Source organism: Desulfovibrio legallii (assembly GCF_004309735.1).
In the GTDB taxonomy this organism is placed as follows: Bacteria; Desulfobacterota; Desulfovibrionia; order Desulfovibrionales; family Desulfovibrionaceae; genus Desulfovibrio; species Desulfovibrio legallii.
On sequence record NZ_SIXC01000004.1, the window covers coordinates 1 to 57,671 of the forward strand.

At 63.1% G+C, this 57,671-nt stretch carries 46 protein-coding genes, 1 tRNA gene and 1 pseudogene (1 of these 48 running past the window's edge); 29 read left to right on the forward strand and 19 right to left on the reverse strand.

Annotated elements, in window-relative coordinates; genetic code table 11:
- From EB812_RS11965 to EB812_RS03690, 4 genes and pseudogenes are all read left to right on the forward strand, one after another.
- Positions 1-146 (forward strand): annotated as a pseudogene (locus EB812_RS11965) (integrase core domain-containing protein); the annotation flags it as partial.
- Positions 147-190: 44 nt separating this feature from the next.
- Positions 191-505, forward strand: coding sequence for a hypothetical protein (locus EB812_RS03680; RefSeq protein WP_130957835.1), 315 nt, complete (start codon positions 191-193; stop codon positions 503-505).
- A 68-nt stretch (positions 506-573) separates the two neighbouring features.
- On the forward strand, positions 574-1,446 hold the full coding sequence (locus EB812_RS03685; protein ID WP_130957836.1) for a PI-PLC domain-containing protein: 873 nt from the start codon (positions 574-576) through the stop codon (positions 1,444-1,446).
- A 52-nt stretch (positions 1,447-1,498) separates the two neighbouring features.
- A complete protein-coding gene (locus EB812_RS03690; RefSeq protein ID WP_118229290.1) occupies positions 1,499-1,999 on the forward strand; it encodes an AbrB family transcriptional regulator in 501 nt (166 codons plus the stop codon).
- A gap of 60 nt (positions 2,000-2,059) precedes the next feature.
- Here EB812_RS03690 and EB812_RS03695 read toward each other — a convergent pair whose 3' ends face one another.
- A complete protein-coding gene (locus tag EB812_RS03695) occupies positions 2,060-2,599 on the reverse strand; it encodes a flavin reductase family protein (protein WP_118229291.1) in 540 nt (179 codons plus the stop codon).
- Between the two features lie 178 nt (positions 2,600-2,777).
- Positions 2,778-2,867 (reverse strand) — tRNA-Ser (locus tag EB812_RS03700).
- Between the two features lie 254 nt (positions 2,868-3,121).
- On the opposite strand from EB812_RS03700, the gene EB812_RS03705 reads away from it, so the two are divergent.
- The 5 genes from EB812_RS03705 (at position 3,122) to EB812_RS03725 (ending at position 13,024) form a co-directional block, all read left to right on the forward strand.
- Positions 3,122-3,859, forward strand: a complete 738-nt coding sequence (locus tag EB812_RS03705; protein WP_118229292.1) for a tetratricopeptide repeat protein — start codon at positions 3,122-3,124, stop codon at positions 3,857-3,859.
- Between the two features lie 32 nt (positions 3,860-3,891).
- Complete coding sequence (locus EB812_RS03710; RefSeq protein WP_118229293.1) at positions 3,892-8,913, forward strand: 7TM-DISM domain-containing protein; 5,022 nt, start codon at positions 3,892-3,894, stop codon at positions 8,911-8,913.
- A 286-nt stretch (positions 8,914-9,199) separates the two neighbouring features.
- Positions 9,200-10,189: an extracellular solute-binding protein gene (locus tag EB812_RS03715; RefSeq protein WP_118229294.1), complete on the forward strand. Its 990-nt coding sequence runs from the start codon at positions 9,200-9,202 to the stop codon at positions 10,187-10,189.
- Positions 10,190-10,301: 112 nt separating this feature from the next.
- Positions 10,302-11,369: an ABC transporter ATP-binding protein gene (locus tag EB812_RS03720; protein WP_165450884.1), complete on the forward strand. Its 1,068-nt coding sequence runs from the start codon at positions 10,302-10,304 to the stop codon at positions 11,367-11,369.
- Complete coding sequence (locus tag EB812_RS03725; protein WP_118229296.1) at positions 11,369-13,024, forward strand: ABC transporter permease; 1,656 nt, start codon at positions 11,369-11,371, stop codon at positions 13,022-13,024. The genes EB812_RS03720 and EB812_RS03725 overlap by 1 nt, the downstream gene beginning before the upstream one ends.
- 12 nt (positions 13,025-13,036) lie before the next feature.
- Here EB812_RS03725 and EB812_RS03730 read toward each other — a convergent pair whose 3' ends face one another.
- The 4 genes from EB812_RS03730 to EB812_RS03745 form a co-directional block, all read right to left on the reverse strand.
- Positions 13,037-14,638, reverse strand: coding sequence for a cobyric acid synthase (locus EB812_RS03730; RefSeq protein ID WP_242621182.1), 1,602 nt, complete (start codon positions 14,636-14,638; stop codon positions 13,037-13,039).
- Between the two features lie 222 nt (positions 14,639-14,860).
- Positions 14,861-15,478, reverse strand: coding sequence for a flagellar export chaperone FliS (fliS, locus tag EB812_RS03735; RefSeq protein WP_118229297.1), 618 nt, complete (start codon positions 15,476-15,478; stop codon positions 14,861-14,863).
- A 41-nt stretch (positions 15,479-15,519) separates the two neighbouring features.
- Entirely contained in the window at positions 15,520-18,567 is a 3,048-nt protein-coding gene (fliD, locus tag EB812_RS03740) for a flagellar filament capping protein FliD (RefSeq protein ID WP_118229298.1), read from the reverse strand.
- A gap of 548 nt (positions 18,568-19,115) precedes the next feature.
- Positions 19,116-20,495 carry an MFS transporter gene (locus EB812_RS03745; RefSeq protein ID WP_118229299.1) on the reverse strand — a complete coding sequence of 460 codons (1,380 nt, stop codon included), beginning with the start codon at positions 20,493-20,495 and terminating at the stop codon, positions 19,116-19,118.
- A 97-nt stretch (positions 20,496-20,592) separates the two neighbouring features.
- Here EB812_RS03745 and EB812_RS03750 point away from each other — a divergent pair, with 97 nt between their 5' ends.
- Positions 20,593-21,312, forward strand: coding sequence for a polyphosphate polymerase domain-containing protein (locus EB812_RS03750; RefSeq protein WP_118229300.1), 720 nt, complete (start codon positions 20,593-20,595; stop codon positions 21,310-21,312).
- On the opposite strand, the gene EB812_RS03755 is transcribed toward EB812_RS03750, so the two are convergent.
- Genes EB812_RS03755 through EB812_RS03765 form a run of 3 tightly spaced genes read right to left on the reverse strand, consistent with a single transcriptional unit; the run spans position 21,309 to position 25,159 of the window.
- Complete coding sequence (locus EB812_RS03755) at positions 21,309-21,968, reverse strand: DUF4956 domain-containing protein (RefSeq protein ID WP_118229301.1); 660 nt, start codon at positions 21,966-21,968, stop codon at positions 21,309-21,311. The two genes, EB812_RS03750 and EB812_RS03755, sit on opposite strands and share 4 nt — an antisense overlap.
- Positions 21,969-22,004: 36 nt before the next feature.
- The gene (locus tag EB812_RS03760; protein ID WP_130957838.1) at positions 22,005-24,266 is read right to left on the reverse strand and encodes a CotH kinase family protein; all 2,262 of its coding nucleotides are present in this window, start codon (positions 24,264-24,266) and stop codon (positions 22,005-22,007) included.
- Positions 24,248-25,159, reverse strand: a complete 912-nt coding sequence (locus EB812_RS03765; protein WP_118229438.1) for a methylenetetrahydrofolate reductase — start codon at positions 25,157-25,159, stop codon at positions 24,248-24,250. Before EB812_RS03765 ends, EB812_RS03760 begins: the two co-directional genes overlap by 19 nt.
- A 613-nt stretch (positions 25,160-25,772) precedes the next feature.
- Between EB812_RS03765 and EB812_RS03770 the strand changes: the two genes are divergently transcribed.
- Complete coding sequence (locus EB812_RS03770; protein ID WP_118229439.1) at positions 25,773-26,552, forward strand: phosphodiester glycosidase family protein; 780 nt, start codon at positions 25,773-25,775, stop codon at positions 26,550-26,552.
- A gap of 357 nt (positions 26,553-26,909) precedes the next feature.
- On the opposite strand, the gene EB812_RS03775 is transcribed toward EB812_RS03770, so the two are convergent.
- The 3 genes from EB812_RS03775 to EB812_RS03785 are packed head-to-tail and all read right to left on the reverse strand — an operon-like array spanning position 26,910 to position 28,818.
- Positions 26,910-27,635 (reverse strand): septal ring lytic transglycosylase RlpA family protein, encoded by a 726-nt coding sequence (locus tag EB812_RS03775; protein ID WP_165450890.1) that lies wholly within the window; start codon positions 27,633-27,635, stop codon positions 26,910-26,912.
- Positions 27,632-28,552, reverse strand: coding sequence for a hypothetical protein (locus EB812_RS03780; protein ID WP_118229303.1), 921 nt, complete (start codon positions 28,550-28,552; stop codon positions 27,632-27,634). Before EB812_RS03780 ends, EB812_RS03775 begins: the two co-directional genes overlap by 4 nt.
- Positions 28,549-28,818, reverse strand: a complete 270-nt coding sequence (locus tag EB812_RS03785) for a hypothetical protein (RefSeq protein WP_118229304.1) — start codon at positions 28,816-28,818, stop codon at positions 28,549-28,551. Before EB812_RS03785 ends, EB812_RS03780 begins: the two co-directional genes overlap by 4 nt.
- Before the next feature lie 617 nt (positions 28,819-29,435).
- On the opposite strand from EB812_RS03785, the gene dsrA reads away from it, so the two are divergent.
- The 13 genes from dsrA (at position 29,436) to hypF (ending at position 43,422) form a co-directional block, all read left to right on the forward strand.
- The gene (gene dsrA / locus EB812_RS03790) at positions 29,436-30,749 is read left to right on the forward strand and encodes a dissimilatory-type sulfite reductase subunit alpha (protein ID WP_118229305.1); all 1,314 of its coding nucleotides are present in this window, start codon (positions 29,436-29,438) and stop codon (positions 30,747-30,749) included.
- Positions 30,750-30,767: 18 nt separating this feature from the next.
- Positions 30,768-31,913 carry a dissimilatory-type sulfite reductase subunit beta gene (gene dsrB, locus EB812_RS03795; protein ID WP_118229306.1) on the forward strand — a complete coding sequence of 382 codons (1,146 nt, stop codon included), beginning with the start codon at positions 30,768-30,770 and terminating at the stop codon, positions 31,911-31,913.
- Positions 31,914-31,968: 55 nt separating this feature from the next.
- Complete coding sequence (locus tag EB812_RS03800; RefSeq protein ID WP_118229307.1) at positions 31,969-32,205, forward strand: dissimilatory sulfite reductase D family protein; 237 nt, start codon at positions 31,969-31,971, stop codon at positions 32,203-32,205.
- Between the two features lie 396 nt (positions 32,206-32,601).
- Entirely contained in the window at positions 32,602-33,186 is a 585-nt protein-coding gene (amrA, locus tag EB812_RS03805; RefSeq protein WP_130957839.1) for an AmmeMemoRadiSam system protein A, read from the forward strand.
- Between the two features lie 295 nt (positions 33,187-33,481).
- Positions 33,482-33,889 carry a thioesterase family protein gene (locus EB812_RS03810; RefSeq protein ID WP_130957840.1) on the forward strand — a complete coding sequence of 136 codons (408 nt, stop codon included), beginning with the start codon at positions 33,482-33,484 and terminating at the stop codon, positions 33,887-33,889.
- A 104-nt stretch (positions 33,890-33,993) separates the two neighbouring features.
- Positions 33,994-34,539, forward strand: coding sequence for an NADPH-dependent FMN reductase (locus EB812_RS03815; protein ID WP_130957841.1), 546 nt, complete (start codon positions 33,994-33,996; stop codon positions 34,537-34,539).
- Between the two features lie 305 nt (positions 34,540-34,844).
- Complete coding sequence (locus tag EB812_RS03820; RefSeq protein WP_118229311.1) at positions 34,845-35,924, forward strand: iron-containing alcohol dehydrogenase family protein; 1,080 nt, start codon at positions 34,845-34,847, stop codon at positions 35,922-35,924.
- A gap of 159 nt (positions 35,925-36,083) precedes the next feature.
- A complete protein-coding gene (locus tag EB812_RS03825) occupies positions 36,084-37,271 on the forward strand; it encodes a DegT/DnrJ/EryC1/StrS family aminotransferase (protein WP_118229312.1) in 1,188 nt (395 codons plus the stop codon).
- Between the two features lie 65 nt (positions 37,272-37,336).
- Positions 37,337-39,013 (forward strand): cytidine 5'-phosphate N-acetylneuraminic acid synthetase, encoded by a 1,677-nt coding sequence (locus tag EB812_RS03830; RefSeq protein ID WP_118229313.1) that lies wholly within the window; start codon positions 37,337-37,339, stop codon positions 39,011-39,013.
- A gap of 9 nt (positions 39,014-39,022) precedes the next feature.
- Positions 39,023-39,727 carry a cytidylyltransferase domain-containing protein gene (locus EB812_RS03835; protein ID WP_118229314.1) on the forward strand — a complete coding sequence of 235 codons (705 nt, stop codon included), beginning with the start codon at positions 39,023-39,025 and terminating at the stop codon, positions 39,725-39,727.
- Positions 39,728-39,824: 97 nt separating this feature from the next.
- Positions 39,825-40,283: a DVU0524 family FlgM-associated protein gene (locus tag EB812_RS03840; RefSeq protein WP_118229315.1), complete on the forward strand. Its 459-nt coding sequence runs from the start codon at positions 39,825-39,827 to the stop codon at positions 40,281-40,283.
- A gap of 196 nt (positions 40,284-40,479) precedes the next feature.
- Positions 40,480-40,791 carry a flagellar biosynthesis anti-sigma factor FlgM gene (flgM, locus tag EB812_RS03845; RefSeq protein WP_118229316.1) on the forward strand — a complete coding sequence of 104 codons (312 nt, stop codon included), beginning with the start codon at positions 40,480-40,482 and terminating at the stop codon, positions 40,789-40,791.
- 177 nt (positions 40,792-40,968) lie between these two features.
- Positions 40,969-43,422: a carbamoyltransferase HypF gene (hypF, locus tag EB812_RS03850; protein WP_118229317.1), complete on the forward strand. Its 2,454-nt coding sequence runs from the start codon at positions 40,969-40,971 to the stop codon at positions 43,420-43,422.
- A gap of 128 nt (positions 43,423-43,550) precedes the next feature.
- Here the strand turns inward: hypF and EB812_RS03855 are convergent, their stop codons facing one another.
- The 7 genes from EB812_RS03855 to EB812_RS03885 form a co-directional block, all read right to left on the reverse strand.
- Complete coding sequence (locus EB812_RS03855; protein WP_118229318.1) at positions 43,551-44,240, reverse strand: RraA family protein; 690 nt, start codon at positions 44,238-44,240, stop codon at positions 43,551-43,553.
- Between the two features lie 31 nt (positions 44,241-44,271).
- A complete protein-coding gene (larAH5, locus tag EB812_RS03860) occupies positions 44,272-45,522 on the reverse strand; it encodes a nickel-dependent malate racemase, LarAH5 family (protein ID WP_130957842.1) in 1,251 nt (416 codons plus the stop codon).
- Positions 45,523-45,572: 50 nt separating this feature from the next.
- Positions 45,573-46,034, reverse strand: a complete 462-nt coding sequence (locus EB812_RS03865; protein WP_118229320.1) for a tripartite tricarboxylate transporter TctB family protein — start codon at positions 46,032-46,034, stop codon at positions 45,573-45,575.
- A complete protein-coding gene (locus EB812_RS03870; RefSeq protein ID WP_118229321.1) occupies positions 46,027-47,583 on the reverse strand; it encodes a tripartite tricarboxylate transporter permease in 1,557 nt (518 codons plus the stop codon). Before EB812_RS03870 ends, EB812_RS03865 begins: the two co-directional genes overlap by 8 nt.
- A 185-nt stretch (positions 47,584-47,768) precedes the next feature.
- On the reverse strand, positions 47,769-48,728 hold the full coding sequence (locus tag EB812_RS03875) for a tripartite tricarboxylate transporter substrate binding protein (protein WP_118229322.1): 960 nt from the start codon (positions 48,726-48,728) through the stop codon (positions 47,769-47,771).
- A gap of 75 nt (positions 48,729-48,803) precedes the next feature.
- On the reverse strand, positions 48,804-49,964 hold the full coding sequence (locus tag EB812_RS03880; RefSeq protein ID WP_118229323.1) for a UxaA family hydrolase: 1,161 nt from the start codon (positions 49,962-49,964) through the stop codon (positions 48,804-48,806).
- A gap of 4 nt (positions 49,965-49,968) precedes the next feature.
- Positions 49,969-50,253, reverse strand: coding sequence for a UxaA family hydrolase (locus EB812_RS03885; protein ID WP_118229324.1), 285 nt, complete (start codon positions 50,251-50,253; stop codon positions 49,969-49,971).
- Between the two features lie 329 nt (positions 50,254-50,582).
- Here EB812_RS03885 and EB812_RS03890 point away from each other — a divergent pair, with 329 nt between their 5' ends.
- From EB812_RS03890 to eno, 5 genes are all read left to right on the forward strand, one after another.
- Entirely contained in the window at positions 50,583-52,223 is a 1,641-nt protein-coding gene (locus tag EB812_RS03890; RefSeq protein ID WP_118229325.1) for a sigma-54-dependent Fis family transcriptional regulator, read from the forward strand.
- Between the two features lie 116 nt (positions 52,224-52,339).
- Positions 52,340-54,262 (forward strand): SurA N-terminal domain-containing protein, encoded by a 1,923-nt coding sequence (locus tag EB812_RS03895; protein WP_118229326.1) that lies wholly within the window; start codon positions 52,340-52,342, stop codon positions 54,260-54,262.
- Positions 54,263-54,381: 119 nt separating this feature from the next.
- Positions 54,382-56,211, forward strand: a complete 1,830-nt coding sequence (glmS, locus tag EB812_RS03900) for a glutamine--fructose-6-phosphate transaminase (isomerizing) (RefSeq protein WP_118229327.1) — start codon at positions 54,382-54,384, stop codon at positions 56,209-56,211.
- Positions 56,212-56,288: 77 nt separating this feature from the next.
- Complete coding sequence (locus EB812_RS03905) at positions 56,289-57,086, forward strand: type III pantothenate kinase (protein WP_118229328.1); 798 nt, start codon at positions 56,289-56,291, stop codon at positions 57,084-57,086.
- Positions 57,087-57,145: 59 nt separating this feature from the next.
- Positions 57,146-57,671 carry the beginning of a phosphopyruvate hydratase gene (gene eno, locus EB812_RS03910; RefSeq protein WP_118229329.1) on the forward strand. 776 nt of this gene lie beyond the right edge of the window, so only the first 526 of its 1,302 coding nucleotides appear in the window; the start codon lies at positions 57,146-57,148; its stop codon lies beyond the right edge, outside the window.

Genomic DNA, 57,671 nt, shown 5'->3' on the forward strand with positions numbered 1-57,671 from the left:
TACACCCACTCATGGAAAAGGGCAGCCAACTTGCCCATATGGACGCATCACTACAATTATTCGCGTCCTCACACGGCTCTTGGCAGGAAACCTCCGGCTTCAAAATTGGAGCGAGGGTGAACAACGTATTGACACTCTACATCTAGGGGCGTTTTCCGAGCAGTTTTTCAAAAACACCAGCGACAATACCGTGTATATTTTGCTCGGAGATCATGCTTTTATGGGCAATCCAGAGTTCTTACCGCCCAATACTCCGCGCACCATATACAACCTCTTTTATGGAGCCATCCCTCCCTTACCGGAAAACAAAAGGCATGAAAAAATTTCCGCGCTGGATATGGCGCCTACCATCCTACAATGCGCAGGCGCAAAATGGAATAATGATCAATTTGGGCTGGGAGTCAGCCTTTTTTCCTCACGGTCGAGCCTGTTGCAACAACTGGGAACTGACAAGCTGAACAGCATCTTAATGGGAAAAAGTGCACTCTATGAAACATTTTATTGATTGCATCAAAAAATACGCCGTTCCCACTAAGACAATTTTTCATATAAAAAACTTACAAATTACACAAAATGAAAAAGATAATAATAATTTTATTACTAATACTAGTTACGACGTATCCAATAAAAAAACTTATATATAAAGTTAAGAACTATTATAGTACAGCAATATTACAAAGAGAAATCGCTTCAATATTAGATAATCGTACCGATTTAAATAAATTTTACGTCAACAATGGCTATACAAACCCAGCCTGTTACATTGCCCATGGGGGAGGAATAGGGGAGTTTACATACACAAATAGCCTTGAAGCCATCTTGAATTCGCTAGAACGAGGATTCCAATTTATAGAAATTGATATGTTAGAAACATCTGATAACCACATCATCGGTGGACATGACTGGAAACATTTTAAAAGTATCACCGACCTGCGCGACACAGCAGACAAACCATTACCACTCAGCACCGCAAAAAATCAAAACATAAAACAAAAATACACTGTTATTTCCGGAGAAGAAATTGCAACCATCATGAAAGAACATCCGGACTTAATTTTAATAACAGATAAAATTAGAAACTATAAACTACTACTACAAGAAATACCATATCAAAACAGGATGATAGTTGAAGTCTTCAGCCCTCAAGACTACCTAAAAGCCCTCAGAGCAGGCATTAAATATCCAGCTTATTGTGTTTGGGGTATTAAACAGCTCGGGATCGCCAAACAGTTTAATTTTCCAATCATAACAATGGATGCAAAAAACTTCTTTGAAAATTCAGATTCCATAAGACTTGCACAAGAGCTGCACAACAAAAATGTGACAATTCTCTTATTTTATACCAGTTTCTCACAACGGGATACAACTGGATTTATAAAAAAACATGCGGGCAGATCTTTCAGCAAAGTATACACAGACACTTGGTCTCCATCCACTCTACCATAAACTTGATGTAAGCGCAGCGGCCGCTGCGCAGGGATAAACCGAGGACACGCCTATGGGAACTATTGTCTTGCTGTTTGTGGTAGGGCTGGTCGGCAGCGCTCTATTTGACCACTTTAACCTGCCCGGCGGCGCCATGACCGGAGCCATGCTGGCTGTCATCCTGTTCAAAAGCATGGGCAGCGTCACCACGCCGCCCACGCCGCACTGGCTCAGGTTTGTGGTCTATGGCTGCGTGGGCGTTCTGGTGGGCAATATGTACAACCCCGGCATGCTGGAGGCGGTACGCGACACCTGGCCGGTGATGTTGCTTTCCACCAGCATGATCATGCTGGCAGGGATTATCTGCACCTGGGTTGTAGCGCGCAGCGGGGCGCTCTCCGTGGGCGGCGCGTATCTGGCCACCAGCCCCGGCGGCTTCAATGCCATGGTGGCTCTTTCGGGCGGCACAGGACAGGAAGCGCCCATAGTCATGGTCTACCACCTGGTGCGCATCTACACCATTGTACTGCTGGCCCCGCTGGTGGGCCGCGTGCTGGGGGTCTTCATCAAATAAAAAGGACGCCTTCAGGAACACGCTGCCCTCAAAGGCGTCCTTCGCCGTTTCGCAAGAAATCTACTTGAGGATGTACGCGCTGACGATTTCGCCGTAATAGGCAATATGTGCGTCCCGGTTGGAACCCACGGCAGAGCCGTCCACATCCTGCGGATAGCAGGCGTCCTTAAACTTTGGAGTCAGGGCGGCCAGATCCTGCTGCTGGCTGTAGACGACCTTGCATTCCAGCGTCAACGGAAACTCCCTGACGGCCGGCACGGACACGACCTCCGGCGCAACCAGCGTGAGCCCGGCCGCCTGAATCTTGTCCATATTCCTGCCGCACTTGCCCCCGCACACGCCGATGATTTTTTTGTCGTACGGACCCACCGGCACGTTGACGGTAAATTCCGGATTCTTGTCCAGCTGCTCCCTGGTAAAGCGGTGTTCGCGCACAAAGGCAATAAAAATGGGGGTCTGCCACTCAAGGCCCAGGGTTCCCCAGCCGATGACCATGCTGTTGACATTGTCGCCGGCCTTGGTGGTGAGCAACACGCCCTTGGGCAGGGCCGCAAAAATGTCTTTGGCGTAGTCAAAAGGGACGATTTTCATTTTTTCCATTGGATGCACCATATTCCTGTTGCAAGAGGGATAATGCTTTGCCCACGGCGTCACTGTACCGCTTTTCCGCAGCGCGGCCAAGGGCGGCGGGGCGGCGTTGGCCGGGACGCAGCAGGGAATAATAAAACAAGCCCCACAAGGCGCGATAGGCCTTGCAGGGCTTTGTGGAGCCATATTCTGGCGGAGGGAGAGGGATTTGAACCCCCGTGGGGCGTAAACCCCAAATGGTTTTCAAGACCACCGCGATCAACCGCTCTGCCATCCCTCCGCAGCTCGCGCCGGGCCGCCGACACAGCCGAACCCGCCCGCAGAGCCCGCACAGCATACCCGGAACAGCCGCAATATTCAAATGAAAAGCGCGCGAACTTCCGCGCGCGCCCAACCCTTTTTATGAAGCCTCAAGGGGGCGGCGCGCCAGCCGTAAGAGCAGCCCCGGCCCCGGCGGACTTGCCACTTTCTGACGCAGGTTGTAGGCTGCCTTGCAGGTAAACCGGCCGCGCGTCGGCTGTCAGGAGGTTTTTCATGGCCAGTGCACAGAGCAACAAGGGCGACGCCCCCACCCCCAAGTCCACCCCGGACGCAAGGCAGGCCCCCGCCGCCGGGCAGGATTCCTCCGCGCCAGGAACGGACGGCACGCCGCACAAGCGCGCCGTCAGCCCCTTGGTCTTCGGCCTGGCCGTAGCTCTGGCCCTGGTGCTGGGCCTCTATGTGGGCTCTCTGGCGCCTGCCCTGTTTGCGCCCGCGTCGGATTCCGGCCCCGGACGACAGGCCGCGCCCGCGGCCCCGCCAGCGCCTTCTGCCGCGCCTTCTGCCGCACAGGAAAACCAACCGCCCATGCCGCCGGAGCTCGCCGCCAAAATCGCGGAGTTGGAAAAAGCCGTGCTCGCCGCCCCGGACAAGGCCGCCCTCTGGACCAGCCTGGGCAACCTCTACTTTGACACAGGGCAGGCCCGCAAGGCCGCATCCGCCTATGAGCGGTCCCTGGCTCTAGCTCCGGACGACCCCGACGTGCTCACCGACCTGGGCATCATGCACCGGGAACTGGGAGAATTTGAAAAGGCCGTGGCCGACTTCCGCCGCGCCTCCACCGTTAATCCGCGTCATGAAAACGCCATGTTCAACGAGGGCGTGGTCCTCTACTACGACCTCAAGCGCAAAAATGAAGCGCTCAAAGCCTGGCAGCGCCTGCTGGCGGTCAACCCCGCGGCGCACGCTCCTGACGGCAAGGCGGTGGCCGATCTCATCCGGCAATTGCAGTAAGCGCCCTTGGCAAAGATACAGGCGGAGCACCCATGACTGCATTTTTTCCCGGCCCGGGCCGTTCTCCCGGGCAGACCCCGTCCCGGCGCGGATCCGGCGTCATCCACACTACCGTCATCCCGTACCCCCGCCCTGCAGCAGCCTCCCCCTGCGCGCCTGCCGCCCTTGACACGGCCCGGAAGACGAAACTCCGGCAGGTCGGCGTTCTGCTGCTTTGCCTGCTCTGCCTCTGCGTCCTGCCCTGCCGCGTGACCGCGGGGCCCATACCGCCCACGCCCGCCGCGCCCCACATGGGCCTGCTGCCCTATCTTGAAGCATTTCTGGACCCCACGGGCAGCATGGACGTAGATGAAGTGGCGGCCCCGGCCAACAACGCCGCCTTCCGGCCCCTGACGCTCCAGGCCCTGCCCCGAACCACGGGCGTGCTCTGGTTACGCTTTACCCTTGCCCCCTTGCCGCAAGGGCTGCGCCCGCCCACCCTGCTGCTGGACCTGGGCCCCGCCGTACCGGCAGACCCCGTGCTCTACGCGCCGTACACCGACCCCCTGACCCAGGCCGCCGCCTGGCGCGAAACCAGGCCCAGCCAGCGCAATGTGCTGCTTTTGCCCGAAGCCGCCGACCAGCCCCGGACCTGCTTCCTGCGCCTGGACGGCCTGCCGGGGCCGTGGTTTGCGCCCACGCTCCGCACCCCGCAGGACGCCGCCAGCAACTGGGACAGCCTGGCGGGCACGGCGGCCGTGCTGGCTCTGGGCGTAGTGCTGCTGCTTTGCCTGCTGCGCGGCCTTTCAGAAAAAGGCCAGTGGCGCGCCTGGACGGCCCTGTATGTGGGCATGGCCCTGCTCCAGGCCGTACTGGGCATGCCCGCCTACGGCGAAGGCCGCATAACCCCGGCTGAGGCAGCCGCCGTACTTTCGCCGGGCCTGGCCCTCATGCTGCTGCCCCATGTGGGACGGCACCTGCTGCGCACCCGCGGCCGCTCCCGCGCCCTGGACGTACAGTTTCTGCTGCTTTCCCTGCCCGGCGCGGCCTTGGCCCTGCTGCCGCTGCTGCCCGGCTACGGCTGGCTGATCCGCTACCTGGCGCTCTGGCCCGCAGGCGCCCTGCTGTTTGTGCCCACGGCCCTGGCCGGGGCGCTTATGGGCCTGGGCGGGGCGCGGCGCTTTCTGCTGGGCTGCCTGGTGCCGCCGCTGTTCGTGGCCGCCAGCATTCTGGGGCTGGACCAAGGCTACGCGGCCGGGCTGCTGGCCGCGGCCCCGCTCTGGGGCACGGCCTTGAGCGCCCTGCTCATCGCGGGCACGGGCCAGCCCAGAGACATGGCCGCCGCGCAGACAAAGGCCGCCGCACCCGCAGCCGACCCCCTGCTGGCTTTGGCGACAGATCCCGTTCAGCCCGGCCAGACGGCATCCGCCGCCTCCGGAAACCCGGATGTCATCACCCTGGACCAGCCCCTGGATGACCCCAATCTGCGTCTGCTCCCCAGCCTGGAGCCCGCGTCTGGCGATGCGCTGTCGGACCTTTCCGGCCTGCCCGACGGCTCGGACTGGTCTCCGTCCGCAGCCCCCATGCCCGCAGCCCCTACGCCCACGCGTTCCGCCGACGTGGCAACGGCGGCGCACAGAGAAGCCCTGCGCCCGCCGCTGGAAAAAATCTTGCGGGAGGGCACGGCCCTGCTGGGCTGCGCACTGCCGCCGGCCGTGCGCCAACACGCAGAGAATCTGCGCAGCGCCGCCGACGAACTGGCGCGCGTCCTGGACAATCCCGGCGCGCTTGCCCAGGCCCCCGCCGGCCCGCCGGCCCGTACAGCCTTCAACCTGCAGCACCTGGTGCGCGAAGCCCACGACGCCGTATCCGTGGCGGCGGAAAACGCGGGCATAGGCCTGGCGTGGTATTTGCCGCCCCTTTTGGGACATATGTATGAAGGACCGGGCCAAGCCCTGCGCCAGGTGCTGGACGGCCTGCTGGAAAGCGCCGTACGCGCCACGGCCCACGGGGCCGTACACCTGACCGTGCGGCGCGTGCCCGAAAGCGCGGACCCCGGCCACCTGCTCTTTACCGTTACAGATACGGGCGCGGGCCTGCCGCCGCGCAGCCGTTCGGGCCAAGCCCTGCTCCGCGCCTGGGAGCTGGCCGGCGTCTGCAACGGTTACCTTACTGTGGACAGCGGGCCGCAGGGCGCGTCCATTGCCTTTACCCTGCGCCTCACGCCCCTGGAAGCGGAGGAAGAAGAGGAGGCCCCTGCGCCCACCCCCACAGTGGCAGTAGTGGGCGCGGACGCCGAAGAGCAGGAATCTCTGACCAGTCTGTGCCGGGAACAGGGCTGCCTTTGCCTGGCGGCCCCGGATCTGGAAGAGGCTTTGCGCCGCAATGCCGCCACCCCCGCCGTACTGCTCACGGCCCTGCGCCCGCAATACGGTCCGGCTCAGGCCGATCTGCTGGGGCGCTTTGAGGCTGAAGCCCGCCGCGCAGGCCTGCCCGTGTTCAAGGCCCTGGCCGTAACGCCCAACCAACGCCACTGGGACGCTTTGGCGGAAACGGGGTACACCCACGCCCTGCTGGCGCCTCTGGACGCCGCCGCCTTTACCGCCACGCTGCGCGAGGTTCTGGACGAAGCCGGCCTGCAGCCAAGGCCCGACGCGCTTCCCCAAGACACGCCGCACCAAGACGCGCCCCGCGAAGACGCCGCCCCTCCCGCCCACGGCACAGCTGCCCCCTTGCCGGACCTTTTCGGCCCACAGCCGGAACCGGAGGTGACGCAGACAGACGCAACGCCCCCCGTCGTCATTCCCACACACAGCGGCTCTGAGGGGCCAGACCCGGTTCTGAACCCGCCGCAACAGGGCGCGGCCTTGACCCCCGCGGCAATCCCGGCCGTACCTGACGCAGAGGCCTCCCCGCGGGCGGAAGCATCCCCCACGCTCGCCCCAGCCAACCCGCAGGCGGCGGAAACAGTGGACGCCGCTCGTGCGGCACGGTACGCAACGGATCCGGAGCACCTCGCGCCGCCAGCCGAAGAAGCGCCTGCGCCGGAAGCAGCCCAGGCGACGGCAGACAGTCCGCTGCCCGATCTGTTCGGGCCAGATCCCTTTGGCGCCGCCCCCAAAGCCGCGCCTGCCGCACTTGTGGCGACAGTCCCTGCTTTGGGGCAGGAACAGGTCGCTGCCCGCACGGCCAGAACATCGCAGGAGAACGCCGCATCCCCGGCGCAGACGACGGACAACGCGGACGACCGCCCGGAAGCCCCCGTACCGCCGGAAGCGGCGGCGTCACCCCTGGAAGCCGCGCCCTTGTCTGCGCCCGCTGTTGTTCTGGCGAACCAGCCGGACATGGACAACATGGCGGCCGCGACGGATGGCCCCGCGCCGGACGCCGCAACGGCGGCCATGACCGACCCTGCGCACAAGCCTGATACGCCGGCGGACGCAGCCGTCATTGCGGAGAGCCCGACCGCAACCGACGCCGCTTCACCGCCAACCTTTGCGCCGGAGGAGGCCGGGCCGGAAGCGCGCTTGCCGGAAGAAGCCGCGCCGCAGGACGAATTTCTGGTTGCCGCCGGGCTGGGCGGCCCCCAGTGGGAGGAACCCACAGTTTCCGCCGCTGCGGCAGGCGCGCTGCTGGCGCAGCGGCCCGGCGAGGCCGTACTCACCCCGGTGGGCACAGCCGATGCCGCGCCGTCCGGGCCAACCCCCGTCCCGGCGTCCACCGACATCCCCGCCGGACAGGCCACGGACGTCGCCCCCCAGACCAAGCCGGCCCCCTCTTTGCCCGCGCAGCCGGAGGAGCCCCTGCCAAAGGCGGCAACGCCCGCGCCTTCTTCTGAGGCCACCGCGCCTTTTAAGGCCGCTGCAGACCCGTCGGATTCCGCCCCGTCCGCACCCCAGGCCGGCTTTGTCCCGCCCAACGCCGCCCAAGCCATGCCTGGCCCGGCAGGCTGGGCAAACTACGACCTGGCCGACGAATGGGTGGGCGAACCCATGCCTGTGGGCACGCCCGTGAACCCGGCCCGCTCTCCGGCTGCCGCGCCCAAGGCTGTGGACGCCCCACCACGCGCGACAGCCGCTGCAAACCCACAGCCCGCGTCGTCCGCACAGGACCACCGGCGCTATGTGAGCCCCAGCATTGCCACCGCCGGCGAATGGGTGGGCGAGCCCATGCCCATGACCTCAAAGCCCGCCGCCTCCGCTGCAGAGGCAGACGCGCGGCCTGCGGCAACGTCCCGGCAGACCGGCACTTCCCCCCAGCCCGCTGCACCGCGGCAGACTGTGCGCGTGACCTCTACCCCGTGGCCCGTCCCCAAATCCACACCCGCCGTGCCGCCAACAGCCGGGCAGCCCACCCCCCTGACCCTCACGGGCCTGCCGGAACAGCCCCCCCAGACCGTGCCGCCGCGAGACATGCCCCGCACCGCCGCAGGCAGGCTCATCCTGAAACTTCTGGGCGGCCTGAGCGACCACGCCGCTCCGCCTGCAGACCCCCTGGCCGTCCCCCCCCCCACGGCGGCTCCGGCTGCAGCGGCGCACTCCACAGCCGCCAACGCCGCCAATGGCCAGCAGACCTCCATCGTCAATTTCATCGCCGGGGCCGCGCCTTCTGCGAAAATGCAGCCTTCTGCAGCCGTGTCAGGGGCTGCGGCGCAGTCCGCCGCGCCTTCTTCCAGGCCAGCCGCTCGCACGCAAGCCCCACCGCAGGCTCCAGAGCGGGACGCGCCGCCTGCGCAGCAATCCCTGGCAACTTCAACGCCCCAAGCAACGCCTTTCTCCGCCCCGCCCAAGGAAGACGCCACGCTGATCCGTCTGGTGGAGCGCCTGGACGCCGCCATGGAAGACGCGCAGGAAGGCTACCGCAACCGGCGCTGCCCCGTGGTGGGCGAAGCCGCCGCCCGCATTGCCGCAGAATCGGACGCCTTCGGCTTCCGCGTATTGGCCCGCATGGCCCGTTGCGTGGAACGCGCCGCCCGCGCCAGCGACATGAACGCGCTCCACGACCTGCTGCCGGAACTGGCCGTGGCCGTGGAGCGCAACCGCATCGCCCTCAATCCCCACGGCCTGGGGGGATAAAACACTTTTACGGCATGGGGGACTTTTGCCTGCAACCGTCCCCCGTGCCGCAAAAATCTCCCGCGCAGAGCTGTGCCGGGCGTCCCCGCATCGTGCGGCAGGCGCGGTCATGGCGGGCGGGCGCACGCTTAAAAACGGACACATGCCGCAAAGCTCAGGCAACAGCACGGCCAGGGAGCTCAGCTATACGCCCCGCAAACCTTGACCTTAAGATTTTTGAAGCGTATTTTGTTATTATTGTCAGATGCCTGTTCCTTTTTTATGACCCATTGCCGGGGGGGATTGCATGAACGCTTGCAGTAAAAAACTTTGTTCCCTGCTTGTTCTGGTGGCCTTGACGCTCTGCCTGGCCACTGCGGCCGTAGCTAGGGAAGTAGTCCTCTACTCCTCCAACCAGCCCGACATGCTGGACGCCATCTCGCTGGATTTTGAAAAGAAAACCGGCATCAAGCTCACCGTGGTGCGCATGGGCACCGGCGAAGCCATGAAGCGTATCGCCGCAGAAAGGGCCAACCCCCTTTGCGATGTGTTCTGGAGCGGCGACGTGGCCGTACTGGATAACGCCAAGGCCGACTTCATGCCTTACGCTTCGCCCGAAGCCGCCGTGCTGCCCCCGGCCTTTGTGGAAAAAGACCACCGCTGGACCGCCGCCAACATGCACCTGATGATCATCATGGCCAACACCCGGCTGGTGCCGACCGCAGACATGCCCAAAACCTGGAAGGATCTGCTGGACCCCAAATGGAAAGACAAGGTGGTCATGGCCAACCCCCTGAAATCCGGCTCGGCCTACGCGCAGGTCTACGGCATATACAAACTCTACGGCTGGGACGGGCTGAAGCAACTGCTCAATAACGTTAAAATTCTGGACAGCTCCAGCCTCGTATACAAGGGCACCGCCGAAGGGGAATTTCCCCTGGCCATAACTATGGAATACGCCGCCCACCGCTATGTGGCCGGCGGCGCGCAGGACGTGCGCGTCATCTACCCCGCCGACGGCGTCATCGCCGCCCCTGAAGGCGCGGCCGTCATTGCCGGCTGCAAACACCCGCAGGAGGCCAAAGCCCTGGTGGACTATCTGCTCTCCCAGCCTGTGGTGGACGGCATCTTCCAGAAATACTTCCGCCGCCCCGCCCGGCCCGACGCCGTTGCCGTGGCGGGCATGCCCACACTGCAAAACATCACGCTGCTGCAGAGCTTTGACCCCGCCGAGGCCAACGCGCTGCAAAAACAGCTCCTGGGCTGGTGGAAAAAACAGGTTCTGCAAAAGCCGTAGGCGTATTTTCCCGGGTGCGGCGCAGGCCGCGCCCGGGATGCGTCTGGAGTACGACCGTTCTGCTGATACCACCTCAGCGCGGCCCTTGAGGACGTTCAAGAAGGATACGCCAGTGCACATTGAGTTAGTGGATGTTGTTAAACAGTTCGGCCAGCTGCGGGTGGTCGACAAGGTAAACCTGAAGATCGGCGACGGCGAATTTTTTACCCTTCTGGGCCCCAGCGGCTGCGGCAAAACCACCCTGCTGCGGATGATAGCCGGCTTTAACGACCCCGACAGCGGCGACATCCGCTTTGACGGCACATCCATCCTGAACGCTCCCGCACACCTGCGCAACACGGGTATGGTCTTTCAGAACTACGCTCTGTTCCCGCACATGACGGTTTTTGACAATGTGGCCTACGGTATGGCGGCGCGCAGGCTTCCCCACACGACCATACGCAGCCGGGTTGAGGAAATTCTGGAGGCCGTGCAGCTTCTCAACCTGCGTGACCGCTACCCCCGCCAGCTCTCAGGCGGGCAGCAGCAGCGCGTGGCCCTGGCCCGCGCCTTGGTCATCCGCCCCGACGTGCTGCTCATGGACGAGCCCCTGTCCAACCTGGACGCCAAACTGCGCGTGACCATGCGCGAAGAAATCCGCCAGATACAGCAGAGCCTCGGCATCACCACCATCTATGTGACCCACGACCAGGAAGAAGCCATGGCCGTGTCCGACAGGATAGCCATTTTTTACAACGGCAAGCTGCAGCAGGTGGACAGCCCGCGGGGCATCTATTTCTCGCCCGTCAACAGGTTTACGGCGGAATTCATGGGCGCCTGCAATATGCTGGAAATGCGCCCTCTGGACTGGGATGCGCCGCGCCGCACGGCCAGAATGCTGTGCGACGAGACGGAGTTTGACGTCGTTATGGACGACCCCGGCCTGAGCGAACCCGTGCACCTGATGCTGCGCCCGGACTGGCTGCGCGAAATCGMCCCCGACGCCGCAGCGCCCAATGCCTTTACCGGGCGGGTGCGCGACGTCATGTTTCTGGGGGCCACCCTGGTCTGCCATGTGGCGGCGCTGGGCACGGTGCTGCGAGTGGACGTGCCCGCCCTGCGCGGCGGTGAAACCAAACAACCAGGCGACAAAATTCGGCTCTGCTTCGCGCCGACCAGCCCGGTCAGGGTGGAAGGCTGATGGCCCTGCGCAAACTTTTTTCCGTCTGGAACCTGATTTTTCTGCTGGCGGCGCTGACGCTTGTACTGCTGGTGGTGTACCCCATGTACGCCATTTTTCAGGCCAGCCTGCTCAGCGCGGAAACCGGGGCCTTTACCTGGGACAACTACCTGAGCGTGTTTACCACGCCCTTTTACCGCCGCTGCCTGTGGAACAGCCTGTTCATGAGCGGCCTGGCCACCTTCTTCAGCGTGCTCATCGGCGTGCCCTTCGCCTTTTTTACCACCCGCTACAAACTGCCCGGCGCTACCGCGCTGCGCACACTGGGCACCCTGCCGCTCATTCTGCCCACCTTTATCGGCGCGGAAGCCTGGCTGCTGCTTCTGGGCCGCAACGGCATCATCACCCGTTTTTTTGCCGATCTGGGGTTGCACATCCCCAGCATCTACGGCTGGCAGGGCGTGGTGCTGGTGTTTACCCTGCAATTTTTCCCCTTTGTCTTTCTCATGGTGGGCGCGGCCATCAATTCCGTGGATCGCTCATTGGAAGAAGCCGCCCGCAACCTGGGCGCTTCGCCCTGGCGGGTTTTCCGCACCGTAACCCTGCCGGTGGTCACGCCGGCCATAGCCTCCGGCGCGCTGATCGTTTTTTGCATGTCCATTGAAAACTTCGGCGTGCCAACCATCATCGGCAACGACTACAAGGTGCTGGCAGAGCAGGCCTACAGCGAGTTTGTCAGCGAAATGGGCGGCAACCCTTCCATGGCGGGCACGCTGAGCACCGTGCTGGTGGTGGTTACCCTGGCCCTCACCGTGCTGCAGAAGCTGTGGGTGGAACGAAAAAATTACGCCATGTCCGCGCTGCGCCCGCCGGAAATCAAAACCCTGCCCCCCCTGGGCAGGGCGCTGGCCTGGGGCTTTTGCGCCCTTGTCGTCTTTATTTCCCTGGCGCCCTTTGTCATGGTCATGGTGGCGGCTGTGACCAAAACCAACGGACCGGTCCTCTACTACGGCCAGTTTACGCTGGACAACCTGCTCATCGCCCTGAAGGTCGCCCCCCGGCCCATCCTCAATTCCTTCTTTTTGTCCACCACAGCCACGGTCATCGGCATGGTTTTCGGCCTGGCCGTCAGCTACCTGGTAGTGCGCAAGGGCGGGGTCATCGGCTATGCTCTGGACCTGGCCATGATGCTGCCCCTGGTCATTGCCGGATCCGTGATGGGCATCGCCCTGGCGGCCACCTACAATACGGGCCCTGTGGTGCTCACCGGCACCTGGATGATCATTGTGCTGGCCTACTTCATCCGCAAAACGCCCTTTTCCGTCAAAACCACTTCCGCCCTGCTGCGACAGATCGAGGTTTCGGTAGAAGAGGCCTCCATCAGCCTGGGCGTGCCCCCTCTGCGGACCTTTCTCAAGGTGGTGGTGCCCGCCATGCTGCCCGGCGTGGCGGCCGGGGCCATCATCATGTGGGTGACAACCCTGGCGGAACTGAGCTCCACCATCGTGCTCTATTACGGACCGTGGAGCACCATGACCGTACAGGTCTTTCAGTATATCGGCAGCGGTGACTTTGGCCCGGCTTCGGCCTACGGGGCCATCCTCATCGTTTCCGTACTGGCGCCCCTGTTTATTCTCAACAAGGCGCTGGGCAAGGATCTGACTACCTCGCTGTAAGGAACAGCCCCTTTACAACCGTAGCTGGGCATACACGGCGGGCAGGTCCAAAGCCGCCTCAAGACAGTCCGCCAGGCGATCCAGCTCCGGCCCCAGGTCGTAGGCGGCCTGAGGGGCCGGAGGCAGGCCGGCCTCTGCCCGCCGGGCAGCCAGAAAGGCGTGCCGAAAAACGTCGGCGTCAAACAGGCCGTGCAGATAGCTGCCCCAGACCCGCGCGCGGCCCGCGGCGTCGCACAGGCCCCAGCCCAGGGCCGCGCCAGCCGCGTCCCGCAACAGCACCGTAGGCTCTCCCGCTGCGGGCAGACGCGCCACCCTGGTCACAACTTCTGTGCTGCCGTGGTGGATCTCGTAACCGGTCACGGCCGCGTCCGCCTCGCCGTCCGTCAACGCCGCCAGGGCCGTGCCCGTGGTCCGGCGCAGTTGCTTGGCCGCCTGCAGCGTGGTGCGCAGGGGCAGCAGATTGAGCCCTGCCTCCCGCCCGCCTTCTTCCAGGGCCAGCGGATCCAGAATTTCCGCCCCCAGCAGTTGCAGGCCACCGCACACGCCCACCAGGGCCCCGCGCCCGGTGCGCAGGCAGCGGGCCGCAAAAGCCACAACAGACGCAGCCAGACCGCCGGCGCGCAAAAAACGGGCGTCCGCCGCCGTATTCCGGCTGCCGGGCAAGAGCACGACTTCAGGCGCACCCCAGTCCTCGGCCCGTCGGGCTACCCGCAAGCGCACGCCCGGCTCGTTGCGCAGGGCGTCCAGGTCGGTGGCGTTGCTGATGTGCGGCAGGTCCACGACCAGCACGTCCAGCAGCCCCCCGGCCGCCTCCCCGCCCGCGCCCGCGTGCAGTCCGGGCGTAAGCCCGGCCTTGAAACTTACGGAATCTTCCTCCGGCAGGCGCAGGTCCTCCAGCATGGGCACAACGCCCCAAAAGGGCTTGCCCGTGCGGCGGCTGATGGCCGTGAGGGCCGGGGTGAGCAGGCTGGCGTCTCCCCGGAATTTATTGAGAATAAGCCCGGCCACGCGCGCCCTGTCCGCGCGGGTGAGCAGAGCCAGGGTACCCGCCAGAGCCGCAAAAGCTCCACCCCGGTCTATATCCGCCACCAGGGCCACACGCGCCCCGGCATAGCGGGCCATACGCATATTGACGATATCGTGGGCGCGCAAATTGATTTCCGCCGGGCTGCCCGCGCCTTCCAGCACCAGCACGTCCCGGTCTGCCGCCAGCTCGCGGTAGGCGCGACACACAGCCCGCCAGGCCCTGGGCTTGTACTCCAGATACTGGGCCACGCGCATCTGCCCCACGGGCCGCCCCAGCACCAGCACCTGTGAGCCGATCTGCGAGGTAGGCTTAAGCAGGACGGGATTCATGCGCACGTCGGGCGCGAGGCCGCAGGCCAGGGCCTGCAGCACCTGGGCCCGGCCCATTTCGCCCCCTTCCGCCGTCACAAAAGAATTGAGGGACATGTTCTGGGCCTTGAAGGGGGCTACCCGCAAGCCCTGCCGGGCCAGCAGACGGCACAGGCCCGCTGTGAGCAGGCTTTTGCCCGCATTGGAACAGGTGCCCTGAAACATCAGGGCAGGGGGCAGACCGGCCCGCCCCGGCGAGAAAAAACGGCGCTGCGGCATGGAGATTCCTGCCTTATCAAAGGCTTTTGCCGCAGTGTAGCGTTTGCGGCGCAGGGCCACAAGCCGCGCAAAGGCGCTGACGCAGCCTGGCCCGTCACCGGCGGGCCAACACAGAACGCCGGTGGCGGGGCCAAGGCGGCAGTGCTGTTCATTGCACTGCCAAGCGCCAAAATGGGCGCCGTTACCCGTTTAAGAAGGTACGCAAAACCAAACGGCTTCGGCTCAGCGCTCGCCTTGCAGTTTGCCGTAGGCTCCGGGCAGGCGGCCCGGCCGCTCGGGGGCAGGGGTAAAGGCCTGGACGCGGGCCTGCGGCGGTTCTTCCCCGGCCGCGGCGGCCGTGCGGCCATAGACGGCGCGGGCCTGGGCACTGGGCACGCCTATGGACCGGGGCGGCAGGATGGGCTGGGCCGTGCGCAGGGTCGCGCCCTGGGGCTGCAGGCGGCTGGCGATGTCTGAGGCGGCCCGTCTGGCCTCGGGGGTTTCAATGATCTGGGCGTAGGCGTCGCGCAGGCCGGAAAGGATATGCTCCACGCTGTCCAGGGATTCCAGATCCATTTTGAGGTTGGCGCGCAGCAGGCGGGCCGTACAGAGCAGATAGAGGTTATTGAGGTTCACGGCAAGACTGCCGCCCTTGTCCATATTCAGGGAGGCGGCCAGCTCGTTGACGATGTCAATGACGCGAGAGATGAGCATGCCCTTGGCGGCAAAATCGTTGGCCAGCATTTTGTCACGGGCCTGATGCAAGTATTTGAGAGCGCCGTCGTAGAGCATGAGCAGAAGCTGCCCTTGGTCGGTGGTGGCCACATTGGTTTGAAAATAGGCTTGCGCCGCTTTGTTCATAGTCTCATCCTCAAGCCCCTGGGGGCGACGGTTGGTGGCTGCTAATCACTGCTGCTGGAGAGTTGCTTGAGCTGGGTTTCCAGCTGATCTTGCATGGTGCTGTATTGCTTGAGCAGGGTTTCAAGATTGGCAAAATAGGTTTTTTGCCGAGACTCCCAAAGTTCAAGCCTGTCCTGCTCTTTTGAAATTTTGTCTTCAATATTTTCCATGATGGTTTTGTAGTTTACCTGCAAAACCATCAGCGCGCCGTTTTGTGATTTGAGATATATCGCGTCGGCGATCTGATCATCCGTGGCATTGGCGCTGACATTGACGTCGTTGTAGGTCAGTTCGCTTTTCAGAAAACTGTTGACAGTGGGGATCAGGCCTTCCTTGATGCGGATCTGCCCTGAGTGGGCGCCTTCGCTGAGGTCATCGATGCTCAACGAAAGACCGCGCGCGTCACCGCTGGCCACACTGTAGTAATAGCCGGGCTGGCTGGTATCGCGGGTGGCCTCCACCCCGCCCACATAGACGTGCTCTATATTGCCGTCCGCATCCACGGAATAGCTGACGTCATACGTGCCGCCCTTGGTGATGCCGGCCACATGGCTGTTGTAACGAAAGTCTGCGGACGAGCTGGCCCCGGTGCCGCTGGAGCAGAAAAAATCCACCACGGCTTCCAGGTTGTTGTTGATCATGTCCTCATAGTTTTCCTGGTCCAGCTGCTGCAGGGCAGCGAGGCTGGATTCGGGCGCTATGACCAGCAGGCCGTAAGTATCGCTGTTTTCGTCGGTGTCGGTCTTGATGCCCATGTTGGCCAGGTTGGCCAGCACGTCGCCCGAAAGCAGGTCTGTGGCGCTGGTGCGGCTTTGGAAACCTGGCGGAGAGCTGCCCAGAAGGCCGGAAAAGCGCGAGGCGAAAAGCTGCACGCCGTAGTTGCCCTGCAGCAAACCGCCTTTTTCGGAAGTAAGCTGTGAAGCGCTGTAGTTGTCGTTGCCTATATCGTCGGGATCACTGGAGGTGGTTTCCTTGGTTTCATCGTACTTCGTATAATCCTGGATGGTCAGCAAAACGGAGTTTACCGCGTCCAGAAAAGTCTGGATGGATTCCTCCACCGAGGCAATGTCCGTGCTCACGCTGATGCGGGCCGTACCCGTATCCTGAATGCTGAAAACCACGCCCTCAATGACGTCGCTCACGCTGTTGCTGGCGGACTCCATCTCCATGGGCCAGTTGTCCACGGTATAGCGGGCGTTGGCGGCGCGCTGGATGTTCCAGACCGAAGAGGAAGCCACCTGACCGCTGATGCCGGGGCCGCTGACGCTTTGGACATTGCCGACCTGGAGGTAGTAGGAACCGGTGGCGTCCGTGCCGTCCCAGGCATTACCCTCAGCGTCCACCAGGGTGGCCGTGGCGCCGGTGCCGTCCAGCGCTGCGGCAATTTTTTCGTAAATGTCTTTGATGCTGGATCCGCTGGCGATGCCGTCCACGGTCACGGTTTCGCCACCGTTAAGGGTAATGGAATAGCTCAGCTCCGGCTGCGTGGCGTCTATGGTGGCGCTGCCGTCCATGCCGGTCAGCCGCGTTGTGGCCTGGACGCTGACGGCAAGGCCGTCCAGGCCCCCGCCCAATCCGCTGCTGAGATAAAAATTCTCCGTGTCGTCCAGGGTGACAACGGTGTTGCCGTCACTGTCGGTGGACGTTGTGCCGCCCAGTTGCGTCAGCAGATCGTCGTATGTTGCCGTGTTGGCTATGGTAACCTTTTGCGTAGTGCCGTCGGTTTTGATAATGGTATATTCGTAGTCGCTGCCGTCGGCGCTGTCGCCGCCCAGCTTCTGGCTCAGCATGTCCTTGTCGAAGGTCAGCTTGACGCTGGCCGAGAGTTCACTGGCGTCGTCCTGCCGCGTCCCAAGGTTGGCGGTCGTTTCACTGTGGGTAATGCCCACATCGGCGCTGAAAGTAAGGTCGCTGACGTTGGCGATCTTCATCTCCCAGCCGCCGGCGCTGTTGAGGGTCATCTCAGCGCTGCTGCTGCCCGCAGCCTGGGCAATCTGCAGCAGGGCTTCCTTCATGGTAGCGCCGGCCTTGAGTTCCAACGTGTGGGTGCTGCTCACCGCGCCGTCGTTGACCGTGAAGCTGACCGTAGTATCCGCGCTCAGCGTGGCTTTGAGGTTGGAACCGATGCCCAGGGTGGTGCTGCCGGAGGTGCGGCTTGCCTGCGCTTCAGTATCGCGCCGGTATACGGCCTTGACATCCTGAAACTGCAGGTTGCCGTCCTGGTCCAGACTGGCTACGCTGCGGCCGGTCTGGGCGTTGATCTGATTGACCAGATCTTCATTGGTTTTGTCGCCGGTGATGCTGACCGTAAACCAGTTGCCGTCCTCCGTAAGCAGATCATAGGCATACTGGTTGGGGTCGGTAATGGTTTTGTTCAGGGCCAGCAGTCCGTTGGTCTGCCAGGAGGAGGTCGCGCCGGCAGAGGTCATGCCCACCAGGTCGGCGTCGTTGATGACCAGGTCGTTGGCTTCGCCCGTGCTCGTGCCGGCCATCTGAAACACATAGCCGGAACCGGTCTGCACCAGGCTGACCTTGACGCCGGGGTTGTCGACATCGCCGTTAATGAGGCTGGCGAAAGATTCCAGGGTGGTTTTGGGGGCTATTTCCAGGGTGTGTGTGGTCCCCGCATAAGTGTAGGAAAACGTCTGGGTTTCCCCGGAAGTATTGATGATTTCCGTTTTGGAATCGTAGATGTGCATATTGGCCCAGACGGCGTTGCTGGCCATCTGGTTTACCGTGATGTTGTGCTGCACGTCCTGCGCCGAGGCGCTGGCCACGGCGGTGACGACATTTTCATCACTGCTGGTAACGTTTTTGCTGACGAAATTATTTTTATTGGCCAGATTGGAGAGCACATTCTGAGCGGTCTGCACCTGCCCGATGATTTCGCCAAAGGCCTCGTAGCGCAGGTTCCAGTCGTCCTTCCAGGCCTCCAGACGGTTGAGCTGGGTGGATTCCACCTCTTTCAGTTTGGCGAGAACCTCGTCAAAATCAGTATCCATGCCGCTCAGGCCGGAAATGGCGTTGGAACCGGAAATGCTGATGGCCATAGGCGCCTCCCCGCACGATGTGCCGCGCATGCCGTCGGCACGGCGCGGTTTGCCAAAAACAATGCAAAAAGCGTGCACGCGCGCCAGGGGAAGATTTTTCCGCCGTAAACGCGTTTGCCTCTGCCCGTATCTTCGGCGGCGTATCGTCCAAGTTTAGGGCCTGAGGCCATTGCTTTCAGGTTTACTTGGAATTATTATTAATAATAACCGATTGTATCGTTACGGTGGACGCCTGTCCGTGCAGTTGCCGGAGCGAGTGCAAAACAAAAAAAGCTCCAGGGAGGATATATGGCGGATTTGCTGGTGTTGCTGCTGGTTTTCGGCGGTGTTGCGGCTTTGTATATTCTGGCCTTGCGGAAAGGCTGGCTGCAGGTAGACCGCATGAGCTGCGGCTGAGTGCCTTTTGACAAGCAGCGTGCTCTGCTTGAAGAAAAAGAACGCCGCAAGCGGCGGCACAAAGAAAAAGCCTGAGGAATTTTCCTGGCGCGGGGCTGCGGCAGCCTCGCGTGGAACGCGCCCTGAGGCAACACACGTAAAGGAAATATGCGCTAACTGCGGTTGCGGGCCAGAACGCAGCCCACGGCCAGAAGGTTAAGCAGACCGAAGATGGTCAGGTCCAGCCGCATGGCGGCCATGAAGGCGTCAATATTTTCAGGACCGGCGGGCTGGTCGCCCAGAAAAAAGCCCAACGTCAGGGTGATGCAGGCCATGTTGATGAGCTGCCCGCCCGTGCGCACCGCGCCGGTGAGGCCTGAGGCCTGCCCCACATGGTCCCGGCCTGCGCTTTCCAGAATGATGGTGGTATTGGGCAGGGCAAAAAGGCTGATGCCCGAACCCAGCAGGCCCATAGCCGCAAACAGCAGCCAGTAGGGCGAATCCAGCCGCAGGAAGCCGCAGACCAGCAGGCCCAGACCGCAGAGGGCCACGCCCACAGCGCTGACCCGGCCCGGAGGAAAGGCGGCGCAGAGCCGGGCGGCCAAGGGGGTGGTCAGGGCCTGGATAAGGGACTGCGCGGCCAAAAAAAGCCCGGCTTGCTCTACACTGCAGCCCCGGCCCAGCTGCAGATAGAGGCTGAAAAAAAACATGACCCCGAAAAACGAGCTGTAGTTGATGAAGGCCGCCAGGGAGGAAAGGGCAAAGACCCTGTTGCGGGCCAAAAGACGCAGGTCCAACAGGGGATGGGGACTGTGGAGCTCCATACGGCAGAACAGGGCCAGCAAAAGGACGAAGCCCGCCAGCAGGCCCCCGGCCAGGGCCGGGGCGTCGGCCAGCTCGGAAGAGCCGAAGGTCAGGGCGGTCATGGCCGCGGCATAGACGCTGCAGCCTTTCCAATCAAAGGACTTGTCTTTGGCGGGGCTCCAGTCCAGGCGCACGGCGCAGCGCATAAGCAGGAACACGCCCACACAGGCCAGGGCATTGCCCCAGAACAGCCAGCGCCAGCTCAGATTGCCGGCCACAAGTCCGGCCAGGGGCGGGCCGCAGGCAATGCCGGCGTAAACGGCCGAACCGCTGTAGCCCAGGTAGGAGGCGCGTTTGCCTTCGGGCGCGGCCGAGGCCAACAGGGCCAGGCCGCAGGCGTTGAACATGGCCCCGCCCACGCCCTGCACAAAACGCAGGGCCAGGAAAGCGGGCACAGAGTTCACAAAGCCGAGCAAAGCGCCGGTGGCGGCAAAAATGCCCACGCCCCAGAGGAAAACGCGGCGGTAGCCCCAGATATCGCCCAGGCTGCCGCCCGCCAGCTGAAATACGGCAAGCCCCATGGCGTAAAAGGCCCCCATGAGGCCCAGTTCGCGCGCGCTGGCGTGCAGACTGAGGCCCAGAGGCGGCAGTACGGCGTTAACCCCTGCCATCATAAAGGGCATACAAAAAAGGGAAGCGCATACGGCCAGGAGCAGACTGCCATGGCCTTTCTGAATGGCACTGGACATGGCGCAACCTACCCTGTGTGACAGCGGGCGGTCAATATGGCTTGTGGTCAGGTGCGGCGCGCTTTACTCGCTTGACATCAAAATGTAACATAAAAAAATGTCCTTCCCGTCGCCCCTGCCCCGGCACGCGCCCGCCGCGCAGCTTGGCTTTCGCCAAGAGCGCAAATACTACCTTACTCCGTCCGACGCGGCCGTGCTGCGGCAAAGGGTGGCCTGGCTGCTGCGTCCGGACGCGTATTCGCAGGACGGCCCCTACCACATCAGCAGCCTGTATTTTGACGATATCTACGACACGGCCCTGCGGCAGAAGCAGTGCGGGGCGCTGGTGCGGGACAAATGGCGGGTACGCTGGTACAACGGCGCCACGGCGCAGGCGCGGCTGGAGCGCAAGCACAAGTGCGGCGATCTTTCCCGCAAGGAGCAGACCTGGCTCAATGCGGCGCAGTTTGAACGGCTGAATCGGGGAGATTGCGCCTGTGCTGCCGGGGAGGATGCGCCGGTGTGGCGGGCGCTGTACGCCGCCTGGCTGCGGTCCTGGCTGCGGCCGGTGGTGCGGGTGGACTACGACCGCGAGGCTTTCAGCTATACGCCGGGCAATGTGCGTGTGACGTTTGACAGCAACCTGCGGGCCGCCCGGCCCGGCGCTGCGTTTTCTTTGCCCGTGCAGACGGACGGGCTGGTCATTCTGGAACTGAAGTGCGACGGTTTTCTGCCCAGCGTGGTGGCCGGTTTGTTCGCGGGCATGGAGTTCAACCAGTTGGCCATCTCCAAATACGTCATGGCCCGATTCTGCCTCATGGAGCACGGCTGCAGTTAAACGTAATCGCCGTTGTACTCCACCAATGTGGCGGTTTCCACGCCAGGGGCGGCGGCCAGGGTTTCCAGAAAGACGGTCCGGCTGTTTTTGAGCCGGACTTCCAGGGTCAGTTCCGTCAGCCCGTTGCGGCAGCTTTTGTTTTTCAGCTTGCCCTTGAGGGGCGTGAGCAGGGCGGCGACAGCCGCATCGACCTCGGTGGCGTAGCGCAGGATGAGCAGGAAAACGCGCTTTTCCTTGCGCGCGTAATTCATGAGGATGTAGACCAGCCCCAGCACTGCCGTGCCGAAGATGGCCACCGTGTACAGCCGCGCCCCGGCGGTGAGCCCGGCGGCGATGCTCCAATACAGAAAGCCCACATCCAGGGGATCCTTGACCGGCGCGCGGAAGCGGACAATGGAGAGCGCGCCCACCATGCCCAGCGAAAGCACAAAGTTGGTGCCGATAGTAATAATAATAAAGGCCGTGACGCCGCTGACCAGCAAAAGCAGGACGCCGAAATTTTCGCTGTAGACCACGCCGCGGTAAAAGTATTTGTAGAGCAGATAGATGGCCAGACCGCAGCCCAGGGCTACGGCCAGGGTGGTGGCCAGGGAAACAAGGCCGAGGCTCTCCTGTTGTGACAGCAGAAGCAGGATCTGGCGGATTTCTTCGGTCATGGGGCACCAGGGCGGGCCCGGAGCGGAGTGGGCGCGTTACCGCACGCGAACGGAGGAAAGGATGTTTCCGGATCCGTCGCGCAGATAGACGGTTTCACCCCGCCTGGGGTTGAAGTTGACGTTGCGCTGCAGCAGCGCTTTGGCATGGTGATGTTTTTTGCCCACAAATCGGACGCGCTCGCCGGGCTGCAGCACCAGATCCTTCACAGAAAATTTACGCGGCCTGTCCAGCCTGTCGCTCAGGTAGAGGCCGTCCGCGCGCTGCGGCGCCGCACTGATGTTATGCAGAACAAAACCGCACAGGACATCCTGGTCGTAGGCGTCTTCCAGCACAAAGGGCACAGGGGCCGGCCGGCTCACCAGCCTGACCTGCACGCGGCCGTCCACGGCGTCTTTGGCGGAAACCGTCAGGGTTGCCCCTCGGCGCACAAGGCCATTGACCTCCCAATGGTCCAGGGCAGTGCCAGGCAACAGCAAAGGTTCTATGATAACGGAGTTTTCTACAAAATACCAGCCCGCGGGGTTTTCTCCCCCCACAGTGTTGCAGCGGGCCCGACCCTGAACCCTCACCGCATAGAGATCGGTATAGCCGAAGGCGGCGCGCAGCTCGCGCAGCACAGCTTCTGGACGTTTTTCAAAGAAATGCAGGATGTTTTGTCGACCTGTGGTGATGGTTTGCCACAGGCCAGGCGGGCTGTATGCGCCGTATTGGGCCGCGTAACGGACTTCTTTTTGGCTGCGGGCCTCCAGAGCCGTCATACCCTTGCGGACCTTGTCGGGAGTAAAGTGGGCAAAAGCCATGTCACACATATTGTTGGCAAACTGTGCCGCCAACTGGGGCTGCTTAAGCAAGGCGGCAAAAATCGGACTTTTTTCCATGACCCGCGCAAGGCTGGGGTTGTCGGGCTTTTTCATGCCATGCCAGGGGCTCATGGTGGTGGCGTCCAGGTCGTAGAGCACATAGCGCCAGCGGCCGTCCAGTTCCGGCAGAGGCTGGGGCGCGTCGCCGCTGTAGCGCCAGACTTTGGTGTTGTTCTGGTCGTCGGGCCAGTCCCGGTTGTCCAGATAGATTTCTATGGCGTAGTAGAAAAGCAGATTGTCCACATCTATTTGCCGGGCAACAGCCGCCGGCAGCGTGACGTCCGCAGGACGGTTTGCACAGTCCAGGGCAAGTTCGCGAAACGTTTTTATCTCATAAAGATGCAGCAAACGCGGATACTTATGAGATGCACGCAGCTCCCGCACGCCGCCGCCCAGTACAGTGATGTCCTTTCTGGGCACATCCAGAAGATCGGCCAGAAAGCTGTCGTCCACCCTCGTGGTCAGGAAGGCGTGCCCATAGTAGACGCCGTTGAGGAAGACGGCGGCGGAATCAACCRGGGCCACCCAGGGGTAACCGGCCTCGGCCGCCAGGCGGGAAAGCAGGGGCGTGCGCAGCTGAGCGTCTTCCAGGTCCTGGCCGCCGTTGCTGAGCACCAGCCCGTCAAAGGAAAGAACGGGGCGCGGGGCGGCCGGGTCAGCCAGCTCCGGGAAAAAAGGATAGGAAAACTTGCCACGTCCCCCGGCATAGCTTTTGCGAGCCACAAGCCGCAAGGACTTTTGCGCTGCCGCGCGTGAAACGCCGCCAAAAACCCGCAGCCCGGCCTGCTGCTCCAGAAGACGTGTGCCCTCCGGGCTGAAGACTTCCACATGGACGGGGCGCTCCCATGCGCGCCCACGGCCCTTGTAGTTGGCGTCATGGGCTTCGGGCGGGCGTTCCGGGTATTGCGCCTCGGAGAGCGCGCGCCGTTTGCCCGGCACCAGGATGCCGCGGTCATCGTCGTAGAGATTGGCCGGGTTTGTGGAAAGGGAAACGACGTAGGACGAAAACCGCTCGGCAATGTGGGAATCAAAAAAATAACTGTGCGTGCTGACGGCGCTGGTCCGGCCTTGGGCCACGGCCATGGCCCTGATCGCCACGCAGGTGGTGTTCTGTTGCGGCGTCAGGACAAGAGGCGCGGCGTACACAGGGCTTTGCGGCGTAGGCTCGGAACCGTCAAGGGTGTAGTGAATACGGGTCTGGGCCTGCGGCGTGGACAGGGTTACGGTGACGGGCTCCGCAAAAAAATGCTCTGCGGGATGGAACTGCGGCGCCAGCAGGCTCTGGGCGGCCTGGGTGACCTGGGTGCAAACGCTTTCCCTCTGGGTGGGTTCTGCGCTGGCAGGCGAGCTCTGGCGGGCCGCTTCCGGCGTCAGCGAGGCAACACCCACGCAGGCCAGCAGGGCAACGACAAACAGCGTCAGGAGCGCGTTGCGCATGGCTGTCCGCAGGCCAACCCAGCCTCCTGCGCCAGGCGCAGGCAGAGCTCGGCCTTGTTGAGGGTGTACAAATGGATGCCGGGTGCGCCGCTGTCCAGCAGACGGCGGATCTGTCGCACGGCAAAGTCCAAACCCACGTCACGCACGGCCTGCGCGCCGCCCCTGGCATCGGCGGCTTCCAGGTCCAGATAAAGTTTGCCGGGGATGTTGGCGCCGCACAGGGAAAGCACCCGGCGTAAGGAGTCAAAGCTCTGGATGGGCAGAATGCCCGGCACAATGGGGATGGCAATGCCCTGGGCGCGCAAATGGGCCACCAGATCTTCATACTCGCGGGCGTCAAAAAAAAGCTGGCTCAAAGCAAAGTCCGCGCCGGCCCGGAGCTTTTCCGCCGTGCGGCGACGGTCTTCGGCAAAGGAGGGGGATTCGGGATGCGGCGCGGGGTAGGCTGCTACCCCTATGCCCATACCCGGTTCGCGCTCGCGCACAAAGGCCACCAGGTCCGCCGCGTGACGAAAGCGCGCCCGGCTCCAGTCCCAGGGCTGGTCGCCGGCCTGGCGGGCGGGCGGATCGCCGCGCAGGGCCAGTACATTATCCACCCCGGCGGCGCGCAGGGCAGCTACAAAGGCCGCGATGGACGCCGCCTCCGCCCCCACGCAGGTGAGGTGGGCCATGGCCGTGAGACCGCGCCGGGCCAGTTCCGTGGTGACGGTGAGGGTGTTCTGCTGCCGTGCGCCGCCCGCGCCGTAGGTTACCGAAACAAACAGCGGGGCCAGGCCGCGCAGACGCTCCACCGTGGCGTAAAATTCCGGCAGCTGGGCCGCATCCGCGGGCGGAAAAAATTCCAGGGAACAAAAAGGCGCGCCGGCGGCGCGGATTTTTCGGCCAATGTTCATACTGCCGTCCTTCTCAAAGATACGATACACCAAGATGGCGTTAGCGGGATACTTAATAACTGTATCAAGATAAGCTGATATGTCAAGGCTGCCGCCATGGTAGAATACGGGCTGAACAAAAACAGGCCGGACCCGGCTTGCCAAAAATGACGTCTGGTCGTAATTCTGAGGCAGCAGGGGCAGTATGGCAGCAAAAGATGCGCACGCAGCAAACCCGGCTTCGGCCGGCAGACCGACCCGCCCCCACAGGCGGAAGCGGCGGGCATTCTGGTTCGCGGCGGGTTTGTGCAGCATAGCGCTGCTCTGGTTTGCCGCGGCCCATGGACCCACGCGGCCTGGCGCGGACGCGCCGACGGCGGCCATTTCTGCCTCGCAAACGCCGCCCGCGCAAGGGCCTGCGGCCCTGCAGCCTTCACCGGTTCCACCCGCGCCGTCCGCAGCGGCCGTGCCGTCCTCTGCAAGGCTTGCGCCGCCGGCCGAAAACCTCGCCCCGCCCGCGGTACCGCAGCCCCAAGCGGCCACAGGGCCCGCACACTCTGAGGAAGGGGCGGTTGCGCTGCCCGCAGACGCCGCGTTGCCAGCGCCGGAATCTCCGCCGCAGGCCGAAGCGGCCATGCCGCCCGCCGCGCCGCCCCAGGGCGGGGTGGACAGCGCCGGCCGCGCCGCCTGGCGGGAGCTGGAGCCGGGGCTGCTCTTCGGTGAATTTCAGCTCCATGAGAGCGAAGCCCAGCTGACGGCCCTGCGCATTGACCCGCAACGCTTCGACTTTGTACTCTGCGCCCGCTCCCTGGACGGCGGCCCGCCCCGGACATTGAGCCAGTGGGGCGAACAGTACGGCCTTGCCGCCGCCATCAACGCCAGCATGTATCTGCCCGACGGCCTGACCAGCACGGGCTATATGCGGGAGGACGCGCACGTCAACAACGGCCGCCTGGTGCGGCGTTTCGGAGCCTTTTTTGTGGCCGGCCCCCATGCGGCGGATCTGCCGCGCGCCACCATTCTGGACAAGGACGCCCCCGGCTGGGAGGAGCAGCTCAAGCGCTACCGCCTGGTGGTGCAGAACTACCGCATGATCAGCGCGGACCGCCGCATTCTCTGGTCGCCGGGGGGGCCGCTCTATTCCATTTCAGCCGTGGCTGTGGACGGAGAAGGGCAGATTCTTTTTCTGCACTGTCGCCAGCCCGTGGAGGCCTACGCCTTTGCCCAGCAACTGCTGCACCTGCCGCTCAACGTGCGCACGGTCATGTATGTGGAAGGCGGCGGCCAGGCCGGGCTGCTGGTGCGCTCTCCGGCGCTCACGCGGGAGCTGGTGGGCCAAAGCGCCGCCGGACTGCTGGTGACCGGCGACCTGCGCGCCCTGCTGCCCAATGTGCTGGGCGCGCGCCGCCGCTGAGGCGGGGCCCCTCCTTTTAGCGCATTTAACACTTGAAATGCTCGCTTACGGCAGGCAAAAGCCTGCCTTCTCGCATTTTGTGGCAAGGATTTTCAAGAAAATTCTTGCAGAGCAGTTAGCTCATTTCATTCGCTAACTGCTCTAGCGCAGATTAGCTTTAAGAATAGGCAGTTGCAAAAGTTACGGCACGCTCGTTCCGGCGCTCAAGCGCGCAACTGCATAGCGCTGCTGTCTTTGCCCGTACCTTCCTTCGCCGTAACGGGCTAAAACCCTGCATCGCAACGGCTGCAGCTGCGCTTGTGCCTCCACGGCGGGCCTGCTTATGCAGCCGCCAGGGCAGTGCAACCTTGCAATGTCTTAATCTCCCACCACAAAGGCGCTGGGATACAGCGCGCGGAAGGCCGCGAGCTTCTGCTGGGCGATAAAGGTGTCCGGCCAGGGGCCCACCTGAACGTTCCAGAGGCTGTTGCTGCCATAGACCAGGCGGCCGCGGTGCCCGGCACGGCTCAGAATGCTGATCAGCGCGTCGGCATTGGCGCGTTGGGCAAAGGCCCCCACCTGGACATAAAAATCCCCGGCCAGATCGCCGTCGTCGCGCATGCGGTCCACGCCGCCCAGGCTCTGCACGCGCACGCGGCCGGTGCCTGGGCCGAGGATCTGCAGGCGGCTGGCCGCCGCGCGGGAAAGATCAATAACTCTGTCGCCCACAAAAGGGCCGCGGTCATTGATGCGCACGATAACGCTGCGTCCGTTGCCCAGGTGGGTAACGCGCACCTGCGTGCCCAGGGGCAGCAGCTTGTGGGCCGCAGTCATGGCATACTGGTTGTAGCGCTCGCCGTTGGCGGTGGTGCGTCCGTGAAAGCCGGGGCCGTACCAGGAGGCCACGCCTTCTTCCACAAAACCGTGGGCGGATTTGAGGGGATAATAGGTTTTGCCGCGCACGGTATAGGGCTTGGTGCCCCGCACGCCGCCCTTGCGCCAGGAGGAGCGGCCCCCGCAGCCGGCCAGCAGGGCGCAGCAGAGCAACGCCGTCAGGGCGCACAAGGCCCAAAGGCGGACGGCCGATGAAGGTTTCTTTTTCAGGAGCACGCGGGCCCCTCCAGGCCGCAGAGGCAAGGCAAAGGGCTGTTACGGCCACATTCGGCGCACACGCCGGGATTGTTTTTCTCTTCCGTCTGACTGAGGCTTGCCAGCAGCTTGTGCCCCTCCATGCCTAGGTGACCGGCGGCGCGGGCGCGGAGGAGCAGGCCCAGAGCCGGAGCGCGGCGGCCCGCTTCCAGAAAGTCGCGGGCGGCCAGAAGATAGAGGCGTTCGCGGTCGCTGTCGTAAAGGGCGTCCAAAAGCAGGTCATAACTGGGGCCGAAGGCTTTGGCGGCCAAGGCTTCTTCACTGGCCAGCCAGCGGGCCAGACGGGTGTTTTGCCGCTCTGCCGCCAGATAGCGGGCCAGCAGGCGCAGGCCGTGCCCCAGCACGTGCATGATGCGGGCCAGCTCGCGGGTGGAGCTTTCGGCAGTCTGCCCGCCCAGGCCCCGCAGGGGATTGTAGGCCTCGACGCTGACGGTCATGCTGCGGGCTATCTGCACCAGACGGTTGGCGTAGTGCTGGCCCTGAAAGGCGTCTTCCTTGAGCTTGGCGCATTCGTGAAAAGCATAGCCCACGCACCAATCTATAAGGGCCTCCAGGGCGCGGGGGTCGTCCGTACCGTCGGGAAGCGTCCGTGGAGCGGGGTCGCCGTCCGGGGGGGGCGGCGCGTCGGCTTCGGTGAGATCCACGGCATGGGGCGTGTTGCGAAAAAGATGGTGGGCCGTGTCCTTGAGCCGCCAGAACACGCCCTTGCGCATGGATTCGCCCAGCAGGTCGCGCAAAGCGCTGTACGAAACGGCCCCGTCCGCTTCAAAGCGGCGGCGCTGATCAGCCAGCAGGCTGTAGACAGTACAGTAGTCGCGCACCAGGTCGCGCACCAGAAAATCCCGGTTGGCCACCAGCCAGCCTCCGTTCACGCTTCGGCCTCCTTGAGCAGGGCGCGGGCCACGGCCAGGTCGTAAAGGCGCAGGGGGTCGGCCTCGCCGTTGCGCTCCTGCTGGTAGAGCTGGGCAGCCTGCCGCACCACGGCCAGGCTGAGCCAGGGATGACGTTCCCACACTTCGGGATGGTCGGCCCGCCAGAGGCGAAATTCCACCTCGCCGTCAGGGCCGCGTCGCACATAGACGCGCGACTGCGTGTCGCCCGCCTGGGGATGGTAATACAAACCGAGCTGGTCTCTCATGCGCGCCTCGTCGCAGGCTGGTGCATTGTGCGTTTGTCGCAAAAAAGGCCGCGGGACAATGCGTCCGCGCGGCTGCGGACTGAAGCAGTATAAACGCACCGAAGCGCTTTGCCAAGGGTTGCGCCCCACTATATTGTGAAAGATTGCACAATAACGCAAAAATTCATTGCCATTTTTGCAAAAAAAGGGGAAAGCAAAAGGTGTCGCCGTTGGGCAACACCGCGCCCCGTGGAATGTTACAGGCTTTCCGGCAGCGCAAAAGCCGCATTTCACGGGCTTGCAGCGGGGCTTTGCGCCCGACGGGGCACCCCGGTTGTCATCAGGGCAGAAATGACGTATACAGGACTTTGACCGCGTTGCGGCCCGATGGGGGCCGATGCCCGGATCGCTCTTGGCTCGCGCCCCGCGCGCGCCCGTTTTTTAAGGGCGGATTATTCCGGCGGCAGTCCGGGGATGGCTTGAAGGTTGTGACGGCCTTTCTGCCCGGCACACCCCGGCCGCCCGCCATGCGGCTCGCTGCGCCGGTTTGCTGCGCCGGACCGCTGCGCCGGATCCCTGTAGTTGACCGGCACGTCACGCTGCAGCGTGATACAAACAAACCATGTGGAGGTATGGCAATGGCGAAACATGCAACCCCCCTGTTGGACCAGCTGGAAAGCGGCCCCTGGCCGAGCTTTGTGTCCGACATCAAACAGGAAGCGGCCTATCGGGCCAAGAATCCCAAGGGACTGGACTACCAGATCCCCGCGGACTGCCCCGAAGACCTGCTGGGTGTGCTTGAGCTTTCCTACAACGAAAAGGAAACCCACTGGAAGCACGGCGGCATTGTGGGCGTGTTCGGTTACGGCGGCGGCGTTATCGGCCGGTACTGCGACCAGCCCCAGATGTTCCCCGGCGTGGCCCACTTCCACACCATGCGCGTGGCACAGCCTTCGGGCAAATACTACCACAGCAAGTTCCTGCGCGACCTGTGCGATATCTGGGATCTGCGCGGTTCCGGTCTGACCAACATGCACGGCTCCACCGGCGACATCGTGCTGCTGGGCACCCAGACCCCCCAGCTTGAGGAAGTGTTCCACGAGCTGACCCACAAAATGCACGTGGACCTCGGCGGCTCCGGCTCCAACCTGCGTACGCCCGAAGCCTGCCTTGGCATGTCCCGCTGCGAATACGCCTGTTACAACACGCAGGACATGTGCTACCAGCTCACCATTGATTATCAGGATGAGCTGCACCGTCCCGCCTTCCCCTACAAGTTCAAGTTCAAGTTCGACGGTTGCCCCAACGGCTGCGTGTGCGCCATGGCGCGTTCCGACTTCGCCGTGGTGGGCACCTGGAAGGACGACATCAAAATCGACCAGGAAGCCGTCAAGGCTTATGTGGCCGGCGAGTTCTCTCCCAATGCCGGCGCCCACGCCGGACGCGACTGGGGCAAGTTCGACATCCAGAAGGAAGTGGTCGACCTCTGCCCGAGCAAGTGCATGAAGTGGGACGGCTCCAAGCTCAGCATCAAGACCGCCGACTGCGTGCGCTGCATGCACTGCATCAACACCATGCCCCGCGCCCTGCACATCGGCGACGAACGCGGCGCCAGCATCCTGGTGGGCGCCAAGGCCCCGGTGGTGGACGGCGCGCAGATGGGTTCGCTGCTGGTGCCCTTCATCTCCTGTGAAGCCCCTTACGATGACGTCAAAGAAGTCATCGAAAAGATTTGGGACTGGTGGATGGAAGAAGGCAAAAACCGCGAACGCGTGGGCGAAACCATGAAGCGTCTCTCCTTCCAGAAGCTGCTGGAAGTGACCGACACCCCGGCCGCCGCCTACCATGTGAAAGAACCGCGCTCCAACCCGTATATCTTCTTCAAAGAAGAAGAAGTGCCCGGCGGCTGGAAACGCGACCTCGCCGCTTACCGCAAACGCCATCAACGCTAGTCAAAGGGGGAGAAGAACATGGCTTTTATTTCTTCCGGGTACAATCCCGAAAAACCGATGGAAGGCCGCATTACCGACATCGGCCCCCACAAGTACGACGACTATTTTCCGCCGGTCATCAAAAACAACTTCGGCAAGTGGCTCTATCATGAAATTCTTGAGCCCGGCGTGCTGCTGCACGTAGCCGAAGGCGGCGCCAAGTGCTACACCGTCCGCGTGGGCGGCACCCGCACCATGTCCATCACCCACATCCGTGAGCTGTGCGACATCGCCGACAAGTACTGTGGCGGCTACCTGCGCTGGACCACCCGTAACAACATCGAATTCATGGTGGAAGACGAAGCCGCCATGAAGGCCCTGCGCGACGACCTGAACAGCCGCAAGTTTGACGGCGGCTCCTTCAAGTTCCCCGTGGGCGGCACCGGCGCCGGCATCAGCAACATGGTCCACACCCAGGGCTGGGTGCACTGCCATACCCCGGCCACCGACGCCTCCGGCCCGGTCAAGGCCGTCATGGACACCGTGTTTGAAGACTTCAAGAGCATGCGCCTGCCCGCCCCTGTGCGCATCGCCCTGGCCTGCTGCATCAACATGTGCGGCGCGGTGCACTGCTCCGACATCGGCCTGGTGGGCATCCACCGCAAGCCCCCCATGGTGGACCATGAGTGGGCCGACCAGCTCTGCGAAATTCCGCTGGCCGTGGCCGCCTGCCCCACCGCCGCCGTGCGCCCCACCAAGGTGGAACACGACGGCAAGAAAGTGAACTCCATCGCCATCAAGGAAGACCGCTGCATGTACTGCGGCAACTGCTACACCATGTGCCCTGCCCTGCCCATTTCTGACGGCGAGGGCGACGGCATTGCCATCATGGTGGGCGGCAAGGTTTCCAACCGCATCACCATGCCCAAGTTCTCCAAGGTGGTCGTGGGCTACATCCCCAACGAACCGCCCCGCTGGCCTACCCTGACCAAGACCGTGAAGCACATTGTCGAGGTCTATGCGGCCAACGCCAATAAGTACGAACGCCTGGGCTCCTGGGCGGAACGCATCGGCTGGGAAACCTTCTTCAAGCTCACCGGCCTGGAGTTCACCCACCACCTCATTGACGACTTCCGTGACCCTGCCTACTACACCTGGCGGCAGAGCACGCAGTTCAAGTTCTAGGCTTTATCCCTCTAACCCCGGCGGCGCACCAGCGCCGCCGGGACAGGAGAACATCATGGCTGACGACAAAGACGTTGTTATCGACTTTCTGAAAAGCAAATCCGCAGCCAAGTCCAAGTTCTATTTCAAGGACTTTCTGGAGCTCTTTCCGGACAAAGGCCCCCGCGACGTCAAAAAGGTGCTCACCAAGCTGGTGAACGAAGAGGTGCTGGAATTCTGGTCCTCCGGCTCCACCACCATGTACGGCCTCAAGGGCGCGGGCAAGCAGAGCCACGCTGAAGGCGAAGACTAGCGAGCCCTGGGGACGCTCCAGGAAATCCGGCCGCCAGGCACGCCCGGACGTAACCGCAGCACAAGCGATTGTTGGCGGAATACCCCGGCGTTGCGCGGGGCGTCCGGCCTACACAGGTGCAGCGCAGGCCGGACCGGCCTGGCGGTCTTGCACCTGTTGACGAGCCCTTTACAAGTGATGCCGCAACCCTGTTGTGGCATTTCTTGCTTGCAGCGCAGCGGGCCTGCGCTGCCCCGCCACTCGCGGCGCTCCGTCCATCCGTCCGCCGCAGGTCGGGCGTGTCGCGCGGGCGCAATGTTCGCTCAGAGAAACCTTGCAACGGCGTTTGCCCCACCCTTGACGCAGATTCGGCAAACCCGCCCGAGCTTCCCCCGGCGCCCGCGGCAAGGAGGTCACATGCCCCTCTCCTTCAGCCTTACCCCTGCGGACAAAACATTTCTGGGCCGCCAGGCCCGCACCGCCATTGAGGCCGGGCTGGCAGGCGTTTATTCCTCCACGCCGCCCGCGCCGCCGCAAGGCCTGCCCGACGACGTTCTGGCCCGCAGCCTGGGGGCTTTTGTCACCCTCACCATCAACCACGGCTTGCGCGGCTGCATCGGCAATATCATCGGGCACGAAGCCCTCTACGCCACTGTCTGGCACATGGCCGCCGCAGCGGCGTTTCAGGATCCGCGCTTTCCGCCCCTCACCGCCCCGGAATGGCCCCAAACCCACCTGGAAATCTCTGTTCTGGATGAACCAACCCTCTGCCCCGACCCGCAGGCCGTGCAGGTAGGCCGCCACGGCCTCGTGCTCCAGTACAACGGTCACAGTGGCGTGTTCCTGCCGCAAGTGCCCGTGGAACAAGGCTGGGATCGCGCCGCCTATCTGGAAAATCTCTGCCGCAAGGCTGGCCTGCCCCCGGACTCCTGGCGCAAACCCGGCGCGCGCCTTTTCTGGTATGAAGCCCTGGTCTTTCCCGTGCCGGACGCGGCAGCGTGACAAAATCAGAATAGTTGTGGGGGAGGGCCCCCCCCACGCCCCATGCTGTAAAAAAACGTTTCTCCCCCCGCAACCGCGCAGGGCGCTTTGCCCGAAAGACAGGGATATTGTCTCCAGAGAGCCGGATATAAACCGCAGCGCTGCCGTCTTTGGGCGGAGTATCCCCCCCCCGATTGTGGGCTGGGGCATGGGGCGCCCCCCCTTGTGGCGCGGGCCGGGCCTGGGCTACAACAGCAATGAGCTTGGAACGCCAGGCGGGGGTAGTCCCGCCGTTTTCAGCCAGAGAGAGTGACGCATGAGCAAGTTGGTCCCCGGCCTGCACGGCCGCAAAGAACTGGTGGTGACCCCGGCCATGCTGGCCAGCAGTGTGGGCAGTGGTTTGGTGGACGTTTTTTCCACGGCCATGATGGTGGCCTGGATGGAGGCCACGGCCGTAGAAGTGGTGCAGGGCCTGTTGGAAGACGGCCAGACTACCGTGGGCACGGGCATCCAGGTTGCACATCTGGCAGCCACGCCCTGCGGCATGGCAGTGCGCTTTGAGGCCGAGCTCACGGACGTTTCGCCCAACGGCAAAGGCCTGAGCTTCAAGGTGGCCGCCTACGACGCCGCCGGACTCATCGGCGAGGGCACGCATCAGCGCGTGGTGGTGGTGCGCGAAAAGTTTGAGGCGCGGGCTCAGGCCAAAGGCCAGGCCTCGGCGTAGAGCATTGCAACCCTGCAATGCCCGGCGGTTGCGTCAGCAGACGCCCGCCGTGCAGGCGGAGGCGGACATTCCCGCGCCGCCGTATATATAGATAAGGAGTTATTATGGCTGATCTGACCTTTGTGGGCATTTCCGGCAGCTTGCGGCAGGCCTCGCGCAATACGGGGCTGCTGCGCTGCTGCGCGGCCCATCTGCCGGCGGGCGTACGTATGGAAATTGCCGACATCAGCGCCTTGCCGTTCTATAATGCCGACCTGGAAAAGCCCAAGGCCGCGCAATCCCTGATTGAACAGGTCAGCAGGGCGGACGCCCTGGTGCTGGCCTGCCCGGAATACAACTATTCCCTGGCCCCGGCCCTGAAAAATGCCCTGGACTGGCTCTCGCGCGAACCCAATTTGGCCCCGCTCAACGGCAAGGCCGCCTGCCTGCTGGGCGCGGGCGGGGGCATGGGCAGCAGCCGCAGCCAATACCACCTGCGGCAGGTCTGCGTATACCTGAACCTGTGCCTGCTGAACAAACCGGAGGTCTTCTCCAACGCCTTTGGTCCGGCCTTTGCGGATAACGGCGACGTGCAGGAACCGGGCCTGACCAAACAGGTGGCTGACCTCATGCAGGCCCTGGCGGACCGGACCCGGCAACTGCGCGCCTAAAGCAGATCGGCCTTGAGAATAGCTATTCTCAATGTTGCAATGCCTTAAAGCCGCCTGAAATAGCCATTAACATGCTGAAAAAGCAGCATAACATCGCATGCTTGCCAGTACAGCGCGGATGGCGTATGCCCGGAAAACTCCGCGCCGCAGGCGCGGGAGCCCTTCCTGACTTTTGGTTCAGGGCACGCCTGTGGCGCCCCTGAACGGAAAAGTTTTTGCCGGGTGGGGAGGTGGGGGAAGAGAACTTTTGTGCATAACAGTTCTCTTCCCCCCACAAAAACAAACTCTTCGGAGGACACACGGCCATGTATCGCAATGCGAAAAATGTGGGTTATTATATGATCGGCAAAGGATCCCTGTCGCAGCTGGGGGATCTGCTGGCCGTGCGGCGCAAGGCGCAGGCCGGGCCGGCGGTGTTTTTTCTGGACCATTATTTTGAAGGCAAAGACCTGGCCTCGCGCCTGCCGATGGAAAGCAGAGACATGCTCGTCTATGTGGACAGCAGTGAGGAACCCACCACCGAGGGCGTGGACGCCTACACCGCACAGGTCAAGACTTTTTTGCAGGGGGCCACGCCCTGCGCCATGCTGGCTTTTGGCGGCGGCTGCACCATGGACACCTGCAAGTGTGTGGGCAACCTTCTGACCAATCCCGGCAAGGCCGAGGACTACCAGGGCTGGGAACTGGTCAAAAATCCCGCCCCGTACAAAATAGCCGTGCCCACGCTTTCGGGCACAGGTTCCGAAACCTCGCGCACGGGCATTGTCTGCAACGAGGTCAGGAACATCAAGCTGGGCATGAACAGCGACTTCACCATGTTTGACCAGGTTCTGCTGGACCCGGACCTCACGGCCAGCGTGCCCCGCAACCAGTTTTTTTACACAGGCATTGATACGTATATGCACTGCTTTGAGAGCATCACGGGCTCCTACCGCAACGTGGTGGTGGACTCTTTGGCCGAAAAGGCCATTGACCTCTGCAAGCAGGTTTTTCTTTCGGCAGACATGATGAGCGACGAAAACCGTGAAAAGCTCATGATCGCCTCATTTCTGGGCGGCATGGCCGCCGGATTCGTGGGTGTGGTGCATCCCCTTTCCGCCGGGCTCAGCATGGTGCTGCACATGCACCACGGCGTGGCCAACTGCCATGCCCTGAGCGTGCTGGAAGACATTTATCCGCAGGAATACAAAGATTTCATGACCATGATGGAGCGCCAGGGCATTGATTTGCCCAAGGGCATCTGCCGCGGGCTTACTGACGCCCAGTTCGACGCCCTGTACGCGGCCAGCATTGTGCACGAAAAACCCCTGACCAACCGTCTGGGGCCGGACTTCAAAAAAATCCTCACCAAAGAAAACGTCACGGCCCGCTTCAAGCGCATGTGACGCGGCGTCCAGGCTGTCGCCCTGCGGGGCCGCTGCCGCCTTTGGCGGGGCGGTCCGGGGGCGGCGGCGCGTCCGACCCGCCCCAAGGCGGCAGGCCTACAATCCCGGCCCAAAGCCTCCGGCCGATAATCCGGCCCGATAATCCGGCAAGGAGCAACCATGGATCTCAAAATCAATTTCAGCGGCCGCGCCATCCGTTACACGGAAGAGGAAATCGCCGTGGTGGTGGAGGCCATGCGCCATGCCGACCCCCTGACCCAGGGGGAATACATGCGCGCCTTTGAAAGCAAATTTGCCGCATACCAGGGCGTGGCCCAAGGCAGTTGCTTCACCACCATGAACGGCTGCGCCGCGCTGGAAATGTCGGCCCAGCTCTGCTGCTTTACCCCCGGCGACGAAGTGGTCATGCCTTCGCACACCTTCACGGCCTCGGCCTATCCGTATGTCAAAAAAGGCGCGCGGCTGGTCTGGGCGGACGTGGACCTGCACACCCGCGTGGTCACGGTCGCCGACATTGAAAAAGCCCTCACGCCGCGCACAAAGGCCGTGGTGGTGGTGCACCTCTACGGCTACGTGGCGGATATGCCCGAAATCGCCGCCCTGTGCCGGGAACGTGGCCTCATCCTCATCGAGGACGCGGCCCAGGCCATCGGCACGGAAGTAGGCGGCAAAAAGGCCGGCAGTTTTGGCGACATGGCTGTGTTTTCCTTCCATTCACACAAAAACCTCACCACCCTGGGCGAAGGCGGCATGCTCTATGTTCGCGACCCCAAGCTGGCGGCCCTGGTGCCGGCCCTGCGCCACAACGGCCACTGCGCCTACGACTTTGCGCGCCCAGACTACTGGAAGCCGGCCATGGGCAATGTGGACATGCCCCTGCTGGACGGCCGCATGCTCCAGCCCAACAACTACTGCCTGGGCGAAGTGGAATGCGCCCTGGGGGCCAAACTGCTGGAACGCATCGACCAGATCAACGACGAAAAGCGCGCCAGGGCCCTGCGCTTTATCGACGGCCTGGCGGACTTTCCTGAGCTGGAATTCCACCGCGTGGACACCCGGCGGCACAACTACCACCTGCTGGCCGCCCGCATGACCACGGGGCCGGAAGCGCGCGACCGCTTCATCCGCGCCATGCACGACGACAAGGGCGTCAAATGCGTGGTGCAGTACATTCCCCTGGACCGCTATGACTACTACCGGCGTCAGGGCCTGGGCACGGCCCATTGTCCCAATGCCGACGCCTTTTTTGACAGCATGATTTCCTTCCCCTTCCAGCACTGGATGCCGGAGGAGGACTTCAACTACATGCTCGCCGCCAGCCGCGAGGTTCTCGCCGCGCTGCGCTGAAAAAGGTCTGCAGGGGCGGCGCGAGGCTTCCGCCCCTGCCCGCCCGTCAGACCCACAGGTTCCCCGTGAAAGAACGCTGCATCATCATTCCGGCCATCAAAAAGAACGCCGTCATCCCCGATCAGCTGGTCAAGCGACTGGCGGGCGTCACCCTGGTGGAGCGGGCCATCAACACGGCCCGCAGCGTGCTGCCCGGCACGGACATCGTGGTCCTTACCGACAGCCAGGAGATTGCACTCATCTGCGAACGCGCGGGCGTGGGCTTTCGCTGGAACCGCGACCTGCACTTCACCAGCCTGGACATTGTGGCCGAAATGCGCGGCCTGCTGGCAGAACTGGCCGCCGCCTACGAGCACGCCGTTATTTTGCGGGCCTCCTGCCCCCTGCTCACCTGGGTGGACGTGGAAGACGCCTGGAAAAAATACTGCCGCAGCGGCGCGGACAGCCTGGTCACGGTCAAGGAGATGCGCCAGCGCCTCTGGAACGTGCGCGGCGAAGGGCTGGAAAGCCTGCTCAGCCAGGATGCGGACCATCAGGGCGAACAGACGCTGGTGGTGGAAAGCCGCGCCCTGATCATCCTGCGCCTGGCCCTCCTGCGCGACAGCGCGGGCAGCGCCCCCCTGCGCTACGCGCGGGGCAGAATCGTGCCCTACTTCCTCAACGACCGGGGCATTGAAATCCAGGGCTATCAGGACTGGTGGATCTGCGAGCACCTGCTCCAGCGTCGGCACGTGGTCTTTGTGGTGGCGGGCTGGCCTGCCATCGGCATGGGGCACGTCTTTCGCGCCCTGATGCTGGCGCACGAGATCACCAACCACAAAATCACCTTTGTCTGCACCCGCGAAAGCGAACTGGCTGTGGAAAATATCGCCCGCCGCGACTACAAAATCGTCCGCCAGGGGCCTGAAGACCTGGCCGCAACCGTGCTGCGTCTGCGGCCGGACCTGGTGGTCAACGATATCCTCAACACCACCACGGCCTATATGGCCCGGCTCACGGCCGCCGGCGCGCGCTGCGTCAATTTTGAGGACGAGGGCCCCGGCGCGGACTGGGCCCGCCTGATTGTCAACGCCCTCTATGAAGACCGCCGCTCTACCGACCGCCTGCGCTGCGGGCCCGCCTATTTCTGTCTGCGGGACGAATTTCTGGCCGCCGCGCGCAATTCCTTTCGGCCACAGGTCAAAACCGTGCTCATTACCTTTGGCGGTACGGACCAGAACAACTGCTCCCGCCGGGTGCTGGACGTCATTGAGCCCATCTGCCGGGCTTACGGCATCACCATCCGCCTGGTGGCCGGACCAGGTTACGCCCACAAGCAAGGCATGGAGGCCCACTTGGCCGCCCTCAGAAATCCCCTGGTGGAGTTCACCTGGGCCACCAACGTCATGAGCCGCATGATGGAAGGCGCGGACCTGGCCATCTGTTCCGCGGGGCGCACGGTCTACGAGCTGGCCCACATGCGCGTGCCCGGCATGGTCCTGGCCCATCACGAACGCGAGGCCCGCCACACCTTTGCCCGTCCGCGCAACGGCTTCGCCTTCCTGGGCCTTATGGACCGGGTCAGCGACGCCAAAATCCGCAACGTCTTCCTGGCCATGCTCAAAACGCCCCGGCGCCAACGCTTCTGGAGCCGTCAAGACGCCCTGGATTTTACCGGCAACAAGGCCCGTGTAGTACGCCTTATGCTCGACCTGCTGGCCGAAGCCCCCGCCGCCGCGCCCACCCCCGCACCACAACCCTGAGGTCAGGCCATGTCCGCTCCCCACCCCCACGACAAGGTCGTCGCCATTGTTCAGGCCCGGCTGGGCTCCAGCCGTTTGCCCCTAAAGTCCCTGCTCTGCCTGCGTGACGTGCCCCTTATCGATTGGGTCGTCCGTCGTCTCAAAACCGCCGCCCGCCTGGATGGACTGGTGGTGGCCGTACCGGATACCCCCCTGGACCGCGTCCTGCTGGAGCACCTTCAGCGGCGCGGCGTGCCCTGCCTGGCCGGGCCGGAACAGGATGTGCTGGCCCGCTTCTGCCTGGCCGCCCGTCAGGCGGACGCCGGGCTGGTGGTGCGCGTCTGTGCGGATAACCCCCTTATCTGGGGCGAAGCCGTGGACCGCCTGGTGGACTTTTACCGCGCAGGCCGGTGGGACTACGCCTATAACCACATCCCCCGCAACAACCTCTGGCCCGACGGCCTCGGCGCGGAAATCCTCTCCCGCGAACTCCTGGACGCCCTGGACGCCCAGGCTCGCCAAACAGCCCAGCGCGAACACTGCCTCAACTACCTCTGGGACAATGCCGCCCGCTTCCGCCTGGGCACCTTCAACCCCACAGAACCGTGGCTGCAGCGCCCGGACCTCAAACTGGACGTGGACCAGCCCCAGGACTTTCAGCGCCTGGCACTGCTGCCCCTGCACCCCGATATGGACGCCCGCGCCATTGTGGACGCCTGTGACGGAGAACGTTAAGGAGCCCCTGCGGCAGTCCGCCGTTTACGGCGGGTCGTAACAGACTCTAAAGTTTTTTTGCAATTTGCCGACATAGCATGTGAGGACGGTACATGCCATGCCCGACACCACCACCGCACGTCTGCGCATTATGCTGCAAGGCTACGAACAGCAGCTTCTGGCAGCCCGCAGGCTGGCGCGGTTTCGGGTCCGACGGCGGCTGGCCGCGGGCGAGGATCCACGCGAACCCGATCCCCTGCCCAAACGGCACGCCACGGTGGAGCAAGTGGCCAGAGAACTGTACGATATGCTGCTTTACACGGGCAGCGACAACCCGGTGGTGGAAGACATCCGCCAGGAGTTGAGTCAGGAATTGGGCCGCGAAGTCCACTTCACCTACCCTCCGGACGGCAGTCTGTGCATTCTGGGCCAGGGGCCCGACGGCACAGGCGCCCTGACTCCAGAACAGCAGCGTGCCGCACGCCACGCCCTGTGGCGCATTACCCGCCGCCGTGTGGACAAGGGCGTGCTGCGCCCCGCCCCCGGCTTTTGTCCAGGGCATTCTGGAGCAGAGTAACGTTGAGAATATGTATTCTCAACGGTTACGGCACGCTCGTTCCGGCGCTTAACTGCGCAAATAAATTGCGCCTGCGCCTCCACGGCGGGCGTCTGCTTACGCAACCGCCAGGGCATTTCAACGTTGAAATACCCTAAAACCAACGACTGAATTTCCCGTGCGGCCTGTTTTCGACCGTGCCCGAGGGAGATACTTCATGAAAATAGACGCAAAAACATATACCCTTTTTGATCCCTATGCCGCCGGCAGCCTGGATAAAACCACCCAGGCCCGCACCGATGCCGCGGCCGCCGCTCCCCAGACCGAAGGCGGCGGCGATACGGTGAGCGTATCACAGGACGCCCTGCTCCTGACCGAAGCCCGCCGCACGGCCCAAAGCACACCCGACGTGCGCGCCGACAAGGTGGAAAGCCTGCGTCAGCAGGTGGCTGCAGGCACGTATGTTGTTGACAGTCGCCGCATTGCCGAAAGTCTGGTCCGCGAAGAACCAGGCCTGTTCCAACTGTAGCCAAACCTTGGGCCAGGTTCTGAAGCGCCTTGCGACGGAGGCCCCGTTTTTGCTTCGGCGCGGGGGCACAGACATCCCGGCCATGGCTCCAGCATAGCGGCCGTTTCTGTCAGCAGGCGCACAAAGCCCGCGCTGCCGCCGCATGACAGGGCGCTCACCTTGCGTTATGCTGCCCCTATGAGCGAACAGACCTTGGAACGGCGGGCCTTTGTAGCCTGCGGGCAGGTGCAGGGCGTGGGTTTTCGCCCCTTTGTCTATCGTCTGGCCCACGAAGAGGGACTCACGGGCAGCGTGGGCAATACCTCCGACGGCGTGCGCATGGAAGTGCAGGGCCCGGCCCAGGCCGTGGCCGCCTTTGGCCGCCGTCTGCACGACGAGCTCCCCCCCCTGGCCCGCCTCACCAACCTGCGCCAGGAAGCACTGCCCTTGCTGACAGGCGAAACCGCCTTCCGCATTGTGCCCAGCCAGGGGCACAGCGGCCACAGCGTGCTGGTCAGTCCGGATATGGGCCTCTGCGACCAATGCCTGGCCGATATGCGCGACCCCGCCAATCCGCGCTATGCCTACCCCTTCACCAACTGCACCAACTGCGGCCCGCGCTACACCATCACCCGCGCCATCCCCTATGACCGGGCCGTGACCAGCATGGCCTGCTTCCCGCTCTGCCCGCGTTGCGCCGCCGAATACGCCGACCCCCTGGACCGGCGCTTCCACGCCCAGCCCATAGCCTGCCCGGACTGCGGCCCCCGGCTCTGGTTTGTGACCCGGCCGGACAGGGAGGCCGGGCGCACGGCCCCGCCCCTGCTTGCCGGCCGGACCGCTGCGGCAGCCGCCCAGGCGGCCATCTGCGCCGCCGCGGATCTGCTCCAGGCCGGCGGGCTGCTGGCCCTCAAGGGCCTGGGCGGCTTTCAGTTGGCCTGCGACGCGCGTCAGGCGGAAGCGGTGCGCCGCTTGCGGCAACACAAACAACGCCCGCACAAGCCCCTGGCTCTCATGGTGGACAGCCTGGAAGCGGCCCGCAGCCTGTGCGCGCTGACGCCGGAACACGAAGCCCTGCTGCAAAGTCCGGAAAAGCCCATAGTGCTCTGCCCCCGCCGCGCCAACGCGGCCCTGCCGCCGGAAATAGCGCCGGACACCACGCAGGTGGGAATCATGCTGCCCTATACCCCTCTGCACGCCGTGCTTTTTGATCTGCTCACAGCCCGCACGGCCCAGCCGCCCGTTCTGGTCATGACCTCGGCCAACGCCAGCGGCGAACCCATCTGCCTGGGCAACCGCGAGGCCCTGGCCCGTTTGCCCCATCTGGCCGATGCCTGGCTGCTGCACGACAGGGATATTCTGGTGCGCGTGGACGACAGCGTGGTCACCCTGCAGCCGCAGGAGGAGGCCCCCCACGCCGCCCAACCGCTTTTTTACCGGCGGGCGCGGGGCTATGTGCCGCGTCCGGTCTTTCTGCCGCCCACGGAGGCGCCCGCCCCCTGTGTGCTGGGCGCGGGCGCGGAGCTCAAGGCCACGCTCTGCCTCACACGCGGACGGGAGGCCTTTGTGGGCCAGCACATCGGCGACCTGGAAAACCCCGCCACGCTGCATTTTTATGAAGAGGTGGCCGCCCATCTGGAGGCCCTGCTGGAGGTGCGCCCGGCGGCCCTGGTCTGCGACCTGCACCCCGATTTTCTCTCCACCCGCTACGCGCAGGAGCGCGCCGCGCGGGAAGGGCTGCCCCTCTGGCAACTGCAGCACCACGCAGCCCACGCCGCCGCCGTCCTGGCGGAAAACGGCCGCTGCGAACCGGCCCTGGCGCTCTGCCTGGACGGCACGGGCCTGGGAACGGACGGCACGGTCTGGGGCGGCGAACTGCTGCTTGTAGATTTGGGTGCGCCGCGCTGGCAGCGCCTGGGTCGCCTGGCCCCTTTTGCCTTGCCCGGCGGGGACGCCGCCGTGCGCGAGCCCTGGCGCATTGCCCTGGCCCTGGCCCGGCAAGCGGGCCTGACCGGGGCTGCCGCCCCCTGGGCAACGGAAGCGGGCGACGCCGCCCGCGCAGCGGTGCAGGAAATGCTGCGCCGCAAGGTCAACTGCCCGCTGACCTCCAGCTGTGGACGACTGTTCGACGCCGTAGCCGCAACACTGGGCCTGTGCGCGCGCACCACCTATGAGGGGCAGGCGGCCATTCGCCTGGAGGACGCCGCCCGCAGGGCCACCGACGTGGAAGCGCCCACAGCCGCAGCCCTGCGGGGGAAAGACGCCCAGCGCACGTCCTGCTGGCCCTGGGAGCCTGTGCGACGCGGCGAACTGTGGGAGCTGGACAGCGCGGCCCTGTTCGCCCAAACGGTCACGGCCCAGCAACGCGGCCTGCCTACGGGAGAAATCGCCGCCCGCTTTCACCTCAGCCTGGCCCACGGTCTGGCGGATCTAGCGGCCCAGGCCGCGCGGGAGCACGGCGTGAACCTGGTGGGCCTTTCCGGCGGGGTCATGCAGAACGCCCTGCTGGCCCGGCTGCTGCCGCTGACCTTGCGGGCGCGCGGCCTGACGCCCCTCACCCACCGCGAGCTGCCCCCCGGCGACGGCGGCCTTTCTTTGGGGCAGGCGGTGTGGGGCCGCCGCCTACTGGCGACGGAGGGCGGCGCAGGATAATGTTTGTTTATGGGGGGAAGGGAACTTTTGTGAACAAAAGTTCCCTTCCCCCCATACCCCCCATCCTTCAAAAAACTTTTTTTCTTACAGGACCCGACGGCCCAGGTCTAAAAAGCCTCTGTTCCAAATCACTCCGTGCCGCAAGCGCTGTCGCGCACAACGCAACCGCCGCTCTCCAGCTTTTTGTACAGCCAAGCGTAGTCCAGTCTGCCCTCACGCGCGATCTGCGCCAGTTTTCCTTGTCCGTCTTCGGCCAGACGCCGCGCCTTTTCCGCTGCTTCCTGCGCCTCCTGCGGGCGCACGGCCACCAGACCGTCGGCGTCACCCACGATGATGTCGCCGGGGCTGACCACCACATTGCCCAGGGCCACGGGCACGTTGACCGCGCCGCAGGCACTCTTGTACGGCCCGTTGGGCGAAACCGCGCGGGCGTAGACGGGAAAATCCAGCTGCCGCAATGCCGCGGCATCGCGCACGGCCCCATCAACGACAAAACCCGCCAACCCCCGACGCAGGGCCACGTTAGCCATGATCTCGCCCGTGACGGCGCGCTCCGTATACCCGGCGCAGGAAACCACCAGCACGTCGCCCGGCTGGGCGTTGTCCACAGCATAGTACAGCAACAGGTTTTCGCTGGCGGGCAGATTGACGGTATAGGCCGTGCCCAGCAGACGGGCGCGGCCAAGGGGCTTGAGGGCCGAAGGCAACGCGGCGTTGCGGCCCAGTACATCGCAGATGTCGGCCACGGCCAGATCGGTAAACAGGGACAACAATTCGGAAGCGGGACGCACAAATTCACGGGTAATGCTGTAGCGCATGGAATATCCTTTCTGAACGCGCCGCGCGCCGTTATAAGCTGTAAAAAAATGTGGAATTGGCGTGGGTGAGTATGCCCACCCTGGCGGCGGGCTTTGCGGCAAGCCAGGCGTTGAGCGTTGCTTGCGCATCGCCTTTGCGCAGCAGGCAACGGGCCACATCGGCTTCCGCAAGGTCCGTGTGCAGTACCAGCTCATGGGCAGAAGCTACGCGACCAAACAAAAAGGCTTTGTGCGCCCCCATCTGAAACTCATGTTGCGCAAAGTCCCGCATCAAATCCTGCTGACTGTGAAACCGGCACACATACTCTTCGTAACGTTCGTCGCCAATGCCTTGGGCGCACTGGGCCACCAGCAGAATTTTGCCGTCGGGGGCGGCGCAGTGGCGGGCTGCATCCAAAGCCTTCTGGGCCTGATACAGACAAATATCCTTGGGCGCGCCGCCACAGGAGGCCACCACGATGTCAAACCGCTGCTTCAGCTCATGACCATAAAGACGGCTGGTTTCCTTGGCGGCATGGCGCAGCACGGTGGACGGATCGCCCACAAACAGCGCCGCCGGCTCCTTGGCGGACGTAAGCGCCACGTTGACAGCCAGACGGACGCCCGCCAGTACGCCGGCCTCATTGAGATCCTCCCGCACCGGATTGCCTTCGATGTTGCCGGCGAAGGCCCCGTCACGGCACAGCATACTGTGGTTGCGGGCAATCATGGCGGCCGAAGCGCAGCCCACCACCACCCCTTTGGCCCCACCCGTGAATCCAGCAAACTGATGAGCGTCCACCATGCCCATGACAATCTTCAGGTCCGCATCGGCATAAGCAGCATTAATTTCCACCGGCGTGCCCCGACTCGTCACGCCCATTTGCCGCAGAGGCGAATGCTGGGCGTCATGGGCCACCACCGTGYAACCATCCAGATTTTCAGGCAGAATGCGCGCCAGCTGGGCCGCGCCCGGAGGTTCGTGCAGACCGCCGCCTACCACAATGCGCACATGCTCGTGCGGCAACTGGGGAAAAGCCCGAAAAATCCTCTCCAGCAGCGGGGGCAGCAAAAGTTTTATGGGGAAAGGCCGCGTTTCGTCCGGCACCGCAATGGCGACAGTGGCCGGCACGGCCATTTCCTCAAGGCGCGGGCAGCCCATCGGCGCGTCCAGGGCCGCGGCAAATGCGGCAACAGGATCACGCAGAGGAGGTACGTGCCGCGGCGTGACAACAGTGACCGATTGGGTGTCGGGCAGGTCGACACAAAGGCTGCCCGCGCCATATTTAATTGGATACTGCATACCTGCACCTCAGTATGGAGCGCGGAGCCAGGCGCACCGCGCTCCGAAGATTAAAAGAACAGGCCCGCAGGAGTGGGGACATTGAGCAATTTGACGAAACACACCCAAAGCAGCGTGCAGAACACCACACCGTAGAGCACGCTGAACTTGAGCAGATGCCCCAGGCCGCGCGATTTATCACCCAAAATGAGCGCCGCAACGACAAGAAAAGCCAAGGTGCTGCAAAAAAAGCCAAGAATGCTGATCAACGCCGCATATACCAGACTGAGCGCCGCGATGAGCCCCACCTTGGGCCAGGCCACAGGTTCACACTCCTCCCCCTGGGCGGATTCCCGGCGGCGTTGCCAAAACCCTTTCCCCACAAACCAGAACCCGCCCAAAGCGATAACAACCAGCAAGGCCTGGGGAAAAACGCGACTGACGCCTTCCAGTTCCGCCAACTGCACCCAAAAACCCGCGCCGATGACCAAAAAGCTCAGGCCGCAAAAAATATCAGTGCTGCTTTTACGCATGGCGGTCCTCCTCGGGGCGTTCTTCATTGCAGTGGCACTGAGCCTCACGCTCCTGTTCGCGCAGTTTCTTCAAATGCAGCAGGTAGGGCGTCGCCAACGAAAGGGCCAGGGCCACAATCAACACTTTGTTGATGGTCCCCTCAAACATGATAGCCGGCAAGCCGCCTTCCACCGAATGCGCCAGATCCAGACATTTGCCGAGGTTTTCTTCAATCATGGGACCGAGAATAACCCCCAGAGCCATGGCCCCGGTGTCCATGCCCAGCTTGCCGCCAAAAAAGCCCACAAAACCAAAGGCCAACACCACCCAGATATCCACCAGGCTGTTGGCGATGGCATATGCGCCAATATAGGACAGAACCACAATGCTGATGGCCACAAACGTCAGACGGATGGTCAGCAGCTTGGCCATACAGCGACAGAGCACAAAGCCCACGGGCACCATAAGCAGGTTGACGGCGAACTGTGAGAAAATAAAAGTGTAGGCCAGCTCGCCGGTGGCGGTAAAAATCTTGAAGCCCGGCTGGATGCCGTGGGCCATGAGCGCGCCCAGAATAACGGCAGCCACGGCGCTGCCGGGAATGCCCAGGGTCAGCATGGGAATCAGTGAACCGCCGATAACGGCATTGTTGGCGCTTTCGGACGAGGCCACGCCTTCAAGGCACCCCGCGCCGTATTTGGAAGGGTCCTTGGACCAGCGCTTACTTTCGTTATAGGCAATAATAGAAGCTATTTCACCGCCCGCACCGGGCAACATGCCCACCCAGGTGCCGATAAGCGAAGAACGCAACAGCACCTTTTTACAGCGTCCGGCCAGATAATTGAACGTACGGCGGAACGTGCCCTTGCGCGGATTGTATTCTGCCACAAAGGTTTTATCCGTGCCGATGAGATACAGCACCTGGGAAAAAGAAAACAGACCAATCATGCAAGGGATAACCGAAACGCCCTGCATGAGGGAATAGCTGCCGAAGGTAAAACGTGGCACGCCAGTATTGGGGTCAAGCCCAATGGTGGAAACCAGCAGGCCGATAGCGCCGGAAACAATGCCTTTGCCCATGTTGCCAGGGCTCATGACGGCAATGGTGCTTAAGCCAAACAAACAGAGCCAAAAATTTTCCGGCCCGCCGAAGCGTAAGGCAAAGCGGGCCAAGGCCCCGGCCAGAAAAAGGAGGAAAAAAACCCCTACAATGCCGCCGAAAGCCGAAGACAACAAAGAGGTGTACAGGGCGGCGTCGGCTTCGCCGCGTTTGGTCAACGGCCAGCCGTCAAAAGTGGTGGCCACGGACGAAGGCGTGCCCGGCGTACAGATGAGGATAGCCGAGTTGGCGCCGCCATAGATGGCCCCCACGTAAATGGCCCCCAGCATCACCAGCCCAGAAGTGGGAGACATGGCAAAGGTGGCCGGCACCATGAGAGCCACCCCCATGGTGGCGGAAAGCCCCGGCAGCGCCCCGATAATAATGCCGCCCGCCAGCCCCAGTAACATAAGGATGATATTAAAGGGGTCCAGCAAGTTAAGTAAAGAAGGAACAATAAATTCTGTCATTGGGGGTTCCTTGAATCAGGGGCAGCGGGCAAGGCCGCCCCGACTGCGGTTTGGACAGGTCTCGCTGCGGAGCCGGCGCGAAAAGAAAGCCTGGGGCCTGCGCCGGCGGGCGTGGAACGGTTCGCCGTCATGCTGTACTGACAGCGAACCGCCCCACCCGCATAAAGTGCAAGGAATCTGCAGAATTATTTAAGCAGCCCGGCTTCCTGCAGCAGTTTTTTATCGGCTTCTTGCACCGAACGGATATAGGCGGCGGTGGCGGCGCCGTCCATATATTCCGCGGGCTGACCGGCTTTTTTCATATCAGACAAGTAGTCAGGGTCGTTGCAAATCTTTTTGAAAGTTTTCCGCAAAAAAGCAAGCGCCTCGGGCGAAGTGCCTTTGGGCGCGGCAAAAATACGGCGGATATCCGAAACAAGATTGATGTTCTGCTCTTTCAACGTTGGCACGTCGGGCAGGAAACTGTTGCGCTTTTCCGCCGCTACGTTCAACACATTGAACTCTTCAATGGAGCGCATCACATCGTTTATATTGCCAAAAATCAAGTCCACTTCGCCGCCCAGCAAAGCGGCGTTCTGGTCTGCAGCACCTTTATAGAAAACACGGCTCAGCTTAGCATCTGGGAACAGCTTGCAAAACTCCAGAAACATCAGGTGATGCCCACTAAGTGGGCCCACCAAACCTACTTTAAGTTTGTTGGGATTTTTTCTGGCGTATTCGAGAATTTCAGAAAACGACTTAAATTTACTGCCTTTCAGCACAACAACACACTGGGGGTCATTGACCACCTGCGCGATGTAGTCAAAACTTTCCGCATCAAATGCGGCGCGCTGCGCCAGAGATTGCAACACCAGATGGGGCACGTTGAGACCGCCGATGGCATAACCATCAGGAGCGGCCTTGGCTATTTCTGTAAAGCCGATAATGCCACCCGCCCCGGGCTTGTACACAAAAACCCAAGGCTCTTTCACGTATTTGTCCCAGTATTTTTGCATGATACGGGCCTGTACGTCACTGGAACCGCCAGCCGTAAAAGCAATAATCATGCTGACGGGTTTTTCCGGGTAGGCCGCAGCGGCCGGCATGGCGGCCAGCAGCAGCGTCAGGGCGAGAGCAAGGCTGGGGAATAAGGTGGTAGGTTTCATCCGTGCCTCCTAGGGGTGAGGGGGAAACGATTTCGGTCAGAGGCACGGGCCCCTGACCGAAATCGTCATCACATATTACGCGCTTTCGTACAGGCGGGTCATGATGAACTCACGATGGCCCAAAGCCTCTGCAGAAGTGTTGCGGCCATTGCAGGTGTGGAAGAGCATGTCCAGCAGCATGTCGCCGGCCTGGTCCATGTTGATTTCCCGACGTAGGATGCCGGAAACGTCCACATCAATGTGCTCGTTCATGGTGCGCACAGTGCGCGGGTTGGCGGAGAGCTTGATCACCGGCAGGATGGGGTTGCCGATGATGTTGCCCTGCCCCGTGGGGAAGAAGTGGGCCACAAAGCCGGAGGCGGCGCAAAGGGTCACCATCTCGGCAGCGGCAGAAGAAGAATCCATGAACCACAGACCGGGGCCGGTGGGGCTTTCAGCCTTGTCCAGGCAGCCAATGACCGGAGCCTTGCGGCCGATCTTCTGGATATTGCCCAGGGCCTTTTCCTCAATGGTGGTCAGGCCGCCTTCAATGTTGCCCTTGGTGGGCTGGGAATCGCACAGGTCGTTGGTCTTGTGGTCGTCCACCACCTTGGCGTAACGATCGAAGAAAAACTTGAACTTGGCGCGCACTTCGTCGTTGGCACAGCGGGCCATGACCAGATGTTCGCCGCCGGTGATTTCCGTGGTTTCGCCGAAGAGGGTAGTGGCCCCGGCTTCCCACAGCTTGTCAAAAGCGTTGCCCACCGTGGGGTTGGCGGCAATGCCCGACGTGGTGTCGGATTCGCCGCACTTGGTGGAAACCCACAGCTCGTCCACGCGGCACTCGGTGCGCTGCAGCTCGGTGGCGTAGTGCACAAATTCCTTGGCCTTGAGCGAAGCGGCGCGGATGGTCTCCAGGTCGCCGTGCTGCTCAATGCCGAAGCCGGCCACAGGCTTGCCGGTTTTGGCAATGCCGTCCACCACGCGCTGGGTCCACTGGGGTTCGATGCCGATAACCACCACAGCGGCCACGTTGGGGTTGCAGCCCACGCCGATCAGCGTACGGAAATGCAGGTCCAGGTCTTCGCCGAACTGCAGGCGGCCGTAGGCGTGGGGCAGGGCCAGGGTGCCCTTGATGTTGTTGGCCACGGCCTCGCAGGAGGCGTTGGAAAGGTCGTCCAGGGGCAGGATGAGCACATGATTACGGATGCCTACCCGGCCATTGTCGCGGCGATAGCCCATAAAAGTCTTTTGCATCGGATTACCACCTCTTGGTTTTGACATTGTGAACGTGCAGGTGCTCGCCACGCTTGATGGGCTTGACCACCTTGCCGATGTCCGTACCGTACTTGATGACTGTATCGCCCTCGGCCAGGTCCTTAAGGGCAATCTTGTGCCCGATGGGAATGTCGTCAAGGGTGGCCATTTCCACACTGGAATCGCCGTCCATGATCCAGCCGTTGAGCTTATCGCCCTTTTTCACCCCTTCGACCACGACAACGCCGACGCTGTCGCCGGGCTCGTGCACTACAAAATGGGTTACCATGCCATTCTCCTTCATAGTACTGTTAGTAATACGCTTTTTTTAAATCAAAGCGGGCCTTAATGTTATCCTTCCACAATGCATAAAATAATATCAGAATACTACATACAATTTGTTTCATAAAAACCACTTCATAAATTATTATTTATCCAAAAACATCATTCTGGCCTTATACTAGCAAGCAGCATGCCAACACCATCCAACACCGGAAACTGGCGTTGCCTCTATATTTTTTTCACATTCATGTTTGTTTAACCAATCAACATGTTGACTTTTAAGCAGTGATGTCCATATACAGGCAGCAAAAAGCCCATATATAAACAGGAGCCCCCATGCCCTATCAGATCAGCCCCAACGGCCTCAGCAATCCTTCCCTTACGGTGGGGCAGGTACTGCACCATCTTGCGCGCCTGGTAACGGAAAAGATGGACCGCAACGCCTTTTTCCAGATCCTGGCCAAGCAGCTTCGTGTTTTATTTCACTACGACCGTTTCTGCATCAATCTCTATGACGCCGAGCGGGAATTTCTGAACCTCTTCACCGCCGCCGACGGCACCGTGGTGGAATCCCTCTCCAACACCCGTATTGCCCAGAACACGGTAGCCGGCCTGGCCATAACCTCCCGCAAGCCCGTGGTCATCAACGATCTGGCCTCACAGGGTTTCGGCATGGCGCCCCTTTCTCTGGCCACAGTGGGCCTCAACGCCACCATTGCCCTGCCCCTGATCATCAACCGCGAGGTCATCGGCACGCTACACGTTTCCTTTGTCCGCCAGCCGGAAAACGTGGTGGAGATTCTCAACTTTCTGCTGGAGCTGAGCCCGGTGCTGACCACCTTTCTTTTTGCCGTGCTGGCCGAAGAGCGCGCGGCCAACGCCCGCGCCGCCCAGCCCCCCGACCCCGAAGCGGGCGAAAATGCCGCCGGCAAGGCCCGCCTGGAAAGCCGCCTGCTGGAAACCCCGGACATGGCCCGCATCACGGGCACGGCGCGCAAGGTGGCCAAGCTGCACATTCCTGTGCTCATCACCGGCGAAACGGGTACGGGCAAGAGCATGCTGGCCCGCTGGCTGCACCGTCACAGTCCCCGTCGCGGGCACAACTTCGTCAAGGTCAACTGCCCTTCCTTGGCCCCCACCCTGTTTGAAAGCGAAATGTTCGGCTATGCCAAAGGAGCCTTTACCGGGGCCACGGCCAAGCGCACGGGCCGCATCGAGATAGCCCAGCACGGCACGCTCTTTCTGGACGAAATCGGCGACCTGGCTCCGGAAATGCAAAGTAAACTCCTGCAGGTGCTGGAAGAAAACTCCTTTGAGCGCGTGGGCGAGGCCACGCCCATCGGCGTGGACATCCGCGTGCTTTCGGCCACCAATGTGGATCTGGCCGAAGCCATGGCCGAGGGCAGGCTACGCCGCGACCTCTACTACCGCCTGGGCTCCGTGGTGCTGCACATGCCCGCTCTGCGGGAGCGCAAGGCCGACATCCCCTTATTTGTGGACTACTTCATCAAGCAGTTCGCTGCGGAATACGAGCTGCGCCCGCCCCGGCTGCCGCACAGCGTGGTCCAGACCCTTTACGAACACGCCTGGCCCGGCAATATCCGTGAGCTGCGCAACGTGGTCAGCCGCATTTTGCTCCACTCGCTGGACGCGGCCGTGACCGACGCCTTTGTGCGCGAGGCCCTGCACCTCTGGGCTGCCCCCCAGGAGGACGACCAGCCGCAACCCGCCGCCACTCGCGGAAATTGCACTGCCACACCGCAGGCCGCAGCGCCCGCAACGCCGTCCCATCCCGCCCCGGCCACGCTGCCCACGCTGCCCACGCTGGAGGAAAACGAACGCGCCCACATCCGCCGCGCCCTGGCCGCCACGGGCGGCAAAATCGCCGGTCCGCACGGGGCCGCCGCCCTTTTGGGCGTGCCGCGCAGCACCCTGCAACACCGCATGCGCAAACTGGGCCTGGCTGCAACCTCCTAAAACCGCCTTTTTCCCGTTCCCGCAGCGGGCCGGTCGCGCCCCCGGCTTGAATTTCGCGGGCAGTGGGCATATCATGTCCCCTTGCGTAACAGAAATCAGCGCTTTTCGGAGTCCGCATGCTCGAGTATATCCGTTCCAATGCCCAATCCTTCGGCGTCAAACTGGTCTTCGGCGTCATCATTCTCGTCTTCGTCTTCTGGGGCGTGGGCAGCTTCAGCGACAAAGGCGGCCGCAACTTGGCGGCCACAGTCAACGGCGAGCCCATTACGGCGCGGGATTTTGAAATGGCCTACCGCAATGCGGAAGAATCCCTGCTGCGCAACAACCCCGGCCTCACCCGCGAACAACTCAAGGCCCAGCAGCTGGGGCGGCAGGTACTGCGCGACCTGGTGACGCAAAGCCTGCTCAGGCAGGAGGCCGCCCGCATGGGCATCAGCGTGAGCCCCCTGGAGTTGCGCCTGGCCGTGGGCCAGATCAAGGCCTTCCAGAATGACAAGGGCGACTTCGACCCGGCGGCCTACAAGCGTGTGCTGCAGGCCCAGCGCCTCAGTCCTGCGGATTTTGAACAAGAGACCAGCGCGGACCTGCTGCGCCGGAAGCTCTTTGCCCTGGTGACGGCCGGGGCCTGGACAGACCCCGCCGAAGCCCGGCAGCGCTATAACTTCCTGCGTCAGAAACGCACGGTAGACTATATCTTTTTGCCCGCGTCCAACTTTATGGACAAGGTCAAACCCACCGATGCCCAGGCTCAGGCCTATTATGAGGCCCACAAAGCCGCCTTTGCCGTGCCCGCCAAGGTCAAGGCGGCCTATATCCGCGTGCGGCCCCAGGATCTGGTCAATCCTGAAAACATTGACGCGGCCGCCGCCCGCCGGTGGTACGACGCCAATAGCGCCCGCTTTACCCAGGAGGAGCAGGTCAAGGCCGCCCACATCCTGGTGCCCCTGGCCGAAGACGCCCCCCAGGCCGAGGTGCGCAAGGCGCAGGAAACCGCGGCTTCCATAGAGAAGGAGCTGGCCGCCGGTAAGAGCTTTGCCGCCGTGGCCGACGCCCACAACGGCCCCAATGCCGCCGGTCCCGGCGGAGAACTGGGCTGGCTCAAGCGCGGCGCCACGGTCAAGCCCTTCGAGGATGCGGCCTTTGCCCTGGCCCCCGGCCAGGTCTCTGCCCCTGTACGCAGTCCCTTCGGCCTGCACATCATCAAGGTGGAAGAAAAAAAGTCCGGCGGCGTCACCCCCTTTGAAAAAGCCCTGCCCGATGTGCGCCGGTTCATGGCTGCCGAAGAGGGCGCGGACAAACTCCACGACGTGCTGGACAGCCTCATTGAGGACAACATCCTGGGCAAACCCCTTGCGGCCAGCGCCCGGCGCTTTGGCCTCACCGCCGAAGAAACGGACCTCGCCGCCGCGACGGAGCTGGAAAAGACCCTGGGCGTCAAGCCCGATGCGGCCCAGACCCTGGTCAACATGCCGGCTGGCGCGCCCCTGGATACGGCGCTGGAAGCGGGCGACGCCTATGTGGTGGCCCGAGTGCTGGCGGCCGAACCGGCCGCCACGGAATCCTTCGACAAAGTTAAGGACAAAATTTTTGCCGCGCTGACGGAAGAGCAGGCCCTGGCCACCGCCCTCCAGGCTGCGGCAGAACGCCGCAAAGAGCTGCGGGACGGCCCCCTCAACCCCACCTTTAAACAGGGTCTGGGGGCGCGCACCCCCGCTCCGCTGGAACGCGGCGGCGCGCTGGAGGGCTTTGCTCCAGAGCCGGCTCTGGCCGAGGCCGTCTTCAGCGCCCCTGTGGACGCCTGGCTGCCCACGGCCTATGCCGTGCAGAACCTCAAAGAAGGCAAGGGCGCGCTGCTGGCCCATGTGGCCGCTGTACTGCCGCCCGACGTCAAGGAATGGGAAACGGTCAAGGACATCATGCAAAGCGCCGTCACCCGCGAACGGAGCGAAGGGCTGTTCGAGGTCTTTATGCAGCGCCTGCTGGTCAACGCCAAAATCGAAGTGAACAATCCGGACCTGGTGGACAGAAAGAACATGTGATTCCAGGGCCGGGCTTTGCCCGGCCCTTTCCCTTATATCCCCACGCGGAAGGTTCCCTTCCCTCCCCCCGAAAAAATCCCCGGCTCGGCCGGAACCAACGGACATCAAGGAGATACGCCATGTGCGGCATTATCGGCTATGCGGGCCACAGGCCCGCGGTTCCCGTAGTGGTGGAGGGTCTGCGCCGTCTGGAATACCGCGGCTATGATTCCGCCGGTGTGGCCTTTTTGCGCCAGGGCGCGCTGGACGTGGTGCGGGCCACGGGCAAACTGGCTGCGCTGGAAGAAAAACTGGCCCACGAAGAAGGCGTCACCACGCCCACCTGCGCCATGGGCCACACCCGCTGGGCCACCCACGGCGTGCCCGCCGAACGCAACGCCCACCCCCACCGCTCCAACGATGGGGCCCTGGCCATGGTGCACAACGGCATCATTGAAAACTACCTGGAAATCAAGGCGGACCTTACGGCCAAAGGCTACACTTTCAGCTCTGAGACGGACACCGAGGTGCTGGTCAACCTCATTGCCGAGCGCCGCAAAACCGAACCAGACCTGTTGCACGCCTTTGCCGCGGCCCTGCGCGAGGCCCACGGGGCCTACGCCGTGTGCCTCATGTGCCGCGATGAGCCCGGCGTCATCTACGCCGCACGCATGTCCGCCCCGCTCATCTTCGGCCTGGGCACGGGCGAGCACTTTGTGGCCTCGGACATCCCGGCCTTTCTGCCTTACACCCGGCAGGTGATTTTTCTGGAAGACGGCGAGCTGGTGCGCGCCACCGCCGCGGACTATGCCGTCCTCAAACTGGCGGACCTGCGCCCGGTGCAGCACGAGGTGCAGACCATCCAGTGGGACATGCAGGCCGCGCAGAAAGGCGGCTACCGCCACTTCATGCTTAAGGAAATTTTTGAACAGCCCCGCGTGATCACCGACGGGCTCACGGGCCGCGTGAGCGCCGACCACAGCGCCGTGCGCCTGGCGGAGCTGGACGCTTTGCCCGTGCCACGCCGCCTGCACATTGTGGCCTGCGGCACCTCCTACCACTCCGGGCTCTGGGCGCGGCACTTGCTGGAACCTTGGGCCGGCGTGCCTGTGCAGGTGGAAATCGCCTCTGAATTCCGCTACCGTGAAAGCCTGCTCCTGGACAAGGACGACATGGTGCTGGTCATCAGCCAGAGCGGCGAAACCGCCGACACCCTGGCCGCCCTGCGCCGCGCGCGGGAATGCGGGGCCACGGTGCTGGGGCTCTGTAACGTGGTGGGCTCTTCCATCGCGCGCGAGGCTTCGGCCGTGCTCTACACCCAGGCCGGGCCGGAAATCAGCGTGGCTTCCACCAAGGCCATGTGCAGCCAGATGCTCATGCTGGCCCTTATGGCTCTGTACTGGGGCCGGCGGCAGAACACCCTGCCGCTGGAACAATGCCGCGCGCTGTTGCGCCAGCTGGAAAATCTGCCCGCCATGCTGGACGACGCCCTGCCCGCCATGCACGCCACCGCGCGCGAACTGGCCCGCAAGTACGCCCAGGCCCGCAACTTCTTTTACCTGGGGCGCGGCCACTGCTACCCCCTGGCCCTGGAGGGCGCGCTCAAACTCAAAGAGCTTTCCTACATCCACGCCGAAGGCTATGCCGCCGGCGAAATGAAGCACGGCCCCATTGCCCTCATCGACCCGGCCTTCCCCACCTTTGCCCTGGCCCTGGACGACGGGCTGCTGCCCAAGGTAGTTTCCAATATGGTGGAAGTGCAGGCCCGTCAGGGCAAGGTCATTGCCCTGACCAACCCCGGCGTGGAGCCGGAGGCCGAGGACGTCTGGCGCATCCCGGCCCTGCCCGCGCCTCTGGCCGGCTTTATGGCCCTGCCCGCCCTGCAGCTCTTCAGCTATGAAATGGCCGACTACCTGGGCAAGGATGTGGACCAGCCGCGCAATCTGGCCAAGAGCGTCACCGTGGAGTAAGGCCCGGCGCGCCTTGCCTCCAGGCGGTGAATGGGGCATACTGCGGCAGCGCGTGCGGACGCCGCAGGGGGGAAAATATGGGGTGCGAACTTCTGCTGTTTGATATCGGCAACACATCGGTCAAAATCGGCCTGGCCGACGCGCGTCGGGTGGTCGCCTCCTACACGCTGCACACGGACGTGGGGCAGACGGCGGACAATCTGGGCCTGACGCTTTTGCCCCTGCTGCAGCACGCAGGCGTGACGCCGGGGCAGCTGGTCGGCTGCGTGGCCTCTTCGGTGGTGCCGGGTTTTGATCCCCTGCTGCGCGAGGCCGTGGCCCGCTACCTGGACCGCCCCCTGCACCGGGTGGGCAAAGATCTGCCCGTGCCGCTGGAAAACCGCTACGAACGCCCCTGCGAGGTGGGGGCCGACCGTCTGGTGGGCGCTTATGCGGCGCGGCGGCTGTTCCCTGAAGTTCCGTCCATCCTGGTGGTGGATTTCGGCACGGCGGTCACCCTGGACTGTGTGAGCGGCGATGCCTACCTGGGCGGCCTGATTTTTCCCGGCCCGCGCACGGCCCTGGCCGCGCTTTCGGGCGCGGCGGCCAAGCTGCCGCGCATCAATCTGGACGTGCGCGCCACAGAGCCCTCGCCGGGCCGCAACACCAGCACCAGCATGCGACACGGGCTGGTCTTCGGCTTTGCCAGCATGGTGGAAGGGCTGGTCCAGCGGCTCAAGCGCCAGCTGTCCGGCCCGGTCAAAGTGCTGGGCACGGGCGGCTTTGCCGACGCCATCGCCCGTGTGAGTCCGGTCTTTGATCAGGTGGCCCCCATGCTCTTGCTTGAAGGGCTGCGCCGCCTGTACTACGAACAGCGGGACACGCTGGACCGCTGACCCCGCGCCGTTCGCGCGCTTTTTTCGCAATCACCGCCCGCAGGGCAAAAGGAGCCATCATGAGCAGCATCGCCTCGGTTTTCGGCCGTGAGATTCTTGATTCGCGCGGCAACCCCACTGTGGAAGTGGAAGTGACGCTGGAATCGGGCCACAGCGCCAGAGCCGCCGTGCCTTCCGGCGCGTCCACCGGCAGCCGCGAAGCGCTGGAAATGCGCGACGGCGACAAAAAACGCTTTGGCGGCAAGGGCGTGACCAAGGCCGTGGAGCACGTCAACAGCGAAATTGCCGACGCCCTCACGGGCATGGACGTGCTGCGCCAGGTGCAGATTGACAATACCCTCATTGATCTGGACGGCACGGACAACAAATCCCGCCTGGGGGCCAACGCCATGCTGGGGGCCAGCATGGCCTGCGCCCGCGTGGCCGCGGAATACCTGGGCCTGCCCCTCTACAAATATCTGGGCGGCATCAACGCCAAGGTCCTGCCCGTGCCCATGATGAACATCGTCAACGGCGGCGCGCACGCTCCCAACAACCTGGACATTCAGGAATTTATGATCATGCCCGTGGGGGCCATGACCTTCC

Coding starts and splice junctions, on each gene's coding strand:
- EB812_RS03870 (WP_118229321.1), bottom strand. CDS start 47,583: ATGACAGAATTTATTGTTCCTTCTTTACTTAACTTGCTGGACCCCTTT.
- glmS (WP_118229327.1), top strand. CDS start 54,382: ATGTGCGGCATTATCGGCTATGCGGGCCACAGGCCCGCGGTTCCCGTA.
- dsrB (WP_118229306.1), top strand. CDS start 30,768: ATGGCTTTTATTTCTTCCGGGTACAATCCCGAAAAACCGATGGAAGGC.
- EB812_RS03855 (WP_118229318.1), bottom strand. CDS start 44,240: ATGCGCTACAGCATTACCCGTGAATTTGTGCGTCCCGCTTCCGAATTG.
- EB812_RS03880 (WP_118229323.1), bottom strand. CDS start 49,964: ATGCAAAAGACTTTTATGGGCTATCGCCGCGACAATGGCCGGGTAGGC.
- EB812_RS03730 (WP_242621182.1), bottom strand. CDS start 14,638: ATGCCGCAGCGCCGTTTTTTCTCGCCGGGGCGGGCCGGTCTGCCCCCT.
- EB812_RS03765 (WP_118229438.1), bottom strand. CDS start 25,159: ATGAACATTGGCCGAAAAATCCGCGCCGCCGGCGCGCCTTTTTGTTCC.
- fliS (WP_118229297.1), bottom strand. CDS start 15,478: ATGAACAAAGCGGCGCAAGCCTATTTTCAAACCAATGTGGCCACCACC.
- flgM (WP_118229316.1), top strand. CDS start 40,480: ATGAAAATAGACGCAAAAACATATACCCTTTTTGATCCCTATGCCGCC.
- EB812_RS03905 (WP_118229328.1), top strand. CDS start 56,289: ATGGGGTGCGAACTTCTGCTGTTTGATATCGGCAACACATCGGTCAAA.
- EB812_RS03755 (WP_118229301.1), bottom strand. CDS start 21,968: ATGACCGAAGAAATCCGCCAGATCCTGCTTCTGCTGTCACAACAGGAG.
- EB812_RS03725 (WP_118229296.1), top strand. CDS start 11,369: ATGGCCCTGCGCAAACTTTTTTCCGTCTGGAACCTGATTTTTCTGCTG.
- EB812_RS03895 (WP_118229326.1), top strand. CDS start 52,340: ATGCTCGAGTATATCCGTTCCAATGCCCAATCCTTCGGCGTCAAACTG.
- EB812_RS03885 (WP_118229324.1), bottom strand. CDS start 50,253: ATGGTAACCCATTTTGTAGTGCACGAGCCCGGCGACAGCGTCGGCGTT.
- EB812_RS03865 (WP_118229320.1), bottom strand. CDS start 46,034: ATGCGTAAAAGCAGCACTGATATTTTTTGCGGCCTGAGCTTTTTGGTC.
- EB812_RS03745 (WP_118229299.1), bottom strand. CDS start 20,495: ATGTCCAGTGCCATTCAGAAAGGCCATGGCAGTCTGCTCCTGGCCGTA.
- EB812_RS03770 (WP_118229439.1), top strand. CDS start 25,773: ATGCCGCCCGCCGCGCCGCCCCAGGGCGGGGTGGACAGCGCCGGCCGC.
- EB812_RS03825 (WP_118229312.1), top strand. CDS start 36,084: ATGGATCTCAAAATCAATTTCAGCGGCCGCGCCATCCGTTACACGGAA.
- EB812_RS03810 (WP_130957840.1), top strand. CDS start 33,482: ATGAGCAAGTTGGTCCCCGGCCTGCACGGCCGCAAAGAACTGGTGGTG.
- EB812_RS03705 (WP_118229292.1), top strand. CDS start 3,122: ATGGCCAGTGCACAGAGCAACAAGGGCGACGCCCCCACCCCCAAGTCC.
- EB812_RS03750 (WP_118229300.1), top strand. CDS start 20,593: ATGTCCTTCCCGTCGCCCCTGCCCCGGCACGCGCCCGCCGCGCAGCTT.
- EB812_RS03695 (WP_118229291.1), bottom strand. CDS start 2,599: ATGGAAAAAATGAAAATCGTCCCTTTTGACTACGCCAAAGACATTTTT.
- EB812_RS03690 (WP_118229290.1), top strand. CDS start 1,499: ATGGGAACTATTGTCTTGCTGTTTGTGGTAGGGCTGGTCGGCAGCGCT.
- dsrA (WP_118229305.1), top strand. CDS start 29,436: ATGGCGAAACATGCAACCCCCCTGTTGGACCAGCTGGAAAGCGGCCCC.
- EB812_RS03820 (WP_118229311.1), top strand. CDS start 34,845: ATGTATCGCAATGCGAAAAATGTGGGTTATTATATGATCGGCAAAGGA.
- hypF (WP_118229317.1), top strand. CDS start 40,969: ATGAGCGAACAGACCTTGGAACGGCGGGCCTTTGTAGCCTGCGGGCAG.
- EB812_RS03890 (WP_118229325.1), top strand. CDS start 50,583: ATGCCCTATCAGATCAGCCCCAACGGCCTCAGCAATCCTTCCCTTACG.
- EB812_RS03715 (WP_118229294.1), top strand. CDS start 9,200: ATGAACGCTTGCAGTAAAAAACTTTGTTCCCTGCTTGTTCTGGTGGCC.
- EB812_RS03785 (WP_118229304.1), bottom strand. CDS start 28,818: ATGAGAGACCAGCTCGGTTTGTATTACCATCCCCAGGCGGGCGACACG.
- EB812_RS03815 (WP_130957841.1), top strand. CDS start 33,994: ATGGCTGATCTGACCTTTGTGGGCATTTCCGGCAGCTTGCGGCAGGCC.
- EB812_RS03875 (WP_118229322.1), bottom strand. CDS start 48,728: ATGAAACCTACCACCTTATTCCCCAGCCTTGCTCTCGCCCTGACGCTG.
- EB812_RS03685 (WP_130957836.1), top strand. CDS start 574: ATGAAAAAGATAATAATAATTTTATTACTAATACTAGTTACGACGTAT.
- EB812_RS03800 (WP_118229307.1), top strand. CDS start 31,969: ATGGCTGACGACAAAGACGTTGTTATCGACTTTCTGAAAAGCAAATCC.
- EB812_RS03835 (WP_118229314.1), top strand. CDS start 39,023: ATGTCCGCTCCCCACCCCCACGACAAGGTCGTCGCCATTGTTCAGGCC.
- amrA (WP_130957839.1), top strand. CDS start 32,602: ATGCCCCTCTCCTTCAGCCTTACCCCTGCGGACAAAACATTTCTGGGC.
- EB812_RS03840 (WP_118229315.1), top strand. CDS start 39,825: ATGCCCGACACCACCACCGCACGTCTGCGCATTATGCTGCAAGGCTAC.
- fliD (WP_118229298.1), bottom strand. CDS start 18,567: ATGGCCATCAGCATTTCCGGTTCCAACGCCATTTCCGGCCTGAGCGGC.
- EB812_RS03710 (WP_118229293.1), top strand. CDS start 3,892: ATGACTGCATTTTTTCCCGGCCCGGGCCGTTCTCCCGGGCAGACCCCG.